Here is a 55,655-nt window from a genome sequence, read left to right as displayed (position 1 = left end):
CGCTAGTTTGTACGAAGTAGTGTTTATATAAGCCAGCTATAAACAGATCTTGCGCTGGTTTCACTGAAGATGTGGCTATATAAGAGCTCTATAAACAGATCTTGCGTAGTTTCGTGTGAAGAAGTGTTTATATGAGAGCTCTGTAAACAGTTTTTTCGATGTTTTATCTAACTGCTCAGTAAATTCATCGAATATATCAATTGCCCATACATATAAAAGTCCACCTTGAAAGATAATTCAACCTTTTCACCCGTTCCTGAAACCCTTGGGGTATCCCACTCTTTAGATTAATAACCTTTTCTGATATTTTCCTTACTTTTAAACATATATCGAATTCCTTTACCTGCTAGTGGTTCATCTTCATATCTCGGGATCACGTGGAGATGGGCGTGAAAAATATGTTGACCACCAACTTCATCGCAATTCCAACCAAGATTATATCCTTGTGGCGTGTGTTCTTTATCTAAGTATTCTTTAACTTGTTGAAGAAGGCGATATGTTGCCTCCCATTCTTCCTGGGTTAAATCAAAAACTGTTTCCCTATGCTTTTTAGGAACAATGACTCCTGCACCTTCAAGTTGGCTACCTTTTATTTTGGCTTGATCTAATTGTAAAAATAGACAATGTTCATTCCTGAAAATCACTTTTTGATTTGGTTCTAAGTCAGTATTACAAAACACACAGTTTTCCATCAAAGTCACCTCAATCATATTTCAGTTTTAATTTTCAAGTAGTTCCCTCCGAAATTTTGCTCTCCAAAACCGACCGATTATTCATCATATGAAACGGATTCATCAATATTTTTCTTAATTTCTATTAAACACCCAATTATTATAAGTCTATAATAATTAATATATTTTAAACTTACATAACACAATATTATCACTATTTTCCAAAAACAATCCAGATTATAACACATTAAAACCTATAAAACACACAGATCCTGCTCAATTGAAGCACCTTTTACTCTAAGTTTGAATAATCACATTTGAATAAAGAGGAATAAAAAAACGAAGGACTTTGTCGTTAAAACAAAATCCTTCATTTATAGGTTAATTTTCCTTAATATTCTTTACAAATAATTGTTTGTTTTTATGAACGATGAAACTCACGATTGCAAGTAAAACACCCGAAATAATGAATACGACTCGAACGCCAAACAAGTCTGCTAGTACCCCCATAAACAGAGAGCCGATGCCAAAGATTCCCGTCCCAATCGCACCTAAGGAAGTATATACAGTTGCCAGCCGCTCCTTTGATACACTCGTCTGAATCACCGTTTGCTGTGGAATACTTTTTAATTGTTCAAAAAGTCCCACACCAAACGATAAAAGTAAGGCAACAATCGGTATACTGTTTAGACCAAATAATATTGTAATTAAGAAACTCGCAAAGGAACCAACAAACACAAAGGAAGCTAATTTCTTTTCAATAAATGAAGCGTATTTAATACAATATAAACTAGCTAAAATCAAGCCTAAAAAATAAGCACCATTTATAAAACCCCACCATTTTTCATCCACATTTATAGCCTCGCTGACAAACACATATACGATAGCGGCAATCCAGACTGTTCCTGCAATCGTTTCGAAAATATCTATCAAAGCAATTCTTTTCAAGACTGGAGTAGTAGATAATGTTTTCCAACCTTCTTTAATCTGTTCGAACTTCCCTTTTGAATCGACTGTTTTGTGGCTTACGTTTTCTAAAAAACTCAATAAAAAACTTGATAAAACAAATAGGCCGACAACGAGCCAAATTAATTGTTGTGAACTTAAAATAACTAAAAGCAAACTTCCAACAAACCACATTGATGCTTGAATGATTTGAGTAACGGTTTCCGCAATGCCATTTGCTTGTAGGAGATGTTCAGGTTTCACATAGTGGGGTATCAACGTTTGCCTTATTGGATTTGCACAACCGTCAAGAAAGGCAATTACTCCTATCATCATAAAAATAAAATAGTAGTTTGATACAGTTATTTCCATTAACATAAGGCCGAGGCCAACAAGCACGATTGTTTTTCCAATTTGCGACCCAGCCAATAACCACTTTAAATTTACTTTTCCGATTAAAAGTGGAGTTAATAGGCTAGAAACAAACATGGAAGAAGTAATCGTAAACGGAACAAAGGATGCAGCCGTTGCAGAACCCGTTAAAACAAAAATACTACTTATGACACTTACCATATATAATACATCGCCAATATTCGCGAGTGACTGGCCTGACAATAATAAAGCAAAGTTTCGATTCAATTTCATTTTTTATCCCCCCAATATTTCAATTAAAAATTGATTTAAGGGGGATATTAAATTGGACTATTCATGTAAACATACACTCCTTCAAATATCAGATAAATCTGGGGGGATCGATTTATCAAAATTTCTTTTCGAAATATATTTATATGAATTTTAACATAATTCAAAAAGAAAATTACAATAAATAAAATCTAAAATTTGATTCTTATCATTAATATAAATAATTAAAAGAAGCGAAAATCATTTAGATTTATCACCTCTGTTTATTTAGTTTTTTTAACATTGAAATGGTTTTTGGTTGAATACTTTACTTTTCAAAAAACCCCACTATCACGGGAAACTTTTCGTATTCCTTCTTCAAGTCTCTAAAAGTAATCACTTTTTTCCCTCTAATGACCTCCATATCAAGTGAATGTTCCGTGCAATTAATAGGACTCATTTTGTATGTTTTTATGTAATGCGTGATGGCTTCTTGTTCATTTTTCGCAAAAATGTAAACGAATCTGCCCTCATGCATTTGTAAAGAATAAATTCCGATTCGATTCAGTCCTAATACATTTTCTTTCACTAACTTCGCTACTTTTTCATTATCCACTTGTTTCAAATTTAACTTTTCAATCGGATCATCAAATTTAATTTTTTTCTCCAACAACAGATGGTAAATACAATACACTAACGCAGTCGTTTCATATTTTAACGCATCAAGATAAAGTTCTTTAATTGTCATAAACCTCACCTCTATATTATTTTCGCTTTTTGGACAGTGGTTTCTACCGGGGGTACATCTTCAATTTTTCCCGTGTAAATATTGTATTTAACAGAAATTGCGCCGACAGGACCGTTGCGATTTTTTGCAACAATGATCTCTAAAGAATCATTCATGGAAGCCCGATTGTAATATTGCTCCCGATAGAGAAATAAAATGACATCCGCATCTTGTTCAATGCTTCCCGATTCCCGAATATCCGACATCATCGGGCGTTTATCCGCCCGACTTTCCACACTTCGGTTTAATTGGGCTAAACAAACAACAGGGATATCAAATTCCTTCGCCATCATTTTCATGTTTTTCGAAATTTCCGTTACTTGCATGTGCGAGTTACCGCCGAAGGAATCATTTGAATGAATTAAGGTTAAATAATCGATAAACACGATTGGTTTTTTATCTGGATATTGATGCATCATTTTACGGATTTTTGCTCGCATTTCTGGAATCGTTTGACCACTTTTATCATAGATATGAATATTCGTTTTGCTTAGTCTGCCTAATGTTTCTGCCCATTTTGCCTTTTGTTTTTCCGTAAGAAGCAGTTTTGGGTTACGTAATTTCGAACGGTTAAAACCACCTGTTGATGCAATAAGACGTTTCGTTATTAATTTTTCTGGCATTTCTAGTGAAAAGATGATCGGTAAAAACCCTAACCAGCCAGCAGTCTTCGCCAAATGAAGCATTACATCAGTTTTCCCCATAGACGGTCTGGCTGCTATAATCGTCACTTCGCCGTTTTGGAAACCACCTGTTAACACATCTAAATGACGTATCCCTGTTGAGACACTGTTCATCGGTTCAGGGTCTTTCCAAGGTGCCTCATACACTTCCATTAAGGCATCCGAAATTGAGACATAATCATCGAGTTTCACTTCGCTAATTGCGTTCAATTTTTCAATGACTTTATGAATCTCCCAATCATTTGCAGCCGCAATTTGTAAAATATTTCGCTTCTCCCGTTCTTTCCAGTCTTCGAGAATTAAATCTTCTATTTCCTCAAATTTCTCAACTTCAGCGAAAGATTCCAGTTCGTTTAAATACGAGATTCCACCAATCATTTTTAGTTCAGGAATCGTTGTTAACATAATTAAATCAATCGGTTTTCCAGCTTCGTTTAGATCCATCATCCGCTTCATAATGATTTGGTGATGGGTTTCTTGTAAATATTCTGGACGAATAACAGTGCTTTGAATTAAATAGCCTGCTTTTATTAAGCAACCAAGAAAACTTTTTTCTACAAACATCATTCTTCCTCACCTGCCGAAAAATCCAATCCTGCAAATTGTGGGATGTCTCGCCCTTGTTTTTCAAATTTTTGCTTTCTTCTTTTCGCCATTTTTTCTTCAAAATGCAATCGAGCTGCATGAACATCGCTTACAGATTGATACCCTTTATCCGCCCATTGTCGTAAAATGGCTTCTACATATTTCCAATGTTTACAACCGAATTCAACCGCAAGTTTCATCGCTTCAACAACAAGTTCAGAAGAAAGATTATCACACCAAGCCATTATTTTTTCGCTTAAATAACCACCTATTGTGCCAAATCCATTTTCTTCAAAAAATGTAAATGGATTTATTGCGCGCGCGCTTTCATCATCATCTATCATCTTTTCTGGGGTAGTCTCTGTCGTAGTCTTTGGTATTGTTCTGTGACCAGTGTCATGTCGAGCTGGTTCTGGAATATTATCCGACTGTGTTTCAAGTTCTGTCGAGTTATTATCGTGAGCATTGTCCAACTGGAATTGATGTCCATTCGAGTTGGTTTCTAGTGATGGTCGAGTTTGTTTAACCGCTAGTTCGTCCTTTTTTTCGTTTTTTGGACAAGCATCATTTTTACACGGATCAACTAATAAATTTTGATTGTTTGATTCTTTACTTAACTGTTCTACCGCTTCGTAATTAATTCGGTACCATTTCGTTTTATCTAGTTTTAATCGATTATAATTTCCAGTAATGATTAAATTGCGTTTCTCTAATTCTCTTACAACACGCCGAATTTGGTTTACCGTAAAAAACGGCATCTGATCATGCCAACCTTGATATGTGTTATACACCCACTTATGTCCGTCATAAACATTGTCACTATCCTTTAACCAGTAATGAAGTTGTTGAAGAAAAATCGCCTCATGAACACCAACCTTTTCTGCTAATGTAATTGATACTGGAATCGTAAAATCATTCACTACTAACTTACTCATTCCTAACCCCTCCATCTGATTTAAAAATCCTTTCATCTGTGTTATGAAGTATTTTTAGGAAAAGGGTTAATCTTTTTCAAAAAATTTGGTACAGGGGAATTTGGTACAGGGGTTTGGTACAGGGGGACGGGTTCGGTGTACCACTTTAATGGACATTGTAAAGCACAGGATCTGAATTCGTAATTGATGGCGGTTTGGTTGCGCAATAATTTTTCTTGTTGATTGATCTGTGTGACATAGGATGTAAGTAACTGGAAAAGTTGCTATAAAAATATAAAATTAATTCAATCATTCTATAGCGAAAATTATTCGAATTTATAGAATATTAGTGTTATATCAACAGTGAAAGCGCTTTAATTTTATAATAGGAAGATTAGATAGGAAGGTGGCAATTATTACAGGGGGCAGCAGGTGGTCAAGGAGCAGCTGAGGCAAGACTTTTCGCAAAAGAAGGGGCAAAAGTTGTTGCAACTGACTTTAATTATGAATTACTAGAACAGACTATAAAATCAATTAACGACGAAATTGGTTCAGAAGGCGTACTCGGGTTAAAACATAATGTCGCTTCTGAAGAAGATTGGGAAACCGTTGTTTCAGAGACAGTAAACCGCTTCGGAAAAGTAGATATTTTAATTAACAATGCAGGAATTCTAGGTAGTTTAAGTACTGATATTACTGGGTATTCCCGTGAAGATTTTGAAAAGGTAATGGAAGTTAATACAACAGGAAAATTTTTAGGAATCCGTGCTGCCGTTCCTGAAATGAAGAAAAATGGCGGCAGTTCTATCGTAATACTACCATTTGAACATGATTTTAAGAAACACTTCATACCAATTAATCAATTACATAATTAGTTGTTTTCCAAACGTTGTTTCATCATCAATAATCCTTAACATTACTTGCGCAACATCTGTACGCCTCGTGAATGATAGACCAGATCTTTTATAACCAGTTGCTGCGTCCATTACAAGTGGATTTCTCGTTTTTGCACCGTTTGATAAAGGGCCTGGATGGATTGTAGTCCAATTGAGGCCGGAATTTTTTAATTGTGATTCCCCCGCTAAATGATCTTTAAAATTTCCCTTTAAAAAAGCTTTAACGGCTAAACGATATGGATATCTTGTATTTTTGTATGTTTCTCCTACACCTAATGCTGATAAATTTATTAATCGTTTCACCCCTGCATCGTTCATTGCTTGTATGACCGTTGGAATAGCGAATTCAAACAATTTATCATTAAGATTTGTAATTGAATTTCCAATTGCCATTAAAACAGCATCAACACCTTGTAAGGCAAACGCCAACCTCTCTGGATGATCTAATTGTCCACCAACTACATGTAAATTTTTCCGCTTAGGTACCGCTTCCGGTCTTCTTACATACGCAATAACTTCATAACCTTTTGCCAAAGCCTGGTCAACAATCTCTTTCCCCGTTCTCCCCGTTGCGCCTATTACTAATATTTTCATAGTCTTATACTCCTTTAATGAAGATCTATCATTATCCTGCATAATTTCAGGGTTAGGTAGGTTTAGCATTTTTGGTAACATTTACCTTCTCCCTTTCGTAATACGAAAAAGAGCTGTCAAAACAGCTCATAGCTTTTACCATATAAGTCATGATATTTCCTATTTATTTACTGATATTTTTTAGCGACCAAAAATTCTACAAAAGGTAATATTACCATCGCTAATCCTAATATCCCTAACAAGAAGACGTTGATTGATCCGTTTATTAATTTGTCAGCAGCCACTGCCACTAGAATAAAGAATAATAGAATAAAATAACTGATTTTCGAGCTTATTTCCGTTATTCTTTGTCCAAGCTCTTCTTCTTGTAATATTCCGTCTTTTTCTTCCTTAATTCCCCATGTAATTGTAGAAAAAAACACCATCAATAACGTCCCAATTACTATAACTTCATTAAATCCAACTTCTTTTCCAGCAATAATTTTAAAAATTGAAAAACCTATCACAATTACAGTAGCAGCCCCAATTATAATTGCACCTAATTTTCGGGTCCTCATTTTAGTTCTCCTCTCCATTCAAAAATAAATTATCAACTGTAACACCTAAAGTCTTCGCTAGTTTAAAAGCTAATTGTAAACTTGGGTCATATTTATTATTTTCAATCGCATTAATGGTTTGCCTGCTTACATTACATAAATCAGCTAACTTCCCCTGGGAAAGCCCCTTCTTTTCTCGAAATTCTTTTATTCTATTTTGCATTTGAACAACACCTTCAAACTAAAATGATGTAAAACATATTTTACACCATCATTATAAAATAAAAGCAAACAGATTGTCAAACATCTTTTACACCCTATTCACCTTAAAATAATCTATTGTGTATACAAATAAATTTTTTTATGAAATTCCATCACACGATAATCCGAATACCCAATTTTTCTTGCCAACTAGTCCCCTATCATTTTTTAAGTTATTCTCTTGTTTCCGTAAAATAAGCCAAGGAGAAAATTATTCCTTGGCCATTTACGTCTACTCTTTTACTTTTAATAATCGTAAACTATTTAATGTTACAAGTAATGTTGCTCCCATATCTGCAAATATGGCAATCCAAAGCGTTAACCAACTAGGAATTACTAACAATAATGCTATAGCTTTGATTGCTAACGAGAAGGTAATATTTTGTTTGATAATAGCTAAAGATTTCCGACTCAATTTGACAGTATATGGCAATTTACCTAAATCATCAGACATTAAGGCAACATCCGCCGTTTCTAGAGCCGTATCTGTTCCAGCTCCACCCATGGCAACACCAACAGAAGAAGCTGCAAGGGCCGGCGCATCATTTACACCATCTCCAATCATAGCCACACCTTTATACTTTTCACGGAGGACTTTGATGAAATGAAGTTTGTCTTCTGGAAGTAAGTCCGCTTCAATGTAAGAAACTCCAATTTGTTTTCCAATTGCTATAGCTGACATTTCGTTATCCCCTGTAAGCATGACTGTTTCAATTCCCAATTTGTTTAATTTCTCTATAACTTCTTTCGATGACTCCCTTACTTCATCGGCAACGGCGATTAATGACAGGATTTCATCTTCTGTTCCTAACATCATTACCGTTTTTCCTTTTATTTGCAGTTGCGTAATCTTCGCTTTGATGGATGGATCTATTTTTCCGTGCAGTTCTTCAAACAAGTTTGGACTGCCAACATAATACAAAACATTGTTTACTATTCCTTTAACACCTTTACCTGTTATCGACTGAAACTCTTCAACTCGTAAACTTTGATAATCTAATTCTTTTTCTTCTGCTTTTCTCATTATTGCAGAAGCGAGTGGATGATGGGAATTTTTTTCAATCGCTGCCATGGTAGTAAGCCATTCGTTTTCATTCCCTTTCAACGTAACAACATCCGTCACAGAAGGGTATCCCTTCGTTAACGTTCCTGTTTTATCAAAGGCCATGACTTTAACATTTCCTACTTCTTCTAAATGAATTCCACCTTTTATTAATACACCATTCTTTGCCGCATTCCCAATTGCCGTAACGACTGCAACAGGTGTTGAAACAACCAGAGCACAAGGACATCCCACAACTAAAACAGCTAAGCCTTGATAAATCCATTCACTCCAATCCCCACCTAATAACGGAGGAATAACAGCGATGAATAATGCTAGAATCATAATGGCTGGTGTATAGTATTTCGCAAATTTATCGACAAACGCTTGAGAAGGTGCCCGTTCTGCCTGAGCTTCTTCTACTAAATAAATAATCTTTGATAGAGTCGTATCTTCCACTCGTTTTGTTACTTTTACTTCAAGTAAACCTTCTTCGTTTAAAGTCCCTGCATAAACTTCATCATTCATCGTTTTCGTAACAGGAACACTTTCCCCAGTAATTGCCGCCTGATTTATTGTCGAAGTTCCATTAATGACTACACCATCCATCGCTAATTTTTGACCAGGTTTTACGATCATAATATCTCCGACTTGAATATCGTCAACGTGAATCATCATTTCTTCATTTCCACGACGAATGAGTGCTTCTTTTGGAGCAAGATCCATTAACGATTCTATCGATTGTCGAGCCGTATCCATTGAATAACGTTCTAATGCTTCAGTAATGGCAAAAAGAATAACGACGGTTGCTCCTTCACCCCATTCACCAATCATAGCAGCCCCTAAAACCGCAATGGTCATAAGTGTCTTCATATCGAAATTTAATTTACTTAAATTTTTAAAGCCCGCTATAAAGAGTGAATAACCACCAATTACGATAGAAGATGCGTAACCAATGGTGGGAATAATATGTCCTTCGCCAAAACGCATGCTTAAAAACCAACTAATAATAAGTAATATTGCGGAAATATATACCTTTATATTCTGTTTTTGTTTCCAGAATGGTACACGTTGAATCCTTTGTTCTTTTTCATCGCGAATCTTTAAATTATCAAACGCTCCAGCCCTTTCTAAATCCTCAATCGTCGTATCACCTTTGACATAAATCTTAGATGCGCCAAAGTTTACCTTTGCATCTTCAACACCTGGTAATGATTTAACATTCTTTTCAAAAGTGGCTGCACAATTTGTACAAGAAAGTCCCTGAACACGAAATACTTTCAAATCTTGTTCAGCTATTTTGTTTTGTTGTTCAAGCATTCTTTTTCACTTCTTTCTTATGTGCTAGTGCAATAATAAGTAACTGTTTAATATCATCTTCTTCTAACGAATAAAAAGCGAGTTTACCTTCTTTTCGATAAGTAACGATCCCTTGCTTATAAAGAGTTCGAAGGTGGTGGGAAGCTGATGCAACAGAAGTACCAATGATATTCGCGACATCACACACGCATAACTCATCATCTTGGCATAGTGCATACGTAATCTTTGCTCTGTTATCATCTGCAAGTGCTTTAAAAAGTCGGGCTACACTCAACAGATCTTCCTGTTGCAATTCCTTTTGTATGCGATTGACTTTCGCTTCATCATAACAATAAATTTCACAAGTATCATTTTTACTCATCAATTTCACCTTCTATCATTCAAATATATGTTTGAATATATTATAAATCTTTTTCGTCTACATTCAAATAATCGTTTGAATGAAAAAGAATTGAAGCCTTCCACCCAATTTCAGATTACTATTCAAATAGAAAAGCGATCCTTCTTTTTTTGAAGCATCGCCACCATTTTCTAATTAGAATTTGTTGTTTTTGGATTTTCCTACCTAAAATAATGTTGTCATACTACTCATTTAATTGCTATTGCTAAATTTAGCAGCAATCGGTTCTATGAAAATAGCTAAAGTAAAAACTAACAAGGCAAACATAATATAAATATAGAAAGGTAATTCAGCATTGAATATCGTATAAAACCAAACTACAAATAATGCCATTGTGATTAATCTTATAATGATCAATAAAACATAAGATGCAGTCGTAATCTTATAAGCTTCACCACAATTTGAACATTCAATTTTTGGGCGAAAAAGTAAATTGCTCGTTGATTTGGATATTTCTTTCCTACTAAATTGTTTGTTACACTTCTGCTAAATTGTTTGTTACACTTCTGGCAATGTTGAAAGTTCATATATATTCTCCCCATGAGTCGAATAGTCAAGATGCATCCAACAAATCTATAAGATAAAAAATTAATTTATAAAACGAAAAAAGGAATTCTATCTAGATATTAATCTAAGATAGAATTCCTTTCAATTCTTTAGCGTCCCAGGAGAGATTCGAACTCCCGACCGACGGCTTAGCTTACCACTATGACTTTCGTCACCAACAAACGGTTGTTTGTGGTCTGGACTATATCTTCACCATTTCAGGTGCGACACGTATAGTCTCTACGGAACCTCACGATAACCAATCGCAACATTGCGTTTGATTATACCTTGAAGTCTCTACCCTCTAAACTATGTTTAGATCCTTCGAGTCTTCTCGGTCTCTATTAAGAGATCGTAAGTTTCCTCGGTGTTGCCATCAGCATTACCTGTTAAGGGTTCACCGATATAGTGTCGTCCACTTTATAGGTTTTGTTTCCCTATAAAGGCTCCTATTACTTGAAGGCCGTTGCTCTATCCAGCTGAGCTACTGGGACATAGTATTAATTTGATTACTTCTTTTTAGTGTATTTCTTTTCGTCGCCCCAATCTCAGAAAGTTTATTCAAGATGTGGCTCGATTGGTGCGCTGTAGCTCTTTCATGGATGCTTACTCATTCGTGCTCTATCCAGCTGAGCTACTGGGACAAAGTATTATAGTATTAAAATTGATTACTTCTTTTAAGTGTGTTTCTTTTCGTCGCCCCAATCTCAGAAAGTTTATTCAAGATGTGGCTCGATTGGTGCGCTTGTAGCTCTTTCATGGATGCTTACTCATTCGTGCTCTATCCAGCTGAGCTACTGGGACATAGTATTATATTATTATTATTATTATTATTATTGATTACTTCTTTTAATTGTGTTTCTTTTTGTCGCCCCAATCTCAGAAAACTTATTCAAGATGCGGCTCGATTGGTGCGCTTGTAGCTCTTCCATGGATGCTTACTCATTCGTGCTCTATCCAGCTGAGCTACTGGGACATAATATTAATTTATTTTTATTAATTTGTTTGTCTCGGTGTTTTTTTCTTTTATCACCTGACGACAAAATTAATTATATATCCATTCGGATTTTAAGTCAACACTTTTTAAAAACTTTTTTATTTTTTTGGAGAAAGAGGTCAAAACCTCTTCTGCTCCAATATTATCAATGTTATTTAAAATGTTTCCGTAAATAACGTATCTTTTCCATATTCATAAACTTGAACGGTTTTTTGTTCATTTTTAATTTCAAGAATCACATACGTTTTTTCTTTACGTAATACTGGTATACGAATACTTCCAGGATTAATAAATAAAATATCGTCTACCATTTCACATCCTACCACATGACTATGTCCAAAGCAAACGATATTTGCATTTTCTTCCAGTGCTTTATACCGAAGTGAGGTCAGACTGGATTTAACATTATACAAATGACCGTGAGTAACTAATAATTTATGACCTGCCACGTTTAAAGCCAATTGATTTGGAAAATCTGCACCAAAATCACAGTTTCCTTTTACGACTTGGAAACCGTCCAATGCCGGATGATCGGCACTCAACTCTGAATCGCCACAATGAATATAATAATCCATATCCCCATGGCGTTTCTTTAGCTCAATCAGCTCCTCAGTTAAACCATGACTATCACTGCAAATTAAGATTTTCATAAACTTAATTCACCCGTTTCAATTGCATGTTTCACCCATTCATTCAATTTTTCTAGCGCTCTACCACGGTGACTAATTTTATTTTTCTCATCAGAACTCATTTCCGCAGTTGTTTTTCCGTATTCTGGTACATAAAAGATTGGATCATAACCGAAGCCATTTTCACCGCGTTTTTCATCGATTATATAGCCCTCAACTTTTCCCTCAACAATAACCGGTTCTTTTCCAGGAATTACAAGAGCTAATGTACAATGGAAATGTGCTGTTCGTTCTTCATATGGTACACCTTTTAATTCTTGTAAAACTTTTTGTAAATTCGCTTCATCATCTTTAGCCTCGCCAGCATAACGTGCAGAATACACCCCAGGTTTTCCATCTAAGGCATCTACACATAGACCAGAGTCATCAGCAATCACAATTTTATTAAAATACTCAGAAATTCCCTTCGCTTTTAAAACGGCATTTTCCGCAAACGTTTCACCTGTTTCTTCAATATCCGGTGCATCTGGAAAATCAAGCAAAGTTTTAACTGTAAAACCTAATGGTTGGAACATTTCTGCGAATTCTTTCGTTTTTCCTTTATTTTTCGTTGCAACAATAATTTCTTTCATTTAAAGTCCCTCTTTTTTAGTAGAATATGTTAGCTCTTATTTTAAAGCATTTTTTTACCAAAAGAAAGAAGAGGTGGTATTCATTCCCCCTCTTACTCAATTTATTATAGCAAAATTGTTTTAAAAACTACCAGTATTCACATGTTTTGGCCGTGTTACAGGCTCTGCGATTGATTCACCATCCCAATTCACAAGATCGGTTTCTCCATTTACTTGAATAGACACAGCTTCAATACCTTCTTGTTCCGTTAACGATAGGACCAGTGACTCTAACACTTGTTTTGTGACGAGTTTTTGCTCATAACTACCGTAAATATTTTCATTAAAATTAAGTGTAACAACGCCATCTTCTATCATCGGCTCTTCCACTAATGCCACATCCGGCATAAACAATGTGTAAAGTTCAGAAGTTAATTTTGGTCCTTTAATCAATTCATCGACAATCATAACGATAGGATTTTTGTTCTCGTTTTTCACCCGTTTTGTTACTGGTACGTAATAACTATTATCATTTGCTTGTGCTAAATAGTAGACCGTAATTGATTCGGTATTTGTAATATCTGCAACAGATGAAGTATCAATGTTAATACCAATATTTCTTGTTAATTCCCCATTGATTGGTGTGCCATTTACCGGCATTTCAGTTAGCGGATTACCGTTTAATTGTAGTTTTACACGATCAACTGTATCGAATTGCGTTAACGTATATGTAATTGCTTGTAAGATTTTCAATTCATCTTCTGGCGCATAATCTGCAAATTCCTTTGAAAAATCAACAGTCGCTACTCCATCTTGTATATCGACGCTAACTTGTGTGTCGGCAGGGAGAACGGCACGGAAATCACTCGGTAACTTTTCTTCGATTGGACCACCAATTACTAAATGTTCAAGCGCTTGTTTAGCAAGACTCTCTGTATTTGGTAAAGCAAAGGTTTGTGGAACTACATATCCATTTTTGTCTATTAAATAAAGTTCTGTCTGAACGGTTCCAGCTTCTGCATCTTCCCCATCTTCACCTTCTGATAAATCTAAATCATCTTCATAGCTGACATTTTCACGCGGTGGATCAATCTCTTCCTTTGCTTGCTGCGGGAACAACGAACAAGCTGCCAGGAATACAATTGAAAAAATCAGTATAAAACTGTACTTGAGCGCTTTAATCGTAGATTTCATAATATCCCCCCATGACTGTTTGTACTATGTATACGAGCCTTCTTCAAAAATAGACCAATCATAAAGAAAAAAATTGGACAAATATTTTTATATAGGGGTGGTACAGGGGGACGGGTCCGGTGTTTCAAATTATTTTTGCAAAATGGTACAAGGGGTCTGTCCCTGTGTTTCAATTCTTGCAAAATGGTACAAGGGGTCTGTCCCTGTGTTCCAATTCCCCGTGTAACAATTCCTAAATTGGCGCAAAAAAAGCTGCCCACTAAGGCAACTTGTATCAAATATATTCAATTTTTGATAGTTTTACCGTTTCTACTTCAAGTTCTTCCAGTTGTAACCATTGTTTCGCAATGGATTGGAAAATTGTTTTTGAGCCAGTTGTGAAAAATTTATATTCAGGGGCCTCGTGTTTATTTTTATTTAACATATGGCTATGATCCAAAATAGCACTTGCTTCCCGCGCCGTTTCTTCACCTGAACTAATTACTTTTACTTTATGATTAAAATAACTCTCGATTACCGGTTGTAAGATTGGATAATGCGTACAGCCTAATATTAATGTATCGATATTTTTCGTTTGCAGTGGATAAAGGGATTTGGCAACAATTTTCTCAGCTAAATCTCCATGAATAACCCCACTTTCAACTAAAGGGACTAGTTTAGGACAAGCTAATCCATACACATTTACTTCGTCATTAATCATTTTCAATGCATTTTCATATGCTTTACTGCGAATCGTCATTTCCGTACCAATGACCCCAATCTTATATTTATCTGACACTGTAATCGCAGCCCTCGCACCAGGATTAATAACGCCAAGTACTGGAATGGATAGACTTTCTCGAATTTCTTCCAGCGCGACCGCCGTAGCCGTATTACACGCAATAATTAACATTTTAATATTAAACTTTTCTAAGTAATGGGCCATTTCCCACGTAAATTGTTTAATCTCTTCACTCGTACGTGGTCCATATGGACACCGGGCTGTATCCCCCATATATATTATCGATTCATTAGGCAATTGACGCATCATTTCCTTTACAACGGTCAAACCACCTACTCCTGAATCTATGATGCCAATCGGATTTGATGCCAAACTTGCCTCAACCTTTCATTTATTTACTGATTTTTTGATTTTCATAATTTCATGCAATTTACTTAAGCTTGTTTGCAAATGATTAATTTCTTCATCTGTATAATCATGTAATATTTCACTTAAAAATAACTGTCTCTGTTTAATCACTTCATCGATAATGCGAATTCCTTCATCTAATAAATGAACACGGACAACTCGACGATCACGCTCATCACGTACCCTCTTAACAAGGTTATTCTTTTCCATCCGTGCAATTAAATCCGTCGTTGTACTGAAGGCTAAATACATTTTTTTCGATAACTCACCAATCATCATATCGCCTTCTTCAAGAAGCCATTGCAGCGCAACAAATTGCGGCGGTGTGATTGGATAATTGTTTAAAATTTCACGACCCTTTTGTTTTACCAATCCAGATACAAATCGTAAATCCTTTTCAATTGTTGCAACAATATCCATCTCAACTTCTTTTTTTATCTCATTACCCAATCTAAGCACCCCCGCAAAAATTTAACTCTACTAAAAATAATATACTTGCTATATTGTAAAAGTCTGAATTTATTTTTCATGTACTATCTCAAAAAAACAATATTTATTATATATTAAAAAAGAATTGATACCCATCAATAAGAATCTAACCCTATTTTCTAATTTTTCACGTGAAAATTCAAGCATATTCTTTTATAATGATAAAATGTGTTTCTGATTTTTATACGAGCGACTACGCTAAAATGCTATAACTTGTTTATTTTAATTATGAAGGACTAAACTATTAAAACTCCTACTCAATCTGTCTTTCATTTGACTCATGAAAGACGAAACTTGCTTAACAGTCGCGTAAAATGTCCTTCATTAAGGCTATGAAGAACAATTCTTATTAAAAATGAGACCAAAGAGTTGCTTTCATCAATGCCATGAAGGACATAACTTGTTAAAAATTCAAACAAACTGGCTTTCATCAGACCTATGAAGGACATTAATTATGAAAATTTTGTTCAAAATGTCTATCATCAACTTCATGAAGGACATTAATTACTAAAATTTCAAGCAAAGTGTCTTTCATCGGACCCATGAAGGACATTAATTACTAAAATTTCAAGCAAAGTGTCTTTCATCAACTTCATGAAGGACATTAATTACTAAAATTTCAAGCTAAATGTCTTTCATCGGACCCATGAAGGACATTACTCATTTAAAATTCAAGCTAAATGTCTTTTATTAAACTCATGAAAGCTAAAAATCCTAGCAAACTGTCTTTCACCAAATCTATGAAGGACAACACTCACAAAAAATTCCGATCACCTAAAAGGATAGCCGGTATGAGTTAAAGCTTTAACTCCCCAATAAGGAGAAGTTCTACCGCTGCTTACGACGCACAGTTTCTCCAAGCTTTTGCATGGCATTTGAAATATGATTTCGAACATTAAAAAACCGGCCACCTTTAAAGGATAGCCGGTATGAGTTAAAGCTTTAACTCCCCAATAAGGAGAAGTTCTACCGCTGCTTACGACGCACAGTTTCTCCAAGCTTTTGCATGGCACTTGAAATATGATTTCGAACATTAAAAAACCGGCCACCTTTAAAGGATAGCCGGTATGAGTTAAAGCTTTAACTCCCCCATGCGGAGAAGTTCGACGACAGCTTGTGAACGCCCCTTTACTCCAAGCTTTTGCATGGCATTTGAAATATGATTTCGAACTGTTTTTTCACTAATAAATAGTTCTTGTGCTATCTCTTTTGTTGTTTTGTCTTGTACCAACAGTTCGAATACTTCCCTTTCTCGTTTGGTTAACAACGGCTTATGAGTGAAATCATTCTCCTTCAAATACATGAACCCTCCTTGCCTTCGCCAGCTAGAAAACGCGGGGATGGGTATGAATCGTCACAATATCATATGTGAACGGCAAGAAGGTAGTGACAGCAATAATCCCAATGTGCAAGAAATAGGCATTAATTTTTATTTCCTACGAAATTAAACTAAGTTTACCTTCATCGCTTCGTAAAAAATCTCCCTTTCTTCACTCGACCATGGTACGGACTTGCCAAGTTTTTTGTTAATATTGACAATCCGTCCCCGACCAGTAAAGCAAGCGACATCATCCCTCTTTACTCCAAGATAATGAATATTGACGGAAGATGTGCCAATTTCTTTTATTTTTACATAAACTTTCAGTTCATCGCCAAAGAAAACTTGTTGAAGATAATCACACTGGAGATCCGCGACTACCGGAATATTTTCACCAATCTCTTTCGTATCAAGTGGATACAATCCTAAATATTCCATGTATTCAATCCTTGCTTGCTCAAAATATACAAAAGGAACTGTATTATTCATATGACCAAACATATCTGTTTCGGAAAATCTCACTCTAATTGGAATAAAAAACTCAAACTCATTTTTCCACGTCTCAAAGTCTTCAATATAACTAATTCGCTTCATCACATACACCCCTTATCCCGTAAATAATGAATGAGTATTCATTCGTTATTTTTAAAAAATAGAGGCTGAACCAATCCCTCTATTCGGCTCAGCCTCTATTAAATTCGTAACAAAGATTTTTAAATTAATATGAGTAGTCACTACCGAAGAAGTCACGGAACATTTGTACAGTAGCTTCACGGTTTAGTGCTGCAATTGATGTTGTTAAAGGAATACCTTTTGGACATGCTTGCACACAGTTTTGTGAGTTACCACAGTTTGCTAAACCACCATCCCCCATAATAGCGTTTAGACGTTCTGCTTTGTTCATTGCGCCTGTTGGATGTGAGTTAAATAAGCGAACTTGTGATAGTGGAGCAGGTCCCATAAAGTTGGAATTTGCATTCACGTTCGGACATGCTTCTAAACAAACACCACATGTCATACATTTTGAAAGTTCGTATGCCCATTGACGTTTATTTTCAGGCATTCTTGGACCAGGTCCTAGATCGTACGTTCCGTCGATTGGAATCCATGCTTTTACTTTCTTCAAGGAATCAAACATACGACTTCTATCGATTACTAAGTCACGTACAACTGGGAATGTACGCATTGGTGCAAGACGTATTGGATGTTCTAATTTATCAACCATAGTGGAACAAGCTTGTCTTGGTTTTCCGTTAATGACCATTGAACAAGCACCACATACTTCTTCTAAACAGTTCATTTCCCAAGCAACCGGAGAAGTTTTCTTACCGTCCGCCGTTACAGGATTTCGCTGAATTTCCATCAACGCTGAAATAACGTTCATGTTTGGACGATATGGAATTTCGAAAGTCTCCTGATAAGGGGTAGAATCCGGTGTGTCTTGTCTTTCGATTATAAACTTCACTGTTTTTTGTTCAGCCATTGAATAATCTCCTCCCCTTTTTATTTATTTGCTGTTGTGTAATCACGTTTTCTTGGTTTTATTAAGGATGTATCAACATCTTCGTATTCGAATCTTGGTGCATTTGTTTTTGGATCATAGTATGCCATTGTAGTTTTTAGCCACTCTTCATCATTACGTTCTGGGAATTCTGGCTTGTAGTGTGCACCACGAGACTCGTTACGGTTATACGCACCAAGTGTAATAACGCGTGCAAGATCAAGCATATTTTGTAATTGTCTTGTAAATTGTGCACCTTGGTTACTCCAGCTTGACGTATCGTTAATGTTAATGTTTTTCCAGCGTTCCATAAGCTCTTGAATTTTTTCATCCGTCTTCAATAAACGATCATTGTGACGAACAACTGTAACGTTATCTGTCATCCATTCACCAAGTTCTTTGTGGATTACATAAGCGTTTTCAGTTCCGTCCATCTTCAGGATGTCATCCCATTTTTGTTGCTCTTCACGTTGGTAACGCTCAAATAAGCTAGATGGTAAGGTATCTGTGCTCTTTTCTAAACCTTCGATATATTTAACCGCATTTGGTCCAGCAACCATACCGCCATAAATAGCAGATAGTAAGGAGTTTGCACCAAGACGGTTCGCACCGTGTTGTGAATAGTCACACTCACCAGCAGCAAATAAACCTTTAATATTGGTTTGTTGTTCATAGTCAACCCATAATCCACCCATTGAGTAGTGTACAGCTGGGAAGATTTTCATTGGAACTTTCCGTGGGTCATCACCTGTAAATTTCTCATAAATTTCAATAATTCCGCCAAGTTTTACATCAAGTTCATGTGGATCTTTATGGGATAGGTCTAGATAAACCATATTTTCCCCGTTGATGCCTAATTTTTGGTTGACACATACATCGAAAATTTCACGGGTAGCAATATCCCTTGGAACTAGGTTTCCGTATAATGGATATTTTTCTTCTAAGAAGTACCAAGGTTTACCATCTTTATAGGTCCAGACACGACCACCCTCACCACGAGCAGATTCACTCATGAGACGTAATTTGTCGTCTCCAGGAATTGCAGTTGGATGGATTTGGATAAATTCACCATTCGCATAAACGGCACCTTGTTTGTAAAGTATAGCAGCAGCAGAACCTGTGTTAATAACAGAGTTTGTTGATTTACCGAAGATAATTCCAAGTCCACCTGTTGCCATAATTACCGCATCAGCTGGGAAGGAAACGATTTCTCCAGATTTTAAATCTTGTGCTACGATTCCGCGACAAGTTTGATCATCGTCAATAATTGCGCCTAAGAATTCCCAACCTTCATATTTCGTAACTAAACCTGCTACTTCATGACGACGAACTTGTTCGTCTAAAGCATAAAGTAATTGTTGTCCTGTTGTCGCACCTGCGAATGCAGTACGGTGGTATAAAGTTCCTCCGAAACGTCTGAAGTCTAGTAAACCTTCTGGTGTACGGTTAAACATAACTCCCATACGGTCAAATAAGTGAATGATACCAGGAGCTGCTTCACACATCGCTTTAACTGGTGGTTGGTTCGCTAAGAAGTCTCCACCGTAAACGGTATCATCAAAGTGTTTCCAAGGTGAGTCCCCTTCACCTTTCGTGTTAACCGCTCCATTAATTCCACCTTGCGCACAAACAGAGTGAGAACGTTTTACCGGAACTAAAGAAAATAATTCAACTGGTACCCCAGCCTCAGCTATTTTTACTGTTGCCATAAGGCCTGCTAAACCGCCACCGACAACAATGATTTTACCTTTACTCATTATTGCGACTCACTCCCCCAAGTATTTAAGTAATCTCTTAATGTTGATTTTTTCTAAATCTATCAATTTTATATTTCTCTTATTATATAAATACATTTTCATAGAATAATAATTTTTAAACAGCAAATGCTAGAATTGCACGAACACCGATAAATGTTACTGCTACGAAAATTAATAAAGTAACAGTAGTTAACACTCTTTGTGAGCGTGGTGAAACCGTAATTCCCCAACTTACAAAGAATGACCATAAACCGTTAGATAAGTGGAATGTTGCACTTACAATACCTACAATATAGAATGCTAGCATTGCAGGGTTATCAACTATATTTGCCATCATGTCAAAGTTTACTTCAGCACCAAGTGCCTTCGCAATCCGTGTCTCCCATACGTGCCACGCAATGAAAATAATTAAGAAAACTCCTGTAATTCTTTGTAATAAGAACATCCAGTTTCTAAACGTACTAAAACGAATATTATTTGGTCTTGCCGTAAATGATATGTATACCCCATATATCGCGTGGAATAATATAGGGATATAGATTACTAGAGTTTCCACAGCTAATAGAAATGGAATTTTTTCCATTAATCCTGCAGCTGCATTATATGCCTCTGCACCCTTTGTTGCTTGGTAATTAATTGTTAAATGGACAATTAAGAAAATACCGATCGGAATAACACCAAATAGTGAGTGTAATCTCCGATTGAAAAACTCACGGTTTCCTGCCATCTTAAGATGTACCCCCCTTAGTTATTAATCGCTGACTATAAATTAAAAAAATATGGCAAATATATGAACAACTTCATTGTAATCCTTTTTACAAAACCCGTCAAGAAAACGGATACAGGTTTAATAATATTTGAAAAATATTATTTTATTCACAAGTGAACAAAAAATCTTACCAATAGTTTTTCTCAATAATCTTAATGTTCAAAACAATATACTAATATAACTTTTTTCCAAATAAAAAATATGTAAATAAACGATGCGAAATTGTATATAATAGATTTGAAGAAAAGGGGGAGCAAGATTTGAGTAGAAAAACTGTAGAACTAGAAAAAACTAACTTAACAGAACTATCCGTTCCTGCATTTGGCTATGAACTCATCCGCGAAGATTTAATCGATGAGATTTTAGGTGATGATGCCCCTGGTATTTTATATTGGGCAGGAAAACAAGTGGCACGCAGATATCCATTATTTTCAATAGATGAAATGCGAGAATTTTTCCTTAATGCTGGCTGGGGCGAACTTTCGATTCAATACGAAAAGAAAAAAGAGATCGTATTTACTCTAACAAGTGAAATAGTAAAACAACGGATTTCAACACGGACTAATCCTACTTTCCAATTAGAAGCAGGCTTCCTCGCTGAACAAATTACCCAACAAAAGAAAGTTTATGCAGAAACGTTTGAACATCCAAAAAAGAAAGAAGGCATCGTAACCTTTACTGTTAAATGGGATGATATTCCATTTACAAAATAATATTTACTTTATCCGCCGCTTTTATTCATCATAATAAATTTTTAGTAATAATTTTTTAAAACAAAAACTTCATCAATTGAGTTACATAAACTCGCTTGATGAAGTTTTTAGTTTTTGTTGAAAATATTTTAAAAAACTTTATTTTACCGCTGCTACCGGTTGATTCACTTTAGATAAGCCAAATGTTTCATGAAGTTTTTCAGCTGCAGCTAACATTTGCTCTTCATTTACAACAGCAGACACTTTAATTTCGGATGTACTTACCATTTTCACAAAAATGCCTTCTTCTGATAAGGAAGCAAACATTTTCGCAGCAACACCTGGGTTAGAAATCATACCAGAACCAACAATTGATACTTTCGCTAAACCAGATTCATATTCAAGATGATCGTAACCAATAGCTTCTCTATTATTTTCTAAAACATTTAGTGCATCTTGTAATTCATCTGTTTTAACTGAGAAAGAAAGGGTATTTAATTTTTTGTCAGATACATTTTGAATAATAATATCAACGTTCACATTATGTTTAGCTAATGGCGTGAAGACGGACGATAAACTTTCAATTTCTTTTGGCAAACCGAACACCGTTAATTTTGTAATATCTTTTTCAAAAGCAACTCCACGGACAACTAAATTTTCTTCCATATTTGCTTCCTCCAATACATATGTTCCTTCTACTCTTTCCATACTTGAGCGAACAACTAAAGGAATTTTATAGTTTTTCGCAAATTCTACTGATCTCGGATGTAAAACTCCGGCACCTAAATTCGCTAGCTCCAACATTTCATCATAAGAAATTGAGGATAATTTACTTGCAGATTTGATATAACGTGGGTCTGCAGTATAGACACCTGTTACATCTGTATAAATATCACAACGGTCAGCATTTAAAGCAGCAGCTAAAGCAACTGCCGATGTATCTGAACCTCCACGACCAAGGGTGGTAATTTCGCCATCTTCCGTAACACCTTGAAATCCTGCTACTACTACAACTTTTCCTTCATTTAGCGCATTTTGTACTCGTGTCGTATCAATGTTTTGGATCCGTGCACTTCCATGGATTGGTTCTGTTTGAATTCCTGCTTGCCAACCGGTCATGGAGACTGCTTCATAACCTTTTTCATGTAGAGCCATTGATAATAATGAAATAGTAACTTGCTCTCCAGTTGTGACCAACATGTCTAATTCCTGTTTACTTGGGTTAGATGTAACTTGTTTTGCTAACGAAATTAATTCATCTGTAGATTTTCCCATCGCTGATACTACTACGACGACATCATTGCCATTTTGTTTTTCTTCTAAAATTCGATTTGCTACATTAAATATTTTTTCGACCGACGCCACAGAAGTACCGCCGAACTTTTGAACGATAATGCCCAATTTTTTCCCCCTCTTTTTCCTCTTTATCTTCTAATTCTCAATTAATTTTCCACTTACCTTAAGTAATATTAAGGAGAGCACTGGAAATCATGCAAAAATAAAAGACAATGGAGAAATCCCATTGCCTGTAAAAACGCTCATTTTTGCGTGTTCACAGTGAGATAGCTCTCCAAGAATACCTCTTGACAGTTCTGTATTTATTCAATAGCAGAACCAAGAAAAAATAGAAATGGACTATTTTTTCTTTCGGCGATTTTTCCTTTCCATGCATTTCTTCGAAGTCCATTCTTCTCCATACATGTACTCTTAAAAACCGCGCCTCTATCTTCACGTTACGAATCGAACATGAATTTATTAAATTGGATACATTATAGCACACTAAACTAGTGAAGACAATGATTATTTTCTAAATTATTATTTATCTGTTCTTACAATATTTTGGTAAAATTCCGCGATTTCCACTATGCCGTCCAATCATTTTTCCTCATTTTGTAAAGCTTCTACAAGCGCTTCGGCTACATTTTTCGGTATCCCAATCTTAATAAAATCATCGACCGATGCCTCTTTCATCTTTTTAATTGAACCGAAATGTTTTAAAAGTAATTGCTTCCGCTTCTGACCGACACCGGGAACTTCATCTAATACAGATTGAATCATCGATTTTCCACGTAATTGTCTATGGAAGGTAATCGCAAATCGGTGTACTTCATCTTGAATTCGTTGTAGTAAATAAAATTCTTGGCTGTTTCTTGCCAATGGCACAATTTCTAACGGATCACCAAAGAGTAAATTCGATGTTTGGTGTTTGTCATCTTTTACAAGGCCTGCTACAGGAATCTCAAGACCTAACTCGTTTTCCAACACATCTTTCGCCGCATCAATTTGCCCTTTACCACCATCAATTAAAATAAGATCAGGTAATGGCAAGTTTTCTTTTAATACCCGCGTATACCTACGGCGAACCACTTCCCGCATCGATTCATAGTCGTCCGGACCTTCTACTGTTTTAATTTTATATTTCCGATATTGCTTTTTATCTGGCATTCCGTTTGTAAAAACAACCATCGCAGATACCGGGTTTGTCCCTTGAATATTCGAGTTATCGAACGCTTCAATCCGATAGGGCGTGTAAATATTCATTTGTTCGCCTAATCGTTCAATCGCTTTTATTGTCCGTTCTTCATTCCGCTCTAATAAGAAAAACTTCTCCTTCAAAGCAGCACGTGCATTCTTTTCAGCAAGATCAACCATTTGCTTCTTTTGCCCTCGTTTTGGTTGGACAATTTTTACATCTAGTAACGCATGGGCAAGCTCCGCATCTACCGTATTTGGCAGCAATATCTCTTTCGGTTTAAAATGCTCCGGTTTATCATAAAATTGGCCTAAAAAGGTGAGCATCTCTTCTTCTGGTTCATTGTAAAACGGAAACATGGAAACATCCCGTTCAATTAATTTCCCTTGACGGACAAAGAACACTTGGACACACATCCAACCTTTATCGGCAGCATAACCGAACACATCTCGGTCCACATGGTCTGTCATCGTCGCCTTTTGTTTTTCCATCGTCATTTCAATGGCGGTAATTTTATCACGAAATTCCTTTGCCCGTTCAAAATCTAAGTTTTCACTTGCTTCCATCATTTTTTCCGTTAATTGATCTTTTACTTCCTTATACCCACCATTTAAAAACCGTGTGATTTCTGTCGTCATTTCTTTATACGTTTCAGCCGGCACTTCATTGACACAAGGTGCTAAACATTGACCGATATGGTAATACAAACAAACTTGCTTAGGTAATGTTTGACATTTTCTTAGTGGATATAAACGGTCGAGTAATTTCTTTGTTTCCCGGGCAGCGTTTACGTTCGCATATGGTCCAAAGTATTTCGCTTTATCACCTTTTCTTACTTTTCGGGTAATGACTAAGCGTGGATGACGTTCATTCGTAAGCTTAATGAACGGATACGTCTTATCATCCTTTAGCATGATGTTATATTTTGGATCATGTTGTTTAATTAAATTATTTTCTAAAATTAATGCTTCCACATCGGAAGACGTAATAATATATTCAAAGTCCTCAATTTCACTAACCAATGCTTGTGTTTTCGCATTATGGGAACCTGTGAAATAGGACCGAACGCGATTTTTTAATATTTTTGCTTTCCCAACATAAATAATTGTCCCTTGTCGATCTTTCATTAGATAACAACCTGGTTGGTCCGGCAAAAGCGCTAGTTTTTCTTTAATTTTTGCCTTCGTTTCCATCTTACTCACTCCATATTGAGTGTTATTTCATATTTACTATTATACAATACTTTCGTGTATTCCTTTAAGCCTCATCAAAATAAAAGAGCAGCCCTTATTTGGACTGCCCTTAATTTACATTTTATAAGTGGTTGTTAATAACTTCTTGTAAAGCTTCTTTTGGACGGTATCCAACAACTTTATCAACGATTTCGCCGTCTTTAAATAAAATTAATGTTGGAATACTCATTACACCGTATTTTGCTGCAGTTTCTTGGTTCTCATCTACATCTAATTTAACGATTTTTACTTTATCGCCCATTTCAGCGTCAAGTTCTTCAAGAACTGGAGCAATCATTTTACAAGGACCGCACCAAGTAGCCCAGAAGTCTGCTAAGACTAAACCGCTACCTGTTTCTGCACTAAATGTTTGGTCTGTCGCATTTACAATAGCCATAAAAAAGACCTCCTTCAAATTTCTATTGACAGTATATCACTGGAATCATCTTTATGCGAATGATTTGATTCAAAAATAATTGTACCCTAATTTCGGTAAAATAACCATTAATTCGTATCAATCACTCTATAACATAAGCTATTCTTAAGTAGATTATTTTTCACCTATTTCTTCGTAGTTAATTCTCTCTATCTTCTCTTTAGTTTTATCTTCTTTAATATAATAAACTTCAGCGTCTTGTGTTGGGCTTTTAGCATACCAGAACACCTACATAAACTTCAGTAACAAAATTGTCACTAATTGGACCAGAATAAATATAAGGTGGTCGATTCATAACAGACCATTTCACAGGGGAATCCCACTCAGCTCCTCTTGTCTGCTTCCATTCCCATTGTTGATTTTGCTTTTCAAAATAAGCTATGAATATTTGTTCTCCCCGTTCATTATGTTCCTTAAAAACCGCGAAGCATTCGAGTGTCCGCTAATGTAACTATAGTTTACCAAAAAAGTAAAAGGGACCGTTTTTTAAGAACAGCCCCTTCATTTAAAATTACGCATTCACTTTTAACTTTTTCAACTCTTCAGTTAATTTCGGAACGACTTCGAATAGGTCGCCTACAATTCCGTAGTCTGCAATCTTGAAAATATTTGCTTCTGGATCTTTGTTAATTGCCACGATTACTTTTGAGTTAGACATACCTGCTAAGTGTTGGATTGCACCAGAAATTCCAACTGCAATATAAAGGTCAGGTGTTACAACTTTACCAGTTTGACCAATTTGTAAGGAATAATCGCAATATCCCGCATCACACGCACCACGGGAAGCACCAACGGCTCCTCCTAACACTTCCGCTAACTCATCAAGCAACTTGAATCCTTCAGCACTCTTTAAGCCACGTCCACCGGCAACAACAACTTTTGCTTCAGATAAGTCAACACCTTCACTTGTTTTCTTAACAACTTCTTTAATGATTGTACGTAAGTCTTTAATTTCAACATCAACTTTAGAAACATCACCAGTGCGGGACTCATCTTTTTCTAGTGCAGGTATGTTGTTTGGACGTACCGTTACGAAAATTAATCCGTCTGTTACAATTTTCTTTTCAAACGCTTTACCTGAATAAATTGGACGTGTGAAAACAACGTTTCCACCTGTTACTTCAACATCAACAACGTCAGAAACTAACCCTGCATCTAATTTACTTGCAACTTTAGGTGATAAATCTTTTCCTAGGGCTGTATGACCAAAGACAATCGCCTCAGGATCTTCTTCCTCCACTACTGCAAGCACTGCTTGGGAAAAGCCGTCTGAACTATATTGCGCTAACTTTTCATCTTCAACGACAACAACACGGTCTGCACCATATTGTACTAATTCGTTTGCTAATGATTCTACCGATTCACCTAATAATAAACTGACAACTTCGCCACCTTCAGCAATTGTTTTTGCCGCTGCAATTGCTTCAAAGGAAACATTACGTAATTTATTATCTTTTAATTCTGCTAAAACTAATACTTTTCTACCCATTCATAAACCCTCCTGTTCGTAAACGTATTAAAGTTTAGATTACTTTTGCTTCATTATGAAGTAGTGACACTAATTCTTTTACTTGATCGTCTAATTCGCCTTCTAAAACTTTTCCTGCAGATTTTGCTGGTGGTAAGAACACTTCGATTGTTTTTGTTTTTGCTTCCACATCATCTTCATCTAAATCTAGATCGTCTAATTCTAACTCATCTAGAGGTTTCTTTTTCGCTTTCATAATTCCTGGTAGAGACGGATATCTTGGTTCATTTAAACCTTGTTGAGCTGTAACGAGTAGTGGTAACGTTGTTTCAATTGTTTCCTCGTCACCTTCCACATCTTTTACAACCGTTACTTTATCGCCATCAATTTTTAAATCTGTAATTGTTGTGATATATGGAATACCAAGTAAGTCAGCAACACGTGGGCCAACTTGACCAGTTCCGTTATCGATTGCTACGTTTCCAGCTAAAATTAAATCTGGTTCTTTATCCCCTAGATATGTAGCAATAATTTTTGCTGTTGTATATTGATCCGTAACATCTAAGTCATCTTCTATATTAATTAAAACAGCTTTATCAGCACCCATCGCTAGAGCTGTACGAAGTTGTTTTTCAGCATCTTCGCCACCAACTGTTACAACAGTCACTTCTCCTCCATGCTCGTCACGAACTTGAATCGCTTCTTCTACGGCGTATTCGTCATACGGGTTAATAATGAATTCTGCACCGTCTTCATTAATGCGGCCGCCAGAGATTGTAATTCTTTCTTCAGTGTCAAATGTTCTTTTCAATAATACGTAAATGTTCATCAAACATCCCCCTTACATTGTTTGTTGGAATTTATAGTGACAATTACTAATTACCCAATTTTAGTTTCCCGTGAAATTTGGTTGTCTTTTTTCTAGGAAGGCGCTAACCCCTTCTTTCGCATCTTCCGTTAGAAAGACTTCGCCAAAGGCTTTTGCTTCAGCTTCTACCCCTTGTGAAAATTGTTCAGTTTTTGCATAGGTTAATAGATTTAACACGGCTTTAATCGAAGCAGGACTTTTCGTTTCAATTTTCTTTGCTAGTTTCATAGTTTCTTCGTATAAATCTTCTTCAGGTACAGCCACATTTGCAAGACCAAACTTCACAGCGTCCACACCAGAAATCGGTTCAGCGGTTAACATCATTTCCGCCGCCTTCGCAGTTCCAACATATTTCGGTAATCTTTGTGTTCCTGCAAACCCTGGAATAATACCGAGCGATAACTCTGGTAAACCAAGTTTCGCATTTTCACTTACAATGCGAATATGGCAACTCATTGCTAGCTCTAAGCCACCACCTAATGCAGCACCATGAATGGATGCAATGATTGGTTTTGGGAAGTTTTCGATGCGGTCCATCAGTTTTTGTCCGTTTGTAGCCAATTCAATCGCTTTTTCGCCAGAATCAATGCTTGTAAACTCTTTTATATCAGCACCGGCAGAAAAAAATCGACCTTCCCCTTTTAACACAATGACACGAATGTCATTATTTGTTTCTAAATCATGTAAAATTTGATCCAATTCTGTAATGACAGCACCTGCTAAAGCGTTTGCAGGAGGGCGGTTAATTGTCACTACAGCTGTCTTATTTACAACTTCTTGCTTTAAAAACTCCATTTCCATCCTCCTTTCACATCTGCTTCATACATTTGCTAAAAATCTATTAGAAGACAGAGAAAACTCTGTTTCTATAACATAATTGACCCTTTGTTGACCTAATGAATTTTTTCCAAATAATTTGTATAACGTGTAAAAACAATACATCAACGAAAATGTTAGTTCACTATATTATTACTTAAAAATTCCCAATAACAACTAAATCTCGAATAATCAGAAATCATTAGTTATTCCCGCATCCATGGATTAGAAGTTGATGAATTTTAGGTGCTAAGCTGACTAGGTCAAATTTATGATCGGTCATTACCCAGGACGTTGCTGTTTCATCAATTGTTCCAAAAATCATTTGTCTAGCTAGACGTATGTCTAATTTTGCATCAAATTCACCATTTTCAATTCCTTCAATAAGTATATCGTCAATTAGTTTCAAATACCCTTTTAAAATGTCATTTATTTTCAGACGAAGTTCTTTATTTGTTTGACGAAGTTCAAGTTGTGTTACAATGGCTAATGCATGATTTTCGGATAATATACGAAAATGATTTTCCACTAATAATAATAATTTCTCTGTCGCTGTGTTTTTTCCTGCTATAATTTCAGATAATCTTTGAATAAAATGTTGCATTTTTTCTCTAAATAAAGATATTAGTATATCTTCTTTATTTTTGAAATATAAGTAAATTGTTCCGTCAGCTACCCCAGCTTGCCTAGCAATTTTTGAAACTTGACATTGGTGGTAACCGTTTTCTGCAATTGTAATGACGGCAGCGTCGATAATTTGTTTATACTTTGTTTTTTGGTTATTTTTCAACATCTTCACCTTCGATTTCATTTTGTCTTTTCTTGTTAGTAGGACATGAATGAATAGTCATTCATATTCTTATAATAAAAGACCTGGAAACTTTTGTCAAATACCATCTACTCGCTGCTTGTCCTATATTTTCAGAAAAAGTGGCTAGAAATCTAGCAATATATAATTTTCTCTCTATAGCATTACGCTTGTTTCTCATCTGTTTGTTGCTCCAACTTTTTGCGTTCTTCCTCAACTAATTGACGACGTAAAATTTTTCCTACCGTTGTCTTCGGTAACTCATCACGGAATTCATATAATCTTGGTACTTTATAGGCAGCCAAATGTTTTCTGGCAAATTTGTCCATCTCTTTTTCCGTTACTGAGTGGTCTTCTTTTAAAACGATATACGCTTTTACTGTTTCACCCCGGTACGGATCAGGGATTCCCGCAACCACTGCTTCTTGTACCGCAGGATGTTCATATAAAACTTCTTCAATTTCTCGTGGATAAATATTAAAGCCACTAGCGATAATCATATCTTTTTTACGATCAACAATGTAGAAGTACCCCTTCTCATCCATATAACCTAAGTCGCCTGTATAAAGCCAGCCGTCACGAAGGGTTTCTTCTGTATCTTCTGGTCTGTTCCAATACCCTTTCATCACTTGTGGCCCTTTTACGACTAATTCTCCTACTTCACCAGGTGGTAGTGGTTCATCCGTTTCTAAATCACGAATTTCAGCTAACGTATTTGGCCAAGGAATACCGATACTTCCTTTAATCCGTTCGCCATCCCATAATAAGTTTGCATGGGTTACTGGTGAAGCTTCTGTTAAACCGTAACCTTCTACAAGTTTGCCACCGGTCAAGTTTTCAAATTGTTCTTGAACTTCAACAGGTAAAGTTGCAGAACCACTAATACATGAATCAATGGATGATAAATCATATTTTTGTAAATCAGGATGATTTAATAAGCCAATATACATCGTAGGTGCACCTGGAAACATCGTTACTTTTTGACTTTGAATCGCTTTTAACAATACTTCCGGTTCTGGTTTCGGAATTAGCACAACTTTTGATCCTTGTAAAACGGATAAAATTAATACCGTCGTCATACCATACACGTGGAAAAACGGTAACGCACCGAGGACAACTTCTTTACCTTCTTCACATTTATACAACCAAGTTTCACACATTTTCGCATTGGCAACTAAGTTTTTATGTGTTAACATAACCCCTTTTGGAAATCCGGTTGTCCCACCTGTATATTGTAAAATTGCCAAGTCTTCATCAAAATTCACATCTAAAATAGGATCTTCTAAAGGTGGGGCCTTCATAATTTCTGTAAATAAATGAATGTTTCCACCATGTTCCACTTTTACAGAAAATCCGTATTGTTTTTTTTGAATAAATGGATAAATTAAGTTTTTCGGAAATGGTAAATAATCTTTAATTGCAGTAATAATAATATGTTCTAAGTCTGTCTCATTTTGGACTTTTGTTATTCTCGGATATAAAATATCCAAAGCGATAATTGCCTTTGCCCCTGAATCTTTCATTTGATATGCAACTTCTCTTTCCGTATACATCGGATTTGTTTGAACAATAATTCCCCCAGCTAACAATACCCCAAAAAAACTAATAAATGATTGCGGTGTATTCGGAAGCATAATTGCAACCCGATCGCCTTTTTGAATACCAATACTTTTCAAATAATTCGCGAACTTTAAGGCGGATTCATACACCTCTTGATACGTCATTTCTTTCCCATTAAAATGAAGCGCAACTTTCGTCGGATATTTTTTCGCAGTTTCGACAAGAAATTGTTGCAATGATTTTTCTTCAATCTCAATTGTTTTTGGTATAGCATCCGGATAATGCTGTAACCATGGTTTGTTCTCCATATTTCCCCTCCCCTTTAACTGTTCGAACATTCAACTTGTTCTCATATTGTATATTAGCTAATTTTGGCAACGTTTACAATCATTTAATTCCTAAAAATCTGTAAATTTAAAATAAAAACAATACTCCCTACTTAGCAATCACAAGTAGGGAGTACTTTCGAACTATTTTTTGGCTATATTAATTTAAAAATAAATATACACAACCACATAGGAAAAATAAAATACAAACAGCAATTAAAACTTTTCCTAATTTATCCAGTTTCCTCTCCTCCATTTTGCATATCTTACATAATGCCAGCTCCGATTACATAAGATAGGCCAACGGAAATCACCATTGAAATAAAACCAACGGCACGATTACCTTTACCGATTTCTTCATCAACATTAAATTTCGGCGTTAAAAATTCAAAAATGAAATAGGCAATAAGTAAAAGGAAAAAGCCGAAAATGCCCCAACCGATCATGACAAATAATGAGTCGTTATGCAAAATTGAATAACGAAAAATGTTTAAAATCCCGAAAATTTTCCCACCAGTTGCCATTGCAACGGCCATATTTCCATTTTTTATTTCTTCCCAATTATTATATTTCGTCACAAGTTCAAAAATTGCTAGAAAAACAAGTGTACAAAGAATAGCAACACCATAATTGGCTGCATGATTCACAAGTTCACTTTCCCAAAATTGTTCCATTTATGATCCCTCTTTATTATTTGGAATTCAACTATTTCAACTCAACGATTGTGACACCAGTTCCGCCTTCATTGGCGCTTCCATATTGGAAAGATTTCACTTGCCGATGTTTCTTCAAATAATTTTGTACACCAGTCCGTAAAGCCCCAGTTCCTTTTCCGTGGATAATGGAGACTCGTGGATAGCCAGCAAGTAACGCATCATCAATATATTTTTCAAGACGAACTAAGGCATCTTCATAACGTTCCCCACGTAAATCGAGTTCCAACCCGACATGGTAATCTTTACCTTTAATTGATACAATATGTCTTGTTTCTTGTTGTGGTTTACTCTTAATTAATTGTAAATCCTCTTCTTCCACTTTCATTTTTAAAACTCCAATTTGAACTTGCCACTCTGTTTCCGAAACTCGTTCAATTAAATGACCTTTTTGATCAAAGGATATAACTTTTACTTCATCACCCGGTTGGAAATTATATTTCTCTTTTTTCTTCACTTCAGGATGCTGGCCTTCTTTTGCTTCAGGAACGACACCTTCAAGACGTTTCCGTGCTTCAATTAGTTCATGTTCCTTTATTTGTGCACCCTTTTCAAACTGCATTTTTCGTAAGTCGCGAATAATTTCTTCCGCTTCTCGTTCTGCATTTTTGACAATATTTTTTGCTTCTTGACGAGCTTTTTCATACAATTCATCTTTTTTATTGTAAAACTCGATCATTGCTTTTTGTAAATCTTTATGCAGTTTTTCCGCGTCTTTCAAGATTTCTTTTGCTTCTTCCTCTTCTTTTTCTGCCAGACGAGTACTTCTTTCTAACGACGCAATCATATTATCAACTTTATTAGACTCAGCATGAATATGGGTTCTTGCATTTTCAATAATATCATCCGGTAAACCGAGTCGTTTCGAAATCTCGAAGGCGTTACTTCGTCCTGGTACACCGATTAATAAACGGTATGTTGGGCTTAATGTTTCAACATCAAACTCCACACTCGCATTTGTTACCCCATCCCGGTTATAGCTGTATGCTTTTAATTCTGGATAGTGGGTTGTTGCAATAACCCGAGCTCCGCGGCTATGAACTTCATCGAGGATGGACATTGCCAATGCGGCCCCTTCTTGTGGGTCGGTACCCGCTCCAAGTTCATCAAATAAGACGAGACTTTTATTATCGACATGACGTAAAATATCGACAATATTTACCATATGGGATGAAAACGTACTTAAACTTTGTTCAATGGACTGTTCATCACCAATGTCCGCGAACACTGATTCAAAAACAGCCACTTCTGAACCGTCTTGGGCAGGAATTTGTAAGCCAGATTGGGCCATTAACGTAATTAGTCCAACTGTTTTTAACGTAACTGTTTTACCACCGGTGTTCGGTCCAGTAATGACGATCGTTGTAAAGTCTTTTCCGATTTCAATATCGTTTGCCACGACTTCATCCCGTGGAATTAACGGGTGTCGTGCACGGAAAAGTCTTATCACACCATCATTATTCATAATCGGCTTTGTCGCTTTAATCGAAGCACCAAACTTTGCCTTCGTAAACATAAAGTCGATTTCCCGTAAAATGGCAACGAGATGACTTAATTCCTCACTATACTCTGCGGTTACAGCAGACAGTTCCATTAAAATGCGCTCAATTTCTGCCTGTTCTTTCATTTTTGCTTGATGTAATTCATTATTTAATTGAACAATTGATTGAGGTTCAATAAATAACGTTTGTCCAGAAGATGACTGGTCATGAATCATGCCACCAAAGTGAGTTCGGTACTCCTGTTTAACTGGAATAACAAAGCGGTCGTTCCGAATCGTAATAATCGCGTCGGAAAGCATTTTTTGTGCGCTAGATGAACGAATAATACTTTCTAATTTTTCCCGTACCCGACCTTCTAAACTGCAGATTTGTGTACGAAGGGAACGTAATCTTTCACTCGCACTATCTAACACATCCCCATTTTCACTAATCGCACTAGTAATAGTACGATATAGATCCTTTGGAGGATTCAAATTTTCACCATATTCTTGTAAAATCGGTAAATTTACATCCTCTCCTTCAAGCAATTCCGATATAAATTTTTTTAAAACACGACTTGCACGAATCGTACTGGCAATTTCAACAAATTCATCAGGATGAAGCATACTCCCAATTTCCGCCCGCTTCACATGCGGTAAAATATTAAATACCCCGCCTAATGGTACATGACCTTTTAAGCGAAGAACGGTTGCTGCTTCATCCGTTTCTTCTTGCAAGCGGACAATTTTATTAAAGTCTGTTTCAGGTTTTAAATTTTCTGCTACCTCTCGACCTAAACTGGAGGAAGCAAAGCTAGTCAATTGTTCACGTATTTTATGAAATTCTAATGTATCAAGTGCTTTATCATTCACGGAGATGAGTCTCCTTTCATTGCTGTATTTTTGTTGTCATTTTTATATTAAGCTTCTGTTCGCTTCTTCTTAATCAAAGTTAAAAATTGTTTTTTTGGTAAGGCATTTATGACTGAGTCCTTACGAATCCATGCCTTTCTCGCATATTTTACACCAAGTTCCATATACGATAATGTCGGATGTTGGTGACTATCGGTATTAATCATGAGTTTCACACCGGCTTCTTGGGCTTGAGCAAGAAAGTCAGTTCGTAAGTCGAAGCGTCTAGGATTTGCATTTAATTCGAGAATCGTATCCGTTTCTTTCGCCAATTGAATAAGCTGTTCAATATTTACATTATAACCATCACGAACTCCAACTTTTCTTCCTGTTGGGTGGGCAATGATATTAACATAAGGATTGCGACAAGCAGCTTCTAACCGCTTCATAATTAATTCTTCACTCTGTCCGAAGGCGGTATGAATGGAAGCAATGACAAAATCTAATTCTGCTAAAACTTCGTTGCTAAAGTCTAACGAGCCATCCGGTAAAATATCCATTTCCGAACCGGCTAAAATGGTAATATCATCATATTTTTCATTCAATTCACGGATGATGTCGATTTGTTTTAATAAACGGTCTGGTGTTAAACCATTTGCCACTCGTAAATTTTGTGAGTGATCGGTAATGGCCATGTATTCATACCCTTTTTTCCGACACGCTTCAATCATTTCTTCAATGGAGTTTCCTCCATCGCTCCATGTAGTATGCATATGTAAATCACCACGAATATCACCTAAAGAGATGAGCTCGTCTAACTGATTAATCCGATCAATTTCCGTTCCATCAATTCTTAATTCCGGGGCAATCCATGGTAAATCGAAATGTTTATAAAATTCTTCTTCTGTATTGAATGTAAGTACTTCACCGGTTTCGAGTTGTTCAACCCCGTACTCACTTATTTTTTCATTCCGCTTTTTCGCAATTTGCCGCATCCGTACATTATGATCCTTTGAACCGGTAAAATGATGGAGCGTTGTCGCAAACTGATCTGGTAACACTAAACGGAAATCAGCGGAAACTTCCACTTCAAAGGAAAAAGTAATGGAAACTTTCGTATCGCCATCATTCGTAATTTCTTTAATATTGGAAAGTTGTGCTAGTTGTTCTTTCACCTTTTGCACATCGTTTGTCGCAATAATAAAATCTAAATCTTTAACCGTTTCCCTTACTCTTCGTACACTGCCAGCACGGGAAAACTTTTCAATTGCCTCCATTTGGTCTAATTGCATTTCGACCCAACTAACAATTGGCAACATATCTGCAAGTGGATAACGGTCTGGCTTCGAGCCAAAACTTTCTATTTCCGCTAAAATTTTTTCCTCTTTCTTTTTACCGAATCCTTTTAATGTGGATACTTTCCCTTCTTCACACGCTTTCTTTAGTTCTTCCAAATTTGTAATTCTAAGTTCTTGATAAAGGCGCGCAATCGTTTTTCCACCTAAGCCAGGGATTTGCAATAACGGAATTAACCCTTTTGGAACTTCTTCCTTCAATGTTTTTAATGCTTCTGTATTCCCGGTTTGTAAAAATTCATCAATAATCGCCCCTGTACCTTTCCCAATCCCAGGTAATTTCGTAAAGTCCTCAATTTCTTCAATTGTTCGTTCATCAAGTTCAATTGTTCTTGCCGCTTTTCGAAAAGCTGATATTTTAAACGGGTTTTCTCCCTTTAATTCCATATAAATGGCGATCGTTTCTAAATGGCGGATTAAATCTTTTTTATCAATTGTATTTTTCATTATTTTCACCTGCCAAAATATATTCAACTTTGAAACTATATCTCATACTATACTTTAACATTTTTTCACATCGCTAAAAAATGTACTGCTGTTATTCAAATTCTCCTTTTTTTTGAAAGCAAAAAATGAGACTGATCCATCGTTGCGGCCAGCCTCATTCTCAAATTTTTACTAATTAAAAAACAAATCATAAATTTGCCCAGAAAATACAGGTGTATTATTAATAATTCCTTTGGCAACCCAAGATCCTTCAATATAGTTTTGTACGACTTCCATTGGAATTAGAGCTGCCATATATAAAATAATGAAAATAATTAAGTATGTTTCAAGAAATCCTAATATACCACCTAACCATAAATTCAGTTGTTTTAAAACAGGTATATTCGTTACAAATGTAAGCATGGAGCCGATAATTTGTAAAACAATTTTTACAGCCATAAAAATAATAAAGAAAGCAATTCCATTATAAAAAGCCGTTTCTGCATTAAGGGCATCTAATAAAACTTGTAGTTCTGTATTTTCACCAATTGCCGGGTAAGGAACCCATAACGTGAGTCGGCTAGCTAAATCATCGTAATAAATAAATGCTACTATAAATGCAACAATCCATCCAACTAGGTGAATGGCTTGAAGAATAAATCCTCGTCTAAGTCCAACTAGACAGCCTATTATTAATAAAAAAAGTAAGATAGTACTTAACATATCGGTCAATCCTTTTTGTAGTTTCTTTGCAAATAGCGTTTAACATGATGAAAACTACAGTTCTTTTTCGTCTTCATTTAATTTTTCCTGTAGTGCTTCATATTTTTCTTTTAATTTTATATATTCATTAACCGCATTCACTGCGGTTAGTACTGCTAAATGATTCGTATCTAAAAACGTATTTTTACTTCTAATTTCTTTCATCTTTTCATCAACGGTTGAAGCGACATGTCTGATATGATTTGCTGGTTCTCTGCCAACTATTGTATATTGCTGACCAAAAATCTCGACAGTGATCCGATTTTTCCGTTCCTCTGACAATATTATTTCCTCCATTCGCCAGAATCCTTATATTATCATATCATGAACAAAAATAAAATGGGAAGAAAAAAGTGGAAATCGTATTTATTTTTAAAAACAATGTCGCATTTGTTATTCTTTTGAGATATTCATAAAATTTTTTGAACTCTTTTCTAAAATGGGATGCTTACCGATTAAAAAAAGCAGCTGCTCACACAGCTGCTTTTTTATTACATTCTTAATTCTGCTCCCGCATTTTGTAATGCTTCAACAACCTTTTCATGTACTTGGTTTACTTCATCATCAGTTAATGTTCTTTCTGTGTCAGAATAACGAAGTGTGAAGGCAACTGATTTTTTATTTTCCTCAACCTTTTCACCGATATAAACGTCAAACACATTCACATCTTTAAGCAGTTGTCCACCAGCAGATACGATAATATCTTTTAACTCTCCTGCTGATTTGCCTTGATCAACTACGATCGCCACATCTCGTGTAATTCCAGGGAATTTAGGAATCTTCGTATAAGTTAATGATTTTGATTCAATATTCAGCAGTTTACCTAAATCAAGTTCAAATACGAACACATTTTTCACATCGTATTCTTTTTCACGAGTTGGGTGAACTTTTCCTAGGAAACCGACTACTTCATCATTTAATAAAACTTTAGCTGTTTGCCCAGGATGCATACCGTCAATCTCTGCTTTTTCATAACGAATGCCTTGAGCTAATTGTAAGCGGGCAAATAATGTTTCTAAAATTCCTTTAACTGTATAAAAGTCAACGGTCACTTTTTCACCTTGCCATGGATGGTTCACGTACAGACCCGTTAATGCACCTGCTAAATGTTCTACTTCCTCAGGTTGAACATTAGCACCTTTACCGTAATACACTTTACCGATTTCAAATAAACCAACATCGGCATTTTTACGAGCACGGTTATAAGCAATTGAATCTAATAGATGTGGAATTACTGTATCACGTAAAATTGCATGCTCTTCACTCATTGGCATTGCAAGTTCCACAGGCTCTGCGGGTTGTAATGCGAACTGCCCAAACTTCTCTTTACTTGTTAATGAGTAAGTAGTTGCTTGTAGTAAACCTGCACCTTCTAACACTTCACGAACAACGCGACGTTTTTGTTGATATGGTGTTAGATGACCTAATGTTTGTTGACCTTCAGGTAACGTTGTTGGGATGTTGTCGTATCCGTAAAGACGGGCGATTTCTTCATACATATCTTCCTGAATTGTAATATCCCAGCGTCGACTTGGAATCTCAATAACAAACGTTTCATTATCTAACGTATATGTGAATTGTAATTTTTTAACAATATCTTCAACTTCTTGTAAACTTAAGCTTGTACCTAAGAAGTTATTAATTTTGTTTAATTCAACTTTTACAGTTACTGGCTCAACAACAAGTTCATCATGAGCAACTGTTCCTTCTAGAACTTCGCCACCAGCAAGTTCCGCAATTAATGCAGCAGCACGCTCAGCCGCTAAACGTACGCGAGTTGGGTCAATTCCTCTTTCATAGCGGCTACTTGCCTCACTACGTAAGCCATGGTAACGGGATGTTCTACGGATGGATGTACCGTTAAAGTAAGCAGACTCAAGTAAAACGGTTGTCGTATCATCTCTAACTTCAGAATCTAATCCACCCATGACTCCAGCTAAGGCGACAGGTTCTTTTCCATTTGTAATGACTAAATCTTCTTGGCGTAATGTACGTTCTGTACCATCTAACGTAACCATTTTTTCTCCTTCATATGCTTTCCGTACAAGTACTTCCTTCGAGCCAAAACGGTCATAGTCAAAAGCGTGTAATGGTTGACCGTACTCTAATAAGACGTAGTTTGTAATATCCACGACATTATTATGTGGACGAATTCCGGCTGCCATTAATTTATTTTGTAACCAAAGTGGTGATGGACCAATTTTCACATTTTTAATGACTTTCGCTGTATAGATTGGACAATCATCAGACTCAGAGCGAACAGAAATATAGTCACTTACCTTTTCTTCTGACACCGGTACATTAGCTGCAGGTAGTTTCACTTCTTTACCGAAAATAGCTGCTGTTTCATAAGCAACACCAATCATACTCATACAATCGGCACGGTTTGCAGTAATACTTAATTCTAAAACCGCATCATCTAAATTAAGTAATGAAAAAACATCTGTTCCAACTTGAGTATCTTCTGGAAGGACGAAGATTCCATCGGCATATTCTTTCGGAACTACTTTTCCATCGAACCCAAGTTCTTGTAAAGAACAAATCATACCGTTAGAAACTTCACCACGGATTTTCCCTCTTTTAATTTTAATGTTGCCACCAATACGTGCACCTACTAATGCAACTATAACTTTTTGTCCTGCTGCTACGTTCGGTGCACCACAAATAATTTGGATTGGTTCTTCCTCGCCGACATCAACTTGGCAAATTTTTAAATGGTCTGAATTTGGATGTTCTTCACAGGATAACACATGACCAACAACAATTTTCTTTAATTTTTCTCCTTTTTTTTCAACTTCTTCCACTTCAATACCGGAACGAGTAATCTTTTCAGCTAACTCTTCTGGACTAATATCTGACACATCAACATAGTCTTGAAGCCATTTATATGAAACTAACATTGAGTTACCTCCTGTTCTTTTTTAAAAAATACTTTTTAACCGAGTATTACAAATTGCGAACTAATCTTTATGATTCATATGGTGCAAATTGTTTTAAGAAACGAACGTCATTTGTATAGAAATGACGAATATCATCAATTCCGTAACGTAACATCGCAATCCGTTCTACACCGATACCGAAAGCGAAACCTGTATATTTTTCAGGATCAAAACCACTCATACGAAGTACGTTCGGGTGAACCATACCTCCACCTAAAATTTCAATCCAACCGGTTCCTTTACATACGTTACAACCGTCGCCATTACAGATTTTACAAGAAATATCAATTTCCACAGATGGTTCAGTGAACGGGAAGAAACTTGGACGATAACGAATATCGCGGTCTTCACCGAACATTTTTTTAGCAAATAAAGCTAACGTACCTTTTAAATCACTCATGCGAATACCTTCATCAACAACTAAACCTTCAATTTGCATAAATTGATGGGAGTGTGTCGCATCATCGTCATCACGGCGATACACTTTTCCAGGAACGATGATTTTAACAGGGCCTTTACCTTCATGTTTTTCCATCGTTCTTGCTTGCATTGGGGATGTATGTGTACGTAAAAGTAATTCTTCAGAAATATAAAAACTATCCTGCATATCCCGGGCTGGGTGATCCTTCGGTAAGTTTAATGCTTCAAAGTTGTAATAATCTGTTTCAACTTCAGGACCTTCCGCAATTGTGTATCCAAGTCCGATAAATAAGTTTTCCGCTTCTTCAATTACTTTTGTTAACGGATGATGGTTTCCTTGAACAACGGGACGACCTGGTAATGTAATATCAATGGATTCTTTTTGTAATTTTTCAGCAATCACTTGCTCTTCTAACACTTTTTGTTTTGCTTCAATTTGTTCTTGGATTGCTGCACGTACATCATTTGCCAAAGCTCCGATGACCGGACGCTCTTCAGGAGCAAGCTTACCCATTCCACGTAACACTTCTGTAATTGGTCCTTTTTTACCTAAGTAAGCAACACGTACTTCATTCAGTTGTTTTAAATCTTGACTACTTTCAATTTTAGCTAACGCCTCAAGTTTTAGTTCTTCTAAACGTTCTTTCACTGTAGATCCTCCTTTTAACTCTTGTATTCATTAGTCGAGCGCAAAAATTTTTGCATACAAAAAACCCCATCCCAAAAAAGGGACGAGGTTTACATCGCGGTACCACCCTTATTGATTCAATTCAAAAAGAATTGAATCCACTTCATTTGATTAACGGTCTTCCCGCTCAATCTTTACACAAAAAACTTGTGGTCCCGATTGAGAGTTCATAGGGTGAAATTTCGTTTAGCTTCTATTAAAAATGCTTCCAGTCACGGCATTTTCTCCCTGAAATAGAAGGCCCTAAACTACTTGCCCTAATCATTACTGATCAATTTATTTAATTATAGAAATATTATCCATACATAAGATTTACTTAATATTATATAGATTGACTGTATAATTCGCAACATTTGTATGTAAAATTCAACAGGTTTTGTCACAATTTGTATAAAAAACGTGTTAGATGCTATTTTTTTACAGCTTAATAATCATTTCCCCTTAAATAGTACATTAATATACCTGCTGCGACAGCGACATTTAGTGATTCACTTTTACCAAAGATCGGGATATATAAGTTTTGATTTGTTTTTTCTAATAATTGTTCATCTACACCTTGTCCTTCATTACCAACAATCAAGGCAAAAGAAGGACCAATTTCCACTTCATACATTGGCACGGCGTTTTGTAAAGCTGTACCGTAAACTGGGATGTCCTTTTCCTTTAGTTGCTCAATCCATTCATTCAGGTTGCCCCGAACAATTGGCAAATGAAAATGACTTCCTTGTGCAGAACGAAGCACCTTTGGATTGTATGGATCCACACTCCCTACACCTAACACAACCGCATCGAAACCAGCTGCATCAGCAGTACGGATCATCGTTCCGACATTTCCTGGATCTTGAACTGCATCAATAAGCAGGAAACGTGTTCCTTTTATATCTGTTGCCGCTCCTTGTTTACATATAGCAAAAATACCTTGTGGTGTTTCTGTATCAGAAATTAATCTTTCAATATTATTAGCGATGACATATACTTCATCATTACCGAACTTTGCTTTTGGCAATTTTGGGTAATATTGTTCCGTAACAATAATTTCTTCGATTACTCCTGCCGCCTTTGCTTCGAAAACAAGATGTTCCCCTTCAACAAGGAATAAACCGGTTTTGTCCCGCTCTTTTCTCGTTAACAATTTTTTCCAATGTTTTACTTTTTCATTTTTTGCTGATTGAATTAAATTCACTTCGGATCCCCTTTTCAACATTTCCTTATAATCATTATCACTATAGCCTGTAGACTTTCTTCATTATACCGAATTCTATATACATATTACATGAAAAAGAAGAAAACAATAACAATGACCAATATTACAGGAGGTTTCGTTAATGAATTTTAATTTACGTCATGCTATTATACAAAATGTTTCTGGTAATACACAAGAACAGTTAGAAGATACAATTGTTGATGCGATTCAAGTTGGTGAAGAAAAAATGCTACCGGGTCTCGGCGTGTTATTTGAAGTCATTTGGCTAAACGCCGATCAACAGAAAAGACAGATGATGTTAGAAACGTTAGAAGAGGGATTAAAAAGATAACGGTTGTTGTGGGGAACATTTTATCATTGTGCGTTCCCCTTTTATTTGTTGTGTATAAAGTTTTTCGGTGATACACCTCTAATTTCAGCGTTCTTTACAACTTCAAACAACCTTTTTCGAAATCGTCCTAAATTCAGCTTTCAATTTTTCAAAAAGGAGGAAAATCAATGGAACATAAAGAAGATTATGAAATAAGCGACACGATGCAAGGTAAGTTACTCCCTTTTACATCTTTATCAAGTGGCTTGTTTCAAACGGTTGCGCCTGGAGTACATTCTTTCACAATTCAAATCGTCAATATCGCCATCATTGAAACAATAAGTGGCGGATTTGTTCTTGTTGATTGTGGCATGCCTGGTTCAGAAGAAACAATTCTTTCCATGCTCCATGAAAAATTCGGGGAAAATGCAAAGCCTGAAGCAATTCTCTTAACCCACGGACATTTTGATCATGTTGGTGCGATTGAACAACTCGTCACTCTATGGAACGTACCCGTATATGCACATCCGTTAGAAATGCCTTACTTAACCGGGCAAAAAAATTATCCTGAACCTGATGGGTCGGTTGAAGGTGGGCTAGTAGCTAAACTCTCGCCCATATTTCCAAATAAAGGAATCAATATCAGCCCATATTTAAAAGAAATCCCAGCAAACTGTGAAGTACCTCATCTTCCGGATTGGAAGTGGGTTCATACACCAGGGCATTCTGAAGGACATATCTCCTTTTTCCGTGAAAGTGATCAAACACTAATTGCCGGAGATGCCTTCGTAACGGTACGTCAAGACTCACTTTACAAAGTAATTATACAAAAACAAGAAATTAACGGACCGCCCCGATATTTTACAACAGACTGGAAACTCGCAAAACAATCTGCTGAAAAGTTAGCTGACCTAAGTCCTAAAGTTGCCCTTACAGGACACGGAGTACCAATGAGTGGTGAGGAGCTATCAACTGGACTTCAAGAACTCGTTTTACATTTCGATGAAAAAGCCATTCCCAATTATGGGAAGTACATTTAGTTGAGATTCAAATTTCTGATCGTGGCCATGAATTATTCTATAGCGTTATTATTTTTATTTCAGGAACTGTTAATTTCAACTAAAACGTGATACAATTGTCAAGCAAATGAAACCTAATGTTTTCAAGAACGTATAAAAAATGAACAAGAAACTCTAAAAATTTTAAGGGTTTTTATGTTGGAGAAATAGGGCAATTGTTTTAGTAAAATAAGCCATATTGAGTTGTAACTTTTAATTTGCTGAATATACTAGTAGCTAATAAAGCATTTTTTAAATATTTACAAAAGATTAATACTATTTAATCAAAAAAGAGTTATACTTGTTTATATGGTAATAGCTTGGAGGGATTGAATGAGAATTGCAATCTTTACGGACACTTATGTCCCTGATGTAAACGGGGTTGCTATTACGTTGAAGCATTTTACGGACTACTTAGAGGAAAAAGGGCATGAGTATATTGTCTTTGCACCGAAAAGTTCAAAAGAAACGAGATTTTCAAGTCAAGTTCATCGGTTTAAAAGTTTACCCCTATTTTTCTATCCAGAATGTCGATTAGCCTTACCAAACATGTTGCGTGTGAAACAAGCATTACAAGAGTTTCAGCCTGATATAATTCATATTGCAACGGAATTCAATGTCGGTCTTTGTGGGTTGCATTATGCTAAAAAAATGAATATCCCACTCGTCGGTTCGTATCATACAAATTTTGATAAATATCTCCAATACTACGATATTCAATTTTTATCAAAAATTTTATGGCGATATATGCGTTGGTTTCATAAACCATTTCGCAAAATTTTCGTTCCATCCTATGATACGATCGAATCGTTAAGGAAAAAGGGATTTACGAACTTGCATATTTGGCCGGGTGGCGTTGATTGTGAGTTATACAACCCAAATTACTCACAAGAAAAAATTCGCGAGAAATATAATATTAAAGAAAAGTATATTTTATCCTTTGTAAGTCGCTTAGCACCGGAAAAAGATATCGACACGTTGTTAAAAATTGCCAATCAACTACCTTATGATTTAAAAGGTGATGTGCGGTGGCTTGTCGTTGGTGACGGTCCTTCTAAGGAAGAAATGATGGCACAAGCACCATCAAATATGACTTTCACCGGTTTTTTAAGCGGAAAAGATTTAGCTGCCGTTTATTCGGCATCCGATTTATTCGTCTTTCCTTCAGCGACTGAAACGTTCGGGAATGTCGTCATTGAATCATTAGCTTCAGGAACACCTGTCATTGGGGCAAAATCAGGTGGAGTTAAAAATTTAGTAAAACATAATGTAAATGGTATGCTTTGCGAACCGAAAAATGTTGAATCTTTTATTTCAGCAATACAAAAATTACTTCATGATGAAGGATTACGTCAAAGTATGAGCAAGGAGGCACGTGAATTTGCTTTAACACAAACTTGGGAAGCCATTTTTGATCGGCTGTTATTGGATTATGAAGATGCGATAAATGTAGATAAATATCCATTATTAGCTTAAATTCTATTATTCTAACATATTATTTCAATACAAACGGACTTATTCTATTTTTATAAATTAAAAAATAGTTTTTATTAAGGGGCTGACATCAACGTCAACCCCTTTTTAGTGCCTTTTAATAGGACCACCGTCGCTTAATCAAATTTAATTTTATTAACCGTATCCCAATCTAACCGTTTTACAACTTCAGTTACTAATTTCACTGTGTTTTCATAATCATCACGATGAATGACACTCGCATTGGAGTGGAGATAACGGGTAGATACTGTAATTGCAAGGGCTGGTACACCAGCTTTTGTTAGACTAATTGCGCCTGCATCGGTACCGCCACCAGGGATAGATTCAAACTGATACGGAATATTTAACTCTTCTGCCAAATCAACGACAAATTCACGTAAGCCGCGATGGGAAACGAGTGAATGGTCGTATACGATAATTTGTGGACCATCACCTAATGTACTTAATGACTCTTTTTCAGTCATTCCCGGTGTATCACCTGCTGTACCTACATCTAATGCGATACCAATATCCGGTTCAATTTTATAAGCAGCTGTTTTCGCACCACGAAGACCTACTTCTTCTTGAGCTGTCGCTACTCCGTACACGATATTCGGATGATTTTCTTTTTGTAAATTTTTAAGCACATCTACGACAATCGCACAACCAATACGGTTATCCCACGCTTTTGCTAATAAGAATTTTTCATTTTTCATAACTGTAAATTCAAAATAAGGAACGATCATGTCACCTGGACGAACGCCCCATGATTCAGCTTCCTCTTTACTTGTTGCACCGATATCAATAAACATATCTTTAATATCAAATGGTTTCTTTCTTGCTTCTGGTGATAACACGTGAGGTGGTTTTGAACCAATAACACCCGTAATTGATTCACCTCTAGATGTAACAACCGTAACACGTTGAGCAAGCATCACTTGACTCCACCAACCGCCGACGGTTTGAAAACGAATGAAACCTTTATCATCAATTTGTTTTACCATGAAACCAACTTCATCAAGGTGCCCACTTAACATGATTTTCGGACCGTTTGCTTGTCCTTCTTTTTTCGCAATTAAGCCGCCTAAACCATCTGTTGTAATTTCATCTGCATATGGCGTTATGTATTTTTTCATTACTTCACGAACTTCACGTTCATTTCCTGGAATCCCTTTAGCATCCGTTAATTCTTTTAACATCGATAATGTTGGATCTAAATTTGCCACAAAAATACCCTCCTTTATTAAAAAAGAAAATTATATAAGCTAAAAAATTGTGTAAATTAGTTTTTGCTCACACACGTATTATATCTCATTTCAGAAAATTATCCTATTTTGAAACACAGGGACGGGTCCCTCGTTTCATTTTTTTCTATGGCACGGGTGGTACACGGGGGGCGGTACACGGGGACGGGTCCCTTGTTCCTATTCCAATATAGTAATACTTTAATTAAACACACGAATCCCAAATAGAAACAGGCCTAGCGTTTCTATTCTAAAATAGAGACACCGGACCTGTCCCTCCGTACCATTCCCATTCCCTCCGTACCATTCGAGACACCGGACCCGTCCCTCCGTACCATTGAGACACCGGACCTGTCCCTCCGTACCATTTTTCCTCCGTACCATTTATTTTACTCCTGATGATCCGAAGCCGCCTTCACCACGAGTAGTATCAGATAATCCTTCAACTTGTATAATGGCAACTCGGGTAACGGGTGCAATTACCATTTGGGCAATACGCATATGTTTTTCCACTTTAAACGGTTCTTTCCCATGATTAATAAGAATCACTTTAATTTCCCCGCGATATCCTTCATCAATCGTTCCTGGACTATTTAAAACCGTCACAGCATGTTTTAATGCTAAGCCACTACGAGGTCTTACTTGCGCCTCAGTTCCCTCAGGTAATTCGATTGCAAGACCAGTTGCAACAAGCTCCGCCTCACCTGGTTGAATCACTTTATCCTCAACAGAATATAAATCAAGACCAGCATCGCCAGGATTTGCATAAAACGGTAATTTTGCATCTTTATGTACAAGTTTTACTTTTAAATTGTATGTCATGTGTCTATCTCCTATCGTCATTGAAGTTGTTGGTTTTCTTAAAAAATTATAACAAAATTACAATAAAATGAAACCTATTCCTTTTTAAATCGTATAGTTCATAATAAGAATATGATTTATAATGGTTTTATAACTCTTTTATAGGAGGCGGATAGTATGGGATTACTGATCAGACTTGGTATCATCGCACTAATAATCTTGTTAATTTATACAGGAATCCGATATATTCTTCACCCAAAACGAAAACTTGAGCTTGCCCACGAGCAAAAACGTTTTTATTTCTTGGATGATACGAATAATGTAAGGAAAAACTTTTTACTAACGTATAAAGGTGTACTTTTTGAAGGAGAAAAATACTTAGGCACAACAACTGATGCTTTCGAAGTTGTCTCTATCTTTATTTTCCCAAAGAGCATCGCATCGTTAAAAGGGTTAACGAAAAGTGATTTCAGAACAATTGAGCAACATGTTCAAAAATATTATCCGAAGGCGGAAATTGATTGGAAAAGCCCAATCAAAGAGTTCCTTAACGATGATGATAACAACCCGGACAAGCCGTGGGAGGATGAGGCGTAACAATTTTATATTCTAAATCAGGTCGTTCATATATTTAAGAACGGCCTTTTTTGTTGGTATCTTTTATTTTCAGTCGGCATTATACTTATGAAAGACCTTTTCGGGAGCGACTACATTTTTTACATTCATCGCACTTATGAGGACATTTTCCAGATTCCTACTTCGTCAAAACACCTAAACCAAAATAAAAAAGCTACTCACGACGTAGCTTTAAAAAAATCCTTCCACTTTATGATGACGAATTTTTCGCGAAAGGCAATGATGAGTACCGTTAAACCGATTAAAAATACCACTCCCATCGCAGGTGAGAAATGTTTGAAAAATTGACCAAACACCGTATAAAAAACGACAACTGGAATATTCGTATACAATGAACTTAACGCATATTCATGAAAAGTTTTCTTCCGCTCCATTAAACAAAAGCAAAGCAACTGATAATGCATAAATGGAACTAGCTTCAAAACAGAAATTTGCCCAGTTGTAAAATTGGCATAAGGCCCAAACCATTTCACTTTAATTTCTTGTAGTTTTTTGTGGAAAGATGGAAAGATTCGTAGTAAAAAATAAACGACAAAACTTGATAACGTTAAACCGATTAACGAATATATCGATCCGAACACTGCGCCGAATAACAGTCCACCCGCTAAACAAACGACAATTACAGGGATAAAGAAAAACTGGCGTAATGTATGAAAAAGAATAAAAATAATTGGTGCAAGAATACCACTCATTTGAACGAGGTTTAAAACATATTCAGCCTTTTCAGCCATCCCTTTACACCCTCCCGCTTCGTTTTGCATCTTGCTGTATTTTTTCAGAGGGATTAAAAAAATCCAATGAAAAAATTACACTTTTAATATAAAAATATACAAAACGGAAGTGGGATATGCCTTTTTAAAAAATTTTAATATATTAATTGTCCATTACAAATAGTTTAAAACTAATAAAAGTTGCAGCATGGCAAGAAATGGGAACCCGAACCGGAAAGATACATGTCTTGTTTTATGGTTAAAAACATACATTCCCACAGTCGCACCGATTGCACCGAAAAAACAAGCCACAGTCCATAGCCATTTTTCACTAATTCGCCAACTCCGCTTAACAGCACGTCTTTTATCTATTCCCATCATGAAAAAGCCAAGCAAATTAACGACAACGAGTACTACAGTAATTACACTTTCCAATCCAATCCCTCAAATCCCATCTATATTTTTTGTGAAAAATAAAAACAGTCATCCTTCCAGTTGAAGAATGACTGATATGAATTAGACTTATTTATCTAATTGAGCTTTTGCTGCGTTCACTAACTCAGTGAATGCTTTAGCATCAGAAATTGCTAAGTCAGCTAACATTTTACGGTTAACTTCGATACCAGCAAGTTTTAAACCGTGCATTAAACGGCTGTAAGAAATACCGTTTTGACGTGCTGCCGCATTGATACGAGTAATCCATAATTTACGGAATTCACTCTTACGTTTACGACGGTCACGATATGCGTACACTAATGATTTCATTACTTGTTGATTTGCTGTTCTATATAAAGTGCGTTTTGAACCGTAATAACCTTTTGCTAATTTAAGTACACGTTTACGACGTCTGCGCGTAACTGTACCACCTTTTACACGTGCCATATTAAAACCCTCCTAAATTTCTTCGTTAAGTAAAATTAGATCATATGTTTAATGCGTTTGAAATCTCCAGGAGATACAACTGCACCTTTACGTAATTTACGTTTTTGTTTTTGAGATTTATTTGCGAATAAGTGGCTTGTATAAGCATGAGAACGTTTCAATTTACCAGTTCCTGTTCTTTTAAAACGTTTTGCTGAGCCTTTGTGTGTTTTCATTTTAGGCATGAAAAATTCCTCCTTAGATTACTTATCCTTTTCGGTTTTCGGTGCTAAAATTAAGAACATGCTTCGACCTTCCATTTTTGGCTTCGTTTCAATTGTAGCGATATCTGCACATTCTTCAGCAAATCGATCCAGCACCTTTTGACCAATTTCTTTATGTGTAATTGCCCGACCTTTAAAACGAAGGGAAGCTTTAACTTTATCGCCCTTTTGGATAAATTTACGAGCATTTTTTAATTTTGTATTAAAGTCGTGCTCATCAATTGTTGGGCTAAAACGAACTTCTTTCATCGTAATCGTTTTTTGGTTTTTACGTTGTTCTTTCTCACGTTTTTGTTGCTCGAAACGGTATTTACCGTAGTCCATAATTCTAGCCACCGGTGGTTTTGCATTTGGAGCAACTAAAACTAAATCAAGATTTCTACGACTAGCGATTTCCAGTGCTTCACTTTTTGACTTAATGCCTAATTGGTCGCCATTTGCATCAATTACGCGTAATTCACGAGCGCGAATGCCCTCGTTAACAATCATATCTTTGCTAATATTAAGACACCTCCAGAGATTGGTTGAATACCTGTTTGGATGAAGAAGATGGTTCGTCATGCATAAATTTATGCAATAAAAAAGTGCAGGACAACACACCCGCACTATTATTCTGTGATCATAATAAGACACATCATAAGTTTGTCTAAAACCTGTTAACAGCCTTTAAAAGCGTCTTCCAGGTGAGAAGCGGGTGCCTCTTCTTTTACAAACATCGTATTCAATTTAACTTGTTACATCTTAACATAGATTAGACATGATGTCAATATTGCCTGTTTCGCAAATGCAACAAAAAAATTATAACAAACTTATATTATAAATACAATAGTTTTCTTTATATTCCCTTTGACACCCTTCAACTCGTCAGTCTTATAATCGATAACAAATAATCTTCAACATCTTCAATAATCTGTACTTCGTTTAAAGCCTTTTGCAATTTGACAATATCTTCTTTTGTTAACACCGGTTCAACTGTCGGTTTTGCCAGCGTCTCTCGATTGTAACGGAGCATCTTTTTTTCCTCTTCTACGGAAGGATAACCGATATCCACTTTCATAAAGAAGCGATCCATTTGCGCTGCAGGAAGGGGGAACGTGCCTTGACGGGATTCAACCGGGTTTTGTGTCGCAATGACCATAAACGGAGGCTCGACTTTAATCGTTTCACCATCAATCGTCACTTGAAGTTCTTCCATTACTTCTAAAAGACTAGACTGTGTACGAGGGGTGGCACGGTTTATTTCATCCGCAAGTAAAATATTTGTCATAATAGGACCTTCACGCAATTCGAATTCCTGTGTTTTTGGATTAAAAAATTGAATACCTGTTACATCACTTGGCAAAACATCAGGAGTAAACTGGATCCTTTTAAATTCCCCAGCAATAAGTTGGGAAAAAGTTTTAGCAAAGGTCGTCTTCCCTGTACCCGGCACACTTTCTAACAATATATGACCATTCACGAGTAGCGCGATTGTAAAAAGTTCAACTAACTCGTCTTTCCCGACGATTATCCGTTCCATTTCTTGTTTCATTTTTGTCAAAGCTTCATTTATATGTACCATTATTTCTTCCCGCCCTTTTTTGTAAATTTACGATAAATATTATATTCAATATTAGCAAAACTTTATATTTTTAGAAATTTTATTAACTTAAAACAATGTATGACTCGACCAAATCTTAAAATTTGTTACAAAAAAGACCGCCGTATTTCAGGCGATCTTTGTAAGCACAAGAGGAATTAACGAATAACTCTCGCTTCTTCTTTAATTTTTTGTAGGAATTCATCAAATGTAACAGTTTCGGATTTTTTCTCACCGTATTTCCGAACGTTAACTGCTTTATCTTCAACCTCTTTATCCCCAACAACAAGCATATACGGGATTTTTTGAATTTGCGCTTCACGGATTTTGTATCCCATTTTTTCTTCACGAAGGTCTAATTCAACGCGAATGCCAGATTTTTTCAATTCATCATGAACTTGTTTTGCATAGTCAAAATGAAGTTCATTCGATACTGGAATCACTTTTGCTTGAACTGGTGCTAACCAAGTTGGGAACGCACCTTTATATTCTTCAATTAAATAAGCAACGAAACGTTCCATAGTTGAAACAACACCACGGTGGATAACAACTGGACGATGTTTTTCACCGTCTTCACCTATATAAGTTAAGTCAAAACGCTCCGGTAATAAGAAGTCAAGTTGCACAGTTGATAATGTTTCATCTTTACCAAGGGCAGTACGAACTTGAACGTCTAACTTAGGACCGTAGAAGGCAGCTTCCCCTTCAGCCTCGTAGTATTCAAGACCTAGGTCGTCCATCGCTTGTTTTAACATGCTTTGTGCTTTTTCCCACATTTCATCATCATCAAAATATTTTTCTTTATCTTGTGGGTCACGGTAAGATAGACGGAATTGATAATCTGTAATATTGAAGTCTTTATAAACTTCCATAATTAATTCAACAACCCGTGTAAACTCTTCATGAATTTGATCTGGACGAACGAAAATATGCGCATCGTTTAGAGTCATGCCACGAACACGTTGCAATCCTGATAACGCCCCACTCATTTCGTAACGGTGCATCATACCAAGTTCCGCGATACGAATTGGTAATTCACGGTAACTATGTGGTTCATTTTTATAAACCATCATATGGTGTGGACAGTTCATTGGACGAAGTACTAATTCTTCACCATCACCCATATCCATTGGCGGATACATGTCTTCATGGTAATGATCCCAGTGACCACTTGTTTTATAAAGATCCACATTCGCAAGAACTGGAGTATAAACGTGGTCATAACCAAGTTCAATTTCTTTATCGACAATATAACGTTCAATTGTGCGACGGATAGTTGCACCTTTTGGTAACCATAACGGTAACCCTTGACCAACTAATTGGTTAATGGCAAAAATATCAAGTTCTTTACCAAGTTTACGATGGTCACGCTCTTTTGCTTCTTCACGAATACGGATATATTCGTCTAGATCTGCTTTTTTGAAGAAAGCTGTTCCGTAAATACGTTGTAACATTTTATTGTTACTATCACCACGCCAGTAAGCACCAGCAATACTTAACAATTTAAATTCTTTAATTTTACCAGTTGAAGGCACGTGCACCCCACGGCATAGGTCAAAGAATTCACCTTGTTCATAAATTGTTACTGTTTCATCTGCTGGAATGGCTTCAATAAGCTCTAATTTGTATTCATCGCCAATTTCTTTGTAGCGCTCGACCGCTTCCTCACGGCTAACGACAACACGTTTAATTTCTAGGTTTTCACCGATAATTTTTTTCATTTCTTTTTCAATTCTCGGTAAATCTTCAGGTGTAATCGCTGGTTCTACATCAACATCATAATAGAAACCATTTTCGATTGTTGGACCAACACCTAATTTTGCATTAGGGAAAAGGCGTTTAATCGCTTGAGCCATTAAGTGAGCTGTACTATGGCGCATAATATCAAGAGTGTCTTCATCTTTATCTGTTAAGATTTGAATTTCTCCATCTTCTTCAATTGGAGTTCTCAAATCTAGTAACTCACCATTCAATTTACCAGCTAACGCTTTTTTCTTTAGTCCTGGACTAATAGATGCAGCGATATCTTCTGTTGTTGAACCCTTTGGAAACTCCTTCACAGCTCCGTCAGGGAATGAAATTTTAATAACTTCTGACATGTTTGTTGCCTCCTTAATTTTATTGAATTTATTTTCTACTGAAAAATAAAAAACTCGCCCCTAAACAAATAGGGACGAGTTGTTATTTACCCGTGGTTCCACCCTGATTCCCGCAAAAAACTACATAAATATAGTTACGTTTCGCGGCTCAGATTCCAATAACGGTTGGTACCGTCAACTATTACTGAGGAAGATTCACATCCTACCCGTTCACAGTTGAAGTTTAAAGGTGGTAAGTTATTTATCCGTGTTAGGAAGCTCCCAGCCTTGTCTTCCCTCTCTGAAAACCGTAATAAATAACTCATGTCCTTTGCATTACTTTTATCATTCATTTATTTCATTTTTGTATGATAGTATTATAATCATTTTAAAAATAAAAAGCAAGAAGTTAATGGAACTTCTTGCCTTGTAATGCACATTTTAGTTATTAGTAAGGGAATAATTGCTAATAGCTTCTAATGATTGAATATAAATTTTCTCTTCAAAAATATTTTTTAACGTTTGAATGATACCGAATTCAGGGTGGTCTGTAAATAAATATATTTTTTCTGGCGCAATCGATATGAGAGGGGCAATCGTGATTGAATCAACGTAGACAGGATGGTCAGAAAGTAGCTTCCGGTCAATTCGTTTGTTTAACTCCGAGCGTTTCATCATTTGCTTTTGTTCATTAAAAAATGTGAAACCATCATCATGCACGATATAAACTTTTTTCATTTGTGGCTTACGACCCGATAAAAAGTTGCGGAGATAGTGAATAAACGCTTGATAATCCTGTTCCATCTTATATTCATCAATTGCTGTTTCAATGTACGGAGCAAGATTTTCTAAATAAGGTCTTAGGCGAAACATAACAAACGCATCAAAGGAGAAGGTGCGATTACTTGAAAGCACTTCTTTTAAAGCTTGGTCAATTTTTCGTTCCTCTTGCTCATGATTGACATCAATTGGAAGATCCTTTCTTTTCCCATCCAATATAGAAAAAAGAATATCAATGATTTGAGTTTGTTCCTCCTCGTCTTTGAAAAAAAACTTTTCTTGAATGACTCGCTTGCACCAAACCACCCTTTTTTTATTCATAACGAGCTGTTTCAAATGCTTATGTATGATCAAAAGTCCTTGCTCTCGTTTTTCATTATCTATCTGAATAACGAGACCATTATAACTCTTTTGGACTTGGATCATGGTTTGTTTGGATTTTTTTAATAAAAAATATAAAAAATCCATTTCATCTTTATTTTGAAATTGAATTGTTATCAAGCTTCGACCCCCCTATGAGGCATTCCTGTTTTAATATATATGGGGGGCTTGGCCGTTTTAGAAGTATGATTTATATTTTCGGAATTTAGATTAGGGTTGTTGTGATGTGAGGCGAAAAGATGTTGACTAGATTTTTAGGAAAATGAGGGAAATTGAGCCTTATGCCGGTGTTAGAGAGACAGTTCGATTCGAAAATAACAAGCTTATGGCCTTTTGAACCTCTATAAAAGACAGTTCATTTCATAATTTGCTAGCTTTTGGTCTTTTGAGCTTCTATAAAAGACAAATCACTTCGAATTTGCAAACTTTTGGCTTTTTGAGACTCTATAAAAGACTGTTCTTCCGCTTTTCTCCGTTAATTTGTCCTTCATCGACCTTATGAAAGACAGTTCCTCCAACTTTCTCGCTTATTTTGTCCTTCATCGACCTTATGAAAGACACTTCATCCTATTTTCACCCTCAATCTGTCCTTCATCGACCTTATGAAAGACATTTCACGCAATTTTCACCCTCAATCTGTCCTTCATCGACCTTATGAAAGACATTTCACGCAATTTTCACCCTCAATCTGTCCTTCATCGACCTTATGAAAGACACTTCACCCTATTTTCACCCTCAATCTGTCCT

General features: G+C 36.2%; 51 protein-coding genes, 2 pseudogenes, 1 riboswitch and 3 other annotated features. Of the genes and pseudogenes, 6 read left to right on the top strand and 47 right to left on the bottom strand.

Annotated features, from left to right (window positions below):
* Window positions 1-287: 287 nt before the first annotated feature.
* From GW534_RS04710 to GW534_RS04690, 5 genes are all read right to left on the bottom strand, one after another.
* Complete coding sequence (locus tag GW534_RS04710) at window positions 288-692, bottom strand: HIT family protein (RefSeq protein ID WP_161919905.1); 405 nt, start codon at window positions 690-692, stop codon at window positions 288-290.
* Window positions 693-1,052: 360 nt separating this feature from the next.
* Entirely contained in the window at window positions 1,053-2,261 is a 1,209-nt protein-coding gene (locus GW534_RS04705; protein ID WP_161919904.1) for an MFS transporter, read from the bottom strand.
* A 304-nt stretch (window positions 2,262-2,565) separates the two neighbouring features.
* Window positions 2,566-2,985 (bottom strand): hypothetical protein, encoded by a 420-nt coding sequence (locus GW534_RS04700; protein ID WP_161919903.1) that lies wholly within the window; start codon window positions 2,983-2,985, stop codon window positions 2,566-2,568.
* A gap of 11 nt (window positions 2,986-2,996) precedes the next feature.
* Window positions 2,997-4,271 (bottom strand): replicative DNA helicase, encoded by a 1,275-nt coding sequence (locus GW534_RS04695; RefSeq protein WP_246203925.1) that lies wholly within the window; start codon window positions 4,269-4,271, stop codon window positions 2,997-2,999.
* Window positions 4,271-5,227 (bottom strand): DnaD domain-containing protein, encoded by a 957-nt coding sequence (locus GW534_RS04690; RefSeq protein ID WP_161919901.1) that lies wholly within the window; start codon window positions 5,225-5,227, stop codon window positions 4,271-4,273. Before GW534_RS04690 ends, GW534_RS04695 begins: the two co-directional genes overlap by 1 nt.
* A gap of 377 nt (window positions 5,228-5,604) precedes the next feature.
* Here GW534_RS04690 and GW534_RS16895 point away from each other — a divergent pair, with 377 nt between their 5' ends.
* A complete protein-coding gene (locus tag GW534_RS16895) occupies window positions 5,605-6,081 on the top strand; it encodes an SDR family NAD(P)-dependent oxidoreductase (protein ID WP_161919909.1) in 477 nt (158 codons plus the stop codon).
* On the opposite strand, the gene GW534_RS04680 is transcribed toward GW534_RS16895, so the two are convergent.
* The 16 genes and pseudogenes from GW534_RS04680 to GW534_RS04605 all read right to left on the bottom strand — a co-directional run bounded on the left by GW534_RS04680 (window position 6,070) and on the right by GW534_RS04605 (window position 21,153).
* Window positions 6,070-6,696 carry an NAD(P)-dependent oxidoreductase gene (locus tag GW534_RS04680; protein WP_161919900.1) on the bottom strand — a complete coding sequence of 209 codons (627 nt, stop codon included), beginning with the start codon at window positions 6,694-6,696 and terminating at the stop codon, window positions 6,070-6,072. The genes GW534_RS16895 and GW534_RS04680 overlap by 12 nt on opposite strands.
* A gap of 167 nt (window positions 6,697-6,863) precedes the next feature.
* The gene (locus GW534_RS04675) at window positions 6,864-7,253 is read right to left on the bottom strand and encodes a hypothetical protein (protein ID WP_161919899.1); all 390 of its coding nucleotides are present in this window, start codon (window positions 7,251-7,253) and stop codon (window positions 6,864-6,866) included.
* Window position 7,254: 1 nt separating this feature from the next.
* Window positions 7,255-7,455, bottom strand: a complete 201-nt coding sequence (locus tag GW534_RS04670; RefSeq protein ID WP_161919898.1) for a helix-turn-helix transcriptional regulator — start codon at window positions 7,453-7,455, stop codon at window positions 7,255-7,257.
* A 270-nt stretch (window positions 7,456-7,725) separates the two neighbouring features.
* Complete coding sequence (locus tag GW534_RS04665) at window positions 7,726-9,855, bottom strand: heavy metal translocating P-type ATPase (protein ID WP_161919897.1); 2,130 nt, start codon at window positions 9,853-9,855, stop codon at window positions 7,726-7,728.
* On the bottom strand, window positions 9,848-10,216 hold the full coding sequence (locus GW534_RS04660) for an ArsR/SmtB family transcription factor (protein ID WP_161919896.1): 369 nt from the start codon (window positions 10,214-10,216) through the stop codon (window positions 9,848-9,850). The genes GW534_RS04665 and GW534_RS04660 overlap by 8 nt, the downstream gene beginning before the upstream one ends.
* A 231-nt stretch (window positions 10,217-10,447) precedes the next feature.
* Window positions 10,448-10,729, bottom strand: a pseudogene (locus GW534_RS16890) (hypothetical protein); the annotation flags it as partial.
* 1,224 nt (window positions 10,730-11,953) lie between these two features.
* Entirely contained in the window at window positions 11,954-12,448 is a 495-nt protein-coding gene (locus GW534_RS04650; protein ID WP_161919895.1) for a metallophosphoesterase family protein, read from the bottom strand.
* Window positions 12,445-13,059: an XTP/dITP diphosphatase gene (locus GW534_RS04645; RefSeq protein ID WP_161919894.1), complete on the bottom strand. Its 615-nt coding sequence runs from the start codon at window positions 13,057-13,059 to the stop codon at window positions 12,445-12,447. The genes GW534_RS04650 and GW534_RS04645 overlap by 4 nt, the downstream gene beginning before the upstream one ends.
* A gap of 120 nt (window positions 13,060-13,179) precedes the next feature.
* The gene (locus GW534_RS04640; protein ID WP_161919893.1) at window positions 13,180-14,232 is read right to left on the bottom strand and encodes a GerMN domain-containing protein; all 1,053 of its coding nucleotides are present in this window, start codon (window positions 14,230-14,232) and stop codon (window positions 13,180-13,182) included.
* A 274-nt stretch (window positions 14,233-14,506) separates the two neighbouring features.
* Window positions 14,507-15,325 (bottom strand): glutamate racemase, encoded by an 819-nt coding sequence (racE, locus tag GW534_RS04635; RefSeq protein ID WP_161919892.1) that lies wholly within the window; start codon window positions 15,323-15,325, stop codon window positions 14,507-14,509.
* Window positions 15,326-15,340: 15 nt separating this feature from the next.
* The gene (locus GW534_RS04630) at window positions 15,341-15,781 is read right to left on the bottom strand and encodes a MarR family winged helix-turn-helix transcriptional regulator (protein ID WP_161919907.1); all 441 of its coding nucleotides are present in this window, start codon (window positions 15,779-15,781) and stop codon (window positions 15,341-15,343) included.
* 1,141 nt (window positions 15,782-16,922) lie between these two features.
* On the bottom strand, window positions 16,923-17,147 hold the full coding sequence (locus GW534_RS04625) for a helix-turn-helix domain-containing protein (RefSeq protein WP_033828593.1): 225 nt from the start codon (window positions 17,145-17,147) through the stop codon (window positions 16,923-16,925).
* 147 nt (window positions 17,148-17,294) lie between these two features.
* The gene (locus GW534_RS04620) at window positions 17,295-17,762 is read right to left on the bottom strand and encodes an acyl-CoA thioesterase (RefSeq protein WP_161919891.1); all 468 of its coding nucleotides are present in this window, start codon (window positions 17,760-17,762) and stop codon (window positions 17,295-17,297) included.
* A 124-nt stretch (window positions 17,763-17,886) separates the two neighbouring features.
* The gene (gene sdhB, locus GW534_RS04615) at window positions 17,887-18,651 is read right to left on the bottom strand and encodes a succinate dehydrogenase iron-sulfur subunit (RefSeq protein ID WP_161919890.1); all 765 of its coding nucleotides are present in this window, start codon (window positions 18,649-18,651) and stop codon (window positions 17,887-17,889) included.
* 20 nt (window positions 18,652-18,671) lie between these two features.
* Window positions 18,672-20,426, bottom strand: a complete 1,755-nt coding sequence (gene sdhA / locus GW534_RS04610; protein WP_161919889.1) for a succinate dehydrogenase flavoprotein subunit — start codon at window positions 20,424-20,426, stop codon at window positions 18,672-18,674.
* A gap of 115 nt (window positions 20,427-20,541) precedes the next feature.
* On the bottom strand, window positions 20,542-21,153 hold the full coding sequence (locus GW534_RS04605; RefSeq protein ID WP_161919888.1) for a succinate dehydrogenase cytochrome b558 subunit: 612 nt from the start codon (window positions 21,151-21,153) through the stop codon (window positions 20,542-20,544).
* Window positions 21,154-21,455: 302 nt separating this feature from the next.
* Here GW534_RS04605 and GW534_RS04600 point away from each other — a divergent pair, with 302 nt between their 5' ends.
* Complete coding sequence (locus tag GW534_RS04600) at window positions 21,456-21,908, top strand: YslB family protein (protein WP_161919887.1); 453 nt, start codon at window positions 21,456-21,458, stop codon at window positions 21,906-21,908.
* A gap of 138 nt (window positions 21,909-22,046) precedes the next feature.
* On the opposite strand, the gene GW534_RS04595 is transcribed toward GW534_RS04600, so the two are convergent.
* The 16 genes from GW534_RS04595 to GW534_RS04520 form a co-directional block, all read right to left on the bottom strand.
* A complete protein-coding gene (locus tag GW534_RS04595) occupies window positions 22,047-23,288 on the bottom strand; it encodes an aspartate kinase (RefSeq protein WP_161919886.1) in 1,242 nt (413 codons plus the stop codon).
* Window positions 23,289-23,442: 154 nt separating this feature from the next.
* Window positions 23,443-23,620, bottom strand: a riboswitch (Lysine riboswitch).
* Window positions 23,621-23,762: 142 nt separating this feature from the next.
* A complete protein-coding gene (gene uvrC, locus GW534_RS04590) occupies window positions 23,763-25,553 on the bottom strand; it encodes an excinuclease ABC subunit UvrC (protein ID WP_161919885.1) in 1,791 nt (596 codons plus the stop codon).
* Between the two features lie 121 nt (window positions 25,554-25,674).
* Window positions 25,675-25,989 carry a thioredoxin gene (trxA, locus tag GW534_RS04585; RefSeq protein WP_161919884.1) on the bottom strand — a complete coding sequence of 105 codons (315 nt, stop codon included), beginning with the start codon at window positions 25,987-25,989 and terminating at the stop codon, window positions 25,675-25,677.
* Between the two features lie 550 nt (window positions 25,990-26,539).
* Complete coding sequence (locus GW534_RS04580; protein WP_161919883.1) at window positions 26,540-27,517, bottom strand: electron transfer flavoprotein subunit alpha/FixB family protein; 978 nt, start codon at window positions 27,515-27,517, stop codon at window positions 26,540-26,542.
* A 34-nt stretch (window positions 27,518-27,551) separates the two neighbouring features.
* Complete coding sequence (locus GW534_RS04575) at window positions 27,552-28,325, bottom strand: electron transfer flavoprotein subunit beta/FixA family protein (RefSeq protein ID WP_161919882.1); 774 nt, start codon at window positions 28,323-28,325, stop codon at window positions 27,552-27,554.
* A 60-nt stretch (window positions 28,326-28,385) separates the two neighbouring features.
* A complete protein-coding gene (locus GW534_RS04570; protein WP_161919881.1) occupies window positions 28,386-29,159 on the bottom strand; it encodes an enoyl-CoA hydratase in 774 nt (257 codons plus the stop codon).
* Between the two features lie 223 nt (window positions 29,160-29,382).
* Window positions 29,383-29,970, bottom strand: a complete 588-nt coding sequence (locus GW534_RS04565) for a TetR/AcrR family transcriptional regulator (protein WP_281351963.1) — start codon at window positions 29,968-29,970, stop codon at window positions 29,383-29,385.
* 182 nt (window positions 29,971-30,152) lie between these two features.
* Window positions 30,153-31,856 carry a long-chain-fatty-acid--CoA ligase gene (locus GW534_RS04560; protein WP_161919879.1) on the bottom strand — a complete coding sequence of 568 codons (1,704 nt, stop codon included), beginning with the start codon at window positions 31,854-31,856 and terminating at the stop codon, window positions 30,153-30,155.
* A 284-nt stretch (window positions 31,857-32,140) separates the two neighbouring features.
* A complete protein-coding gene (locus GW534_RS04555) occupies window positions 32,141-32,548 on the bottom strand; it encodes a DUF350 domain-containing protein (protein WP_161919878.1) in 408 nt (135 codons plus the stop codon).
* 31 nt (window positions 32,549-32,579) lie between these two features.
* A complete protein-coding gene (locus GW534_RS04550; protein ID WP_161919877.1) occupies window positions 32,580-34,940 on the bottom strand; it encodes an endonuclease MutS2 in 2,361 nt (786 codons plus the stop codon).
* A gap of 47 nt (window positions 34,941-34,987) precedes the next feature.
* Complete coding sequence (gene polX, locus GW534_RS04545; protein WP_161919876.1) at window positions 34,988-36,721, bottom strand: DNA polymerase/3'-5' exonuclease PolX; 1,734 nt, start codon at window positions 36,719-36,721, stop codon at window positions 34,988-34,990.
* 171 nt (window positions 36,722-36,892) lie between these two features.
* A complete protein-coding gene (locus tag GW534_RS04540; protein WP_161919875.1) occupies window positions 36,893-37,423 on the bottom strand; it encodes a CvpA family protein in 531 nt (176 codons plus the stop codon).
* Window positions 37,424-37,477: 54 nt separating this feature from the next.
* On the bottom strand, window positions 37,478-37,744 hold the full coding sequence (zapA, locus tag GW534_RS04535) for a cell division protein ZapA (protein ID WP_161919874.1): 267 nt from the start codon (window positions 37,742-37,744) through the stop codon (window positions 37,478-37,480).
* 209 nt (window positions 37,745-37,953) lie between these two features.
* Window positions 37,954-40,362 carry a phenylalanine--tRNA ligase subunit beta gene (pheT, locus tag GW534_RS04530; RefSeq protein ID WP_161919873.1) on the bottom strand — a complete coding sequence of 803 codons (2,409 nt, stop codon included), beginning with the start codon at window positions 40,360-40,362 and terminating at the stop codon, window positions 37,954-37,956.
* Between the two features lie 67 nt (window positions 40,363-40,429).
* Window positions 40,430-41,470: a phenylalanine--tRNA ligase subunit alpha gene (gene pheS / locus GW534_RS04525; RefSeq protein ID WP_161919872.1), complete on the bottom strand. Its 1,041-nt coding sequence runs from the start codon at window positions 41,468-41,470 to the stop codon at window positions 40,430-40,432.
* Between the two features lie 75 nt (window positions 41,471-41,545).
* Window positions 41,546-41,783 (bottom strand) — a binding site (T-box leader).
* A 150-nt stretch (window positions 41,784-41,933) separates the two neighbouring features.
* The gene (locus tag GW534_RS04520) at window positions 41,934-42,692 is read right to left on the bottom strand and encodes a TrmH family RNA methyltransferase (RefSeq protein WP_161919871.1); all 759 of its coding nucleotides are present in this window, start codon (window positions 42,690-42,692) and stop codon (window positions 41,934-41,936) included.
* Window positions 42,693-42,834: 142 nt separating this feature from the next.
* On the opposite strand from GW534_RS04520, the gene sspI reads away from it, so the two are divergent.
* The 3 genes from sspI to GW534_RS04505 all read left to right on the top strand — a co-directional run bounded on the left by sspI (window position 42,835) and on the right by GW534_RS04505 (window position 45,557).
* Complete coding sequence (gene sspI, locus GW534_RS04515) at window positions 42,835-43,044, top strand: small acid-soluble spore protein SspI (RefSeq protein ID WP_161919870.1); 210 nt, start codon at window positions 42,835-42,837, stop codon at window positions 43,042-43,044.
* A gap of 167 nt (window positions 43,045-43,211) precedes the next feature.
* A complete protein-coding gene (locus tag GW534_RS04510; RefSeq protein ID WP_161919869.1) occupies window positions 43,212-44,063 on the top strand; it encodes an MBL fold metallo-hydrolase in 852 nt (283 codons plus the stop codon).
* A 351-nt stretch (window positions 44,064-44,414) separates the two neighbouring features.
* Window positions 44,415-45,557, top strand: coding sequence for a glycosyltransferase family 4 protein (locus GW534_RS04505; protein WP_161919868.1), 1,143 nt, complete (start codon window positions 44,415-44,417; stop codon window positions 45,555-45,557).
* Window positions 45,558-45,691: 134 nt separating this feature from the next.
* On the opposite strand, the gene GW534_RS04500 is transcribed toward GW534_RS04505, so the two are convergent.
* Together GW534_RS04500 and dut are read right to left on the bottom strand one after the other, a co-directional pair.
* Complete coding sequence (locus GW534_RS04500) at window positions 45,692-46,780, bottom strand: M42 family metallopeptidase (protein ID WP_161919867.1); 1,089 nt, start codon at window positions 46,778-46,780, stop codon at window positions 45,692-45,694.
* 402 nt (window positions 46,781-47,182) lie between these two features.
* A complete protein-coding gene (gene dut, locus GW534_RS04495; RefSeq protein WP_161919866.1) occupies window positions 47,183-47,620 on the bottom strand; it encodes a dUTP diphosphatase in 438 nt (145 codons plus the stop codon).
* A gap of 156 nt (window positions 47,621-47,776) precedes the next feature.
* Here dut and GW534_RS04490 point away from each other — a divergent pair, with 156 nt between their 5' ends.
* Complete coding sequence (locus GW534_RS04490) at window positions 47,777-48,196, top strand: sigma-w pathway protein ysdB (protein WP_161919865.1); 420 nt, start codon at window positions 47,777-47,779, stop codon at window positions 48,194-48,196.
* A gap of 197 nt (window positions 48,197-48,393) precedes the next feature.
* On the opposite strand, the gene GW534_RS04485 is transcribed toward GW534_RS04490, so the two are convergent.
* The 8 genes and pseudogenes from GW534_RS04485 to ytxC all read right to left on the bottom strand — a co-directional run bounded on the left by GW534_RS04485 (window position 48,394) and on the right by ytxC (window position 55,028).
* Window positions 48,394-48,966, bottom strand: coding sequence for a TVP38/TMEM64 family protein (locus GW534_RS04485; RefSeq protein WP_161919864.1), 573 nt, complete (start codon window positions 48,964-48,966; stop codon window positions 48,394-48,396).
* A 153-nt stretch (window positions 48,967-49,119) separates the two neighbouring features.
* Window positions 49,120-49,380 (bottom strand): DUF1294 domain-containing protein, encoded by a 261-nt coding sequence (locus GW534_RS04480; RefSeq protein ID WP_281351961.1) that lies wholly within the window; start codon window positions 49,378-49,380, stop codon window positions 49,120-49,122.
* An 87-nt stretch (window positions 49,381-49,467) separates the two neighbouring features.
* The gene (rplT, locus tag GW534_RS04475) at window positions 49,468-49,827 is read right to left on the bottom strand and encodes a 50S ribosomal protein L20 (RefSeq protein WP_161919863.1); all 360 of its coding nucleotides are present in this window, start codon (window positions 49,825-49,827) and stop codon (window positions 49,468-49,470) included.
* A 35-nt stretch (window positions 49,828-49,862) separates the two neighbouring features.
* Complete coding sequence (gene rpmI, locus GW534_RS04470; protein ID WP_161919862.1) at window positions 49,863-50,051, bottom strand: 50S ribosomal protein L35; 189 nt, start codon at window positions 50,049-50,051, stop codon at window positions 49,863-49,865.
* Between the two features lie 18 nt (window positions 50,052-50,069).
* Window positions 50,070-50,651 carry a translation initiation factor IF-3 gene (gene infC / locus GW534_RS04465; protein WP_161919861.1) on the bottom strand — a complete coding sequence of 194 codons (582 nt, stop codon included), beginning with the start codon at window positions 50,649-50,651 and terminating at the stop codon, window positions 50,070-50,072.
* An 11-nt stretch (window positions 50,652-50,662) separates the two neighbouring features.
* Window positions 50,663-50,802 (bottom strand) — a sequence feature (ribosomal protein L20 leader region).
* A 150-nt stretch (window positions 50,803-50,952) separates the two neighbouring features.
* A pseudogene (locus GW534_RS04460) lies at window positions 50,953-51,621 on the bottom strand (AAA family ATPase); the annotation flags it as partial.
* Window positions 51,622-51,827: 206 nt separating this feature from the next.
* Window positions 51,828-53,768, bottom strand: coding sequence for a threonine--tRNA ligase (gene thrS, locus GW534_RS04455; RefSeq protein WP_161919859.1), 1,941 nt, complete (start codon window positions 53,766-53,768; stop codon window positions 51,828-51,830).
* A 67-nt stretch (window positions 53,769-53,835) separates the two neighbouring features.
* Window positions 53,836-54,093 (bottom strand) — a binding site (T-box leader).
* 95 nt (window positions 54,094-54,188) lie between these two features.
* Window positions 54,189-55,028, bottom strand: coding sequence for a putative sporulation protein YtxC (ytxC, locus tag GW534_RS04450; RefSeq protein ID WP_161919858.1), 840 nt, complete (start codon window positions 55,026-55,028; stop codon window positions 54,189-54,191).
* Window positions 55,029-55,655 lie beyond the last annotated feature (627 nt).

Origin of the sequence: Pallidibacillus pasinlerensis, from assembly GCF_009996845.1 — a bacterium.
Classification (GTDB): Bacteria; Bacillota; Bacilli; order Bacillales; family Caldibacillaceae; genus Pallidibacillus; species Pallidibacillus pasinlerensis.
The sequence above is the reverse complement of the archived record's forward strand: the minus strand, read 5'-3'. Positions and strand labels throughout refer to the sequence as shown.

Excerpts from the sequence above, each read along its gene's own strand:
- polX (WP_161919876.1), bottom strand. The coding sequence starts at position 36,721 with ATGAAAAATACAATTGATAAAAAAGATTTAATCCGCCATTTAGAAACG.
- GW534_RS04620 (WP_161919891.1), bottom strand. The coding sequence starts at position 17,762 with ATGAAGCGAATTAGTTATATTGAAGACTTTGAGACGTGGAAAAATGAG.
- thrS (WP_161919859.1), bottom strand. The coding sequence starts at position 53,768 with ATGTCAGAAGTTATTAAAATTTCATTCCCTGACGGAGCTGTGAAGGAG.
- GW534_RS04665 (WP_161919897.1), bottom strand. The coding sequence starts at position 9,855 with ATGCTTGAACAACAAAACAAAATAGCTGAACAAGATTTGAAAGTATTT.
- sdhB (WP_161919890.1), bottom strand. The coding sequence starts at position 18,651 with ATGGCTGAACAAAAAACAGTGAAGTTTATAATCGAAAGACAAGACACA.
- GW534_RS04570 (WP_161919881.1), bottom strand. The coding sequence starts at position 29,159 with ATGGAGTTTTTAAAGCAAGAAGTTGTAAATAAGACAGCTGTAGTGACA.
- sdhA (WP_161919889.1), bottom strand. The coding sequence starts at position 20,426 with ATGAGTAAAGGTAAAATCATTGTTGTCGGTGGCGGTTTAGCAGGCCTT.
- uvrC (WP_161919885.1), bottom strand. The coding sequence starts at position 25,553 with ATGGAAACGAAGGCAAAAATTAAAGAAAAACTAGCGCTTTTGCCGGAC.
- GW534_RS04630 (WP_161919907.1), bottom strand. The coding sequence starts at position 15,781 with ATGGATATTGTTGCAACAATTGAAAAGGATTTACGATTTGTATCTGGA.
- GW534_RS04605 (WP_161919888.1), bottom strand. The coding sequence starts at position 21,153 with ATGGCAGGAAACCGTGAGTTTTTCAATCGGAGATTACACTCACTATTT.
- GW534_RS04680 (WP_161919900.1), bottom strand. The coding sequence starts at position 6,696 with ATGAAAATATTAGTAATAGGCGCAACGGGGAGAACGGGGAAAGAGATT.
- rpmI (WP_161919862.1), bottom strand. The coding sequence starts at position 50,051 with ATGCCTAAAATGAAAACACACAAAGGCTCAGCAAAACGTTTTAAAAGA.
- GW534_RS04710 (WP_161919905.1), bottom strand. The coding sequence starts at position 692 with ATGGAAAACTGTGTGTTTTGTAATACTGACTTAGAACCAAATCAAAAA.
- GW534_RS04560 (WP_161919879.1), bottom strand. The coding sequence starts at position 31,856 with ATGGAGAACAAACCATGGTTACAGCATTATCCGGATGCTATACCAAAA.
- pheT (WP_161919873.1), bottom strand. The coding sequence starts at position 40,362 with ATGTTAGTTTCATATAAATGGCTTCAAGACTATGTTGATGTGTCAGAT.
- GW534_RS04650 (WP_161919895.1), bottom strand. The coding sequence starts at position 12,448 with ATGAAAATCTTAATTTGCAGTGATAGTCATGGTTTAACTGAGGAGCTG.
- sspI (WP_161919870.1), top strand. The coding sequence starts at position 42,835 with ATGAATTTTAATTTACGTCATGCTATTATACAAAATGTTTCTGGTAAT.
- GW534_RS04510 (WP_161919869.1), top strand. The coding sequence starts at position 43,212 with ATGGAACATAAAGAAGATTATGAAATAAGCGACACGATGCAAGGTAAG.
- rplT (WP_161919863.1), bottom strand. The coding sequence starts at position 49,827 with ATGGCACGTGTAAAAGGTGGTACAGTTACGCGCAGACGTCGTAAACGT.
- GW534_RS04485 (WP_161919864.1), bottom strand. The coding sequence starts at position 48,966 with ATGGCTGAAAAGGCTGAATATGTTTTAAACCTCGTTCAAATGAGTGGT.
- GW534_RS04690 (WP_161919901.1), bottom strand. The coding sequence starts at position 5,227 with ATGAGTAAGTTAGTAGTGAATGATTTTACGATTCCAGTATCAATTACA.
- GW534_RS04700 (WP_161919903.1), bottom strand. The coding sequence starts at position 2,985 with ATGACAATTAAAGAACTTTATCTTGATGCGTTAAAATATGAAACGACT.
- GW534_RS04705 (WP_161919904.1), bottom strand. The coding sequence starts at position 2,261 with ATGAAATTGAATCGAAACTTTGCTTTATTATTGTCAGGCCAGTCACTC.
- GW534_RS04670 (WP_161919898.1), bottom strand. The coding sequence starts at position 7,455 with ATGCAAAATAGAATAAAAGAATTTCGAGAAAAGAAGGGGCTTTCCCAG.
- trxA (WP_161919884.1), bottom strand. The coding sequence starts at position 25,989 with ATGGCTATTGTAAATGCGACAGACCAAACATTTAGTGCAGAAACAGGT.
- GW534_RS04555 (WP_161919878.1), bottom strand. The coding sequence starts at position 32,548 with ATGGAACAATTTTGGGAAAGTGAACTTGTGAATCATGCAGCCAATTAT.
- infC (WP_161919861.1), bottom strand. The coding sequence starts at position 50,651 with ATGACGAACCATCTTCTTCATCCAAACAGGTATTCAACCAATCTCTGG.
- GW534_RS04575 (WP_161919882.1), bottom strand. The coding sequence starts at position 28,325 with ATGAACATTTACGTATTATTGAAAAGAACATTTGACACTGAAGAAAGA.
- GW534_RS04640 (WP_161919893.1), bottom strand. The coding sequence starts at position 14,232 with ATGAAATCTACGATTAAAGCGCTCAAGTACAGTTTTATACTGATTTTT.
- dut (WP_161919866.1), bottom strand. The coding sequence starts at position 47,620 with ATGACATACAATTTAAAAGTAAAACTTGTACATAAAGATGCAAAATTA.
- GW534_RS04580 (WP_161919883.1), bottom strand. The coding sequence starts at position 27,517 with ATGGGTAGAAAAGTATTAGTTTTAGCAGAATTAAAAGATAATAAATTA.
- GW534_RS04505 (WP_161919868.1), top strand. The coding sequence starts at position 44,415 with ATGAGAATTGCAATCTTTACGGACACTTATGTCCCTGATGTAAACGGG.
- GW534_RS04675 (WP_161919899.1), bottom strand. The coding sequence starts at position 7,253 with ATGAGGACCCGAAAATTAGGTGCAATTATAATTGGGGCTGCTACTGTA.
- GW534_RS04695 (WP_246203925.1), bottom strand. The coding sequence starts at position 4,271 with ATGTTTGTAGAAAAAAGTTTTCTTGGTTGCTTAATAAAAGCAGGCTAT.
- GW534_RS04540 (WP_161919875.1), bottom strand. The coding sequence starts at position 37,423 with ATGTTAAGTACTATCTTACTTTTTTTATTAATAATAGGCTGTCTAGTT.
- GW534_RS04660 (WP_161919896.1), bottom strand. The coding sequence starts at position 10,216 with ATGAGTAAAAATGATACTTGTGAAATTTATTGTTATGATGAAGCGAAA.
- GW534_RS04645 (WP_161919894.1), bottom strand. The coding sequence starts at position 13,059 with ATGAAAGAAATTATTGTTGCAACGAAAAATAAAGGAAAAACGAAAGAA.
- GW534_RS04490 (WP_161919865.1), top strand. The coding sequence starts at position 47,777 with ATGGGATTACTGATCAGACTTGGTATCATCGCACTAATAATCTTGTTA.